Genomic DNA, 56,326 nt, shown 5'->3' on the forward strand with positions numbered 1-56,326 from the left:
GGTGAGCAGGTCTTCGTCATCAATAAAGGTCACGTCGAGTGGGTGAACATTACCGGTGGCTTGCAGGATGGTGGGCTCAATGTCGTGTGGGGGCATCAACTGGATGGAGTCAAGAAATGCCCATTGGTCAGGGTAGGGGGCCAGTTTGGCATCGACGAAAACACTGAAATCTTTCTCCCTCGGCCCCTTTTGCAACGGTAAGGCGATCAGATTTCCGAAGCCTCCCTTGGGCATGGAATCCTGATTAGGAAACAATCGATCATAGGAGCCCAGCTTCAGTTGTCGACTGCGAGCACAAGTGTGGCTGATGATGGCTGAGCCCAGGCGTCTGGCATCGCGTGCCGATACACGGCTGACAAAAAACACCCAAACATGGGCACCTTTGCCCGAGCGTGAGATTTCCAGTGCGGCCGGAATTTCCAACTCTGCACACGACAGCATGATTGCACGCGCATCTTCGCGCCAATCGGCTTCATCGAGATCCATGGCCAAAAAATAGCAGCTGTCATCTTCCAACAATGGATAGACACCGACGGTGTGCTTACCGGCCAGGTGATCGTAGATCACGGTATCGGAGACTGGGATCAGCAGGCGCTGAGTGCAGTCACCACACTTAATTTTGGGCTTCTCACAGACCCCCGCTCGCCATTCGTTGGCGCAGGCCGGGGCATAACCGGATTTGCCGGTTGTCCTGCTTTCCCAGCGTATAGGGTAAACATCAGTGCGTCCACGAAAAAGACCACGAAACATCGCAACCTTTTGAGCGGTGGAAAAGAGTGTGGCGCCTGGCTTTTGTACCACAGGAGCGGCGGGATTCGGCAGTCGCCACTCGATGCCGTGTTTTTCCAGTAGTGCAATCAAGCGCACATTTTCGGCTTTGAGGGTACTGACCTCATCATTCGTCATTCGCGAATCCCTTACTTCCAAACCGACCTGCGATAAGAATGTTGCCCTGCCATCAAGCTATGTGCCAATGAAGGTCACAGCTCGACGATTTTTTTGATCTGAGAAACCGATTTTCTGTGTCTGACCATCAGTCCAGACTTTTCGTTCTTTTTCAATTCAAAGAGGTCAATGGCTGCAAATAGGTCGCTTAGTTTTCTGAACCCATAGTTACGCGGGTCGAACGACGCATGATTTGAGATGTGACTGCCAACCCCGCCCAAGGATGCCCAACCATCTCCCGTTTCCACAGCATCAATGGCTTGACGTAGCAGATTGATCAGCCGAGTGTCCCCTTTCAGGTTCTTCGCATGAATGGCAATCGGCACTTCCTCTTTCACCTCCTGGAGTGGGGGATCCAAGTAAAGAAACTTGGAGCAGCTATTCACGAAGGGTAGGGAGGCCTTACGCTCCCCAAACCCGACCACCTGTTTGCCATCGGCCAGGCAACGGGTGACCAACGGCGTAAAGTCACAATCCGAAGAGACCAGACAGATCACATCGATATCCTTGGTGTAGAGCACATCCATCACGTCGATCACCAACGCCATATCGGTGGCGTTCTTGCCTTTGGCCAGGTCAAATTGCTGCACTGGCTGGATGGCGTACTCGTGCAATATGTCCTCCCATGGCTTGAGGTTGGCATTCTTCCAGTTGCCATAGGCCTTGCGTATATTGACCACACCATAGAGGGCCAATTCGGACAGCACCGTTTCAATCTTTCTTGCCGGTGCATTGTCTGCGTCAATAAAGAGCGCGATGGTATCCTTGTCTTTCAACTTAACCTCCTTGTCCTGAGATGGTCTAATCGGTGCCGATCCCGTTGAATCAAAGATTTGATATTATGGAGCTATCTAGGCAATTGCCTTAACCAGTGGGTAGTTGAGTTCTCGCTATGTGGCAAGAAATACGTATTCCCTTCGCGGTCAGGATTGATACCGGCGAAATGGTGTCAGTTGACGAGGTAGAGCGAGGGCTAGCCTGTAACTGCAAGTGCCCCAGCTGTGACGGCCGTCTGGTGGCCAGAAAAGCCGATGTGAATGCACATCATTTTGCGCATCACACCGCCAGCAAGGAAGCCTGCCAATACGCCTTTTACACCAGTATTCGCCTGATGTTGCTCTCTCGGCTCGATGACATCAAGTTGCTCAATACTCCTGCCTTCGAGATCTTGTTCGAGCGAGTCAGCCATCTAGTCTCCGCGCCGCATCCCGACATCAAAGTGTACCGTACATCCCAGGAGAGTCAGCAGTTGGCACCGACGGCACTCTATGCTTTGCAGGATCGGAACGACTACCGGCTTGGACTGGATTTCCCCGCTGCTGATGAATCGCCACAGGATAAACCCTATTGGCTGGATGATTACACCCGCGCCAACCCTAAAACAGGCATTCTTTCGGTGGTGTATCGCACCTTTGCCGAACATCTATTTCGGAAGGACCGCCCTGACGGCATGGATACCACGTCTTGGATGTTCCACATACTCAGTACCAATCCGAAGTGTCTGCACTGGCAGTTTCATCCAGCGGCAGAACTGAAGCGCAGTCGCTTGCAATACGAAGCAGATGAGAGGGAACGCTGCCAGGCCGAACAACGGGTGAGGGAGGAGGAGCGATTACGGGTGTGGAGAGAAGAGGAGGCACGGGAGCCTGAGCGCCAAGCCCGACGTGAGCGCGAACAGAAACTGGCACAGGAGCGACGACAGCAGCGGGAGGCGATGTTACGGTTAGCCCGCCAGCAGCAAGAAGAGGAGGAACGGCGTCAGATGGCAGAGCGCAAGCAGCGGAATGAAGCCATCTGGGAGCGGATGGAACAAAAGCGCAAGGAAGCCATTGAACGTAGGCGCTTGGATGAAGGAGAAATACAGCGGGCGGTGGACCAGTTGGTTACTGGACAGCGAAGAATGGATGCTGTGACCGGGCCGGTGGAGGAGGGACCTAAGGTTTGCAAATATTGCTTCCTTGAGTCGGAAGCACTTACGCTGCATGGTTACTGCTATCGCGAGCAGTGTGTCGGAGCCCGTGAACGAGCTAGGCGGTTTGGCAAGTATTTCCCTGACTAAGTAATATGTAGCAATTATGGAGTAAAGGTATGCGTCTAATAATACTTACACCGAAATACTATTACGATAAGGATGTGTGATGACGCAAGATGAGCTTTATGTTTCAGTTGATGTCGAAACCTCTGGACCCATACCTAGCGAGTACAGCTTACTTTCCATCGGAGCTTGTCTTGTTACCAAGCCTGCAACGTCCATCTACCTCGAACTTCGGCCTGATGGTGTGACACACGACCCTGAAGCCGTGGCAGTGTCCGGCCTAAATCTGGAGACGTTGGAACGCGATGGACTCTCTCCGCAAGAGGCAATGCGCACTCTTGAGCAATGGTTAAGTTCGATCTGTTTACCTGGGCAGAATGTGGTGTTCGTAGGTCTTAATGCACCTTTTGACTGGTCGTTTATCAACTACTACTTCCACAAATACTTGGGAAGAAATCCCTTTGGGTTCACTGCAATCGATATAAAAGCCTACTTCATGGGAGCTACCTGCTGTCGTTGGAAGGAGACCAAGTCCTCCCAAATGGCTGCTACGTTCAAACCACGCAGTGCGCCAAATCACAACGCATTGGATGATGCCCGCTTCCAGGCTGAGCTCTTTGCGCTGATGCTGGCGGATAGAGGTAAATACTGACCTGGTGCTTAGATACTCACCTAGTCCAGGCAGCTTCGACATACTTACCGCCCCTAAATGACCAAGCCTTTATCCCTTCGGGCTTAGAGGATGTACCGACAATGATGGCGATTGGATGTGGCAAATCCTGTATATGGTGCGCAGCAAACCTAGAGAAGCTTTCAATATCAGTAAGTGAAATTGCAGGTATGGTCTGGGGGTGCGTATGCCAGTATCCCACCAGACGTAGTCCTTGTGCATTGGCACTCTCAATCTCCTGTCGGCAGCGTCCCGCGTCCAGTTCCAGCCAGGATCTGCCTGCGCGGTCGTTGCGGTGAGGAGGAGTAGCCATGGCAAGCAGTAATCCTGCTGGGTTAATTGGGTTCACGAATAACTGCCCCCCACGTTCGACATCCCACCTCTGCTGCCGGTTGCTATCTAGTTCCTTCGCGACAGCTTGGGACACCAAGAGCTCCGAATCAACCCCGAACCATCTCCATCGCCATGCGATATCTGTCATTCATTTTCTTCCGTTTGTTTCGGCCATTCGCGCTCCAACTGAGCTTGCAGCATCCCTTCTGGCAATTCAGGGCCAAGGTAGTATCCACCCAGAGCCGCGATGTCTTTAGGCCTGTTAATGCTGCTTATCCACGTTGCGTCCCCGACATTGCCGGTCAAGGTGCGTATGGCCGTCTGCGACACCATAGAGGCGATGTTCATCATTCCCATCGACCCACCAGGAATGAAACTCTCCCCACAGCCTGGAAGCGCAACGATACCTCCCCCTGGCCACTCGGTGAACTTATGCCTGAAATCACCGTTTTCTCTGAACAAGTGCCTAGCATCAAAAGCTCCTGTGGGGGCAAGTAGGACGTGTCCTACCTGTGTGTGGGGTTCGCTCCAAGCCTGGAGCAATCCCCAGGACGTGCCTTCTGACTTGGCTTGCCAGAATGTGACTTCTGACTGCCAATCCGCAGTGGTCAATACAACCAGATCAGCTTTTTCGAACACATCGGGGTTCGCATAAAACACATATTCGGCGAAGGTGGTATATGTAGTGACTTCGATGCTAGGTAGATCCCTGCGGATTTTTTCTCGGAGTGCTTCGGCCTTTGCTCTTCCTAGGTCATCCGTTCCCAGAACATGTCTACCAAGGTTGGCTGATATCAGCGTGTCGTAATCAATTATCGTCAAATGACCGACGCCTGATCGAGCCAGCTGCAGTGCCACCGCCCCGCCCAGAGAGCCTGCGCCGATACAAACTACGCGAGTATTTTCAAGATTTTTTGTTGCACCGCTTAGGTCACGAGACAAAATTGCCGTCCGATCAAGCACGTTCAGAGTAGTCGAGCGGATGAGCTCGGGGGGATGAGTAACCGCCATGACCGGTCGTCGGCGCGCAGTACGCAAGTTGAATCTTGCCCCCCGATCTAACGATGCGCCATAGGAGCGGACATTGAGACAGTAGATCGGAGCATTTGTACCCCCTGGAAGCTCCAGGGCAATCCATCGACTGGTTAGCGAACCGCGCTCTCCAAACCAGGAGAGCAACTGCTTGGCATCGTCTGGATCTAGGTGAGGTGTAAGCCATGGTAATAAGTGCCCTGGGGCTGGAATGCGTATGTTCGGATGGCTCCGCAGCTTAACGTAGAATCCGGGGATCTCGGCAGCACGGATCGTTGCGGATCGTCCGACTACGCGCTTGTAGTGTCTCCTAAGTACAGACGTCTCAGTCGCTAACCAAACCGTTTCTCGCCCAGATGGTACAGCTTTGCGTGGATCGCTGAGGGCGAAAAGCTCAGATGCTACTTGGGGCCGATCCAATAGGATGAGATTCTGCAGAGAATGACCAAGCTGCATGGACCAGTATGAGGTGATTTCACTTTGGAACTCGGCATCACGCCTTTCTTTACTCGCACCCATGCTAGCTAGGGATACAATCTTGGCTAAGCGTGCCAAGCTGTCCCTAACGACTAGTTCAGGAGACCCCGTAATAGGGCGCTGCTGAAAACCATGCAGGCACAGCCCTGATTTCATCGCATGCGGCCAGACCAGCCATGGTGAGGGCTCGACATGTAACTGTAATAGCCCTTGCGGGAAGTTAGAGGGAAAACCGATACGCAGGCGCCGTTCTAGTCCTGTGTAATCGACTGGTAGGGGGAAGTAAAAGCTTGCGACTTCTCCTCCCCGCCTAGGCGCGGGCTGAAGTAGAGTAGCAGCAGCATCCTCGCCCAAAATGCTCTGCAGGGCAGCGATTCCGCGCTGCAGAGGCGTATCAGCATATTTAACCAAGGCGTTCAACCGGCTTTACACTCGCCTGCGAACTCTCAGAAGCGGTTGTTCCTCCAAAGATTGCCCCTATCGATATTGTGTTTCGTGTGGTCCCATTTAAACGACCCGGCATCGTCCAATTAGCCGGGATTTCGTTGTTCACCTCTGTGATGAACGTCAGTCCCATACCGAAGTTTTCTTTCACCTCCTTGGCAAAGTCATTTGCAGAGTCGAAACTCTCCAGCCCCAGAGCTACCGACATACTCGCGCTCAAGTGCCATGCATAAAAAGCCTGGCGGTAGCGTTCTCCTTCAAGAGGCCTGTTCCACTTCTCGGCAAAGTTCTCACCGTTATCTTTTGGATTACAAACTAGATAATCATTAGCTTGGTATTTGATGTATTGCGGCATTCTGCGAACAATTTCTAGGATAGCATCCAGCGGTCGTAGCGGCTTCGACTTGGACTCTTGCACCACATCAAGATAGGCATGGGTGGCAAGTGTCGTGATTACGGCTGAAATAGGGCGAAAATCCTCATTTTTGGTCCGAATGGCCCATTCATCGCGATGTCGCTTCAGCAGTTTGATAGTCGCACGAAGTGGATCTTGGTCTAGGTAGTCCTGATAGGTCGGCAAAGGATCCTGCGTTGCTGCCTCAAAGATGCGTTCACTCTTGTTGAGTGCGAGACTATCCATGGCGACTATCTGTTGGGTAGACGCTGCCTGTAGCCAGTTGGAGTAGGGAATGGGACTACTTGCTTTCCAACCAGTTACTCGGTCTGGGACCTCTAACTTACCCTCACCATTCTCTTCGACATTTCCATTTATGGCGCGCGCTGGTGTGACATCGATATGAAAACCAGGGCTCTCATCGGCGTAGACAATCCGGATACCACGACGCAACGGCTGGATATCTTCCTGGACGCGGCTACCCTCTTTGAACCTCGCTTCGATAGCCTCCAAGACCTCATTCGCATCAACCCCTTGTGCATGAGGTAGCCAGATGATTGCATCAGCGTCGATGGTGTTCATATCTGCGAAGGCACCAGAGACGGGTTTGATGGTTGTCTGTAACCGAATGGAGCCTTGAACAAAGATATGTGCCTCAGCCAATAGGGGATTGTCAGAAGCAGAGAGTATCTTTTGTAGCTGAGAGTAGCGTTCGTTGATCTTGCTGTACTGCGGTTCCGACAGTGAGATCTCTCTTGCTGCACGAAGCAGGAAGTGCTGCCAACTGTCGCGTTTAGTTTGTTCATTACTCATGGACATTACTGGGCCTCCTGGGCCTGGAGACCCAAATTTAGTGTTGGCTTGAACTTGTTTTGGCTGTCTTTATCGCGATCAAAGATCAGGTACTGATGCTGATGTTGCGTAGTGAGCAAGGCACCAAACTCGATCGCTAGTGCAGCTGGAATTGCTGGGAACACATGGATCGTACTCGCTGTCATGGCCTCGAGTTGGCTCAAGCGTATCTGGAGTGCGTTGCGGAACGCATGAATCACACGACGGTTCTGGACCATCATATAACTGGGCTCAGGGATAGTCAGCTCTGCGATGCGCGCACCAGGTAAGGCATCGTTTACATCGCGGTGGGGGACTTGTGCGGATATGGATAGGACCAGTGCCAGTGGGGCATCGCCATCTGGTGGGGAAGCAAACAGATACTCCGGCGGATCAGCTGACTGATCGGGCCAACGAAGTTGATACTCGCGATTGAAGGAAAAAAGTAGGCGCTTGGAACGGTCTCCTATGGTCTGCCCCAGTAGCATCAGCGCAGGAATATCGGCTACACCCACAACGGCAATCGCAGGCGTGTCGCTATATATACCTCCACGGCGTCTTAGCTGCTGTTCCAAGTCGTGCAGGATGCTGTCCTTGATATTTTGCCAGTAAAATACATCCCTACCACGAGGTCCTGGTGCTGGAAACGTGATCCTAATTGGGTGATCAATTGCCGTTAATCCTTCGGAAGACATTGCAACCAATAAGTCGCGAGTGTGGATGTCATTAGTCGTTGCGAAGTGCTGACTCAGCACGATCACGGGTATGGCCCGACCACCATTGGGTGTCGTAGCTGCGAGCCTAATGCGGTCCAAGTATGCTTGGTGAAGGCCACTTAAGTCTTCCTCTGGGTAGCCATCTGCGTCACGGTCAATCTTGTCATGACAGCTAGGGCACAGGAGCATCAGATTGGCAGAGTCATTTGTGAGCGCCTGTGCTTTTGCTTCGTCATGATCCTTACGTCCCCTCGGACCCTTTGGGCTAGCTGGCAATACATGGGCAACCTCACCCCACTTCATGGGTTTGCCTACGCGATAGTCGTGCGTAAGATCATTGCCACATAGCTCACAATGTCCAGCAGACTGTATCCAGACGATCCGCTTCGTCTCTTCATTGGTGTTATAGCGCCCATTTGCGGGGTTAGGCTTCTCTAGTTTTTCCACTTCAATCTCCTCTGTGAGACATCCATGATCATTACAAATTATGAGTCTGTTGAACGCTAGGGTTTGCCATTGCAACCACAATATATAGCATTTATTTTTTGTTTTATCCATATATATGGTGTTTTTGAGATGTTTTTGACAAAAGCAAGAAGAGACTTGATTGATCCAGAACATGGTTTAAGAGGAAGGTGATTCATTAAAACTGAAGCTGCCAAATACTTGTTGTGAATCCTGAATTGTTTTTTTGTAGTAAAATTACAACCTGATAAGGGGGGATAGGAGTTGACGGTACATTATTATGTCAGCTTATGGGTTATTTTTATGTCAACTTATAGGTTATAAAACTCAAGTAAGTTACTGATTTATGGTTGTGTGTTATGTCAACTTATGGTTTAGACGACAGTTCAGTAACTTACCTCTCTTTGGCCTCTTGGTAATCCACCTGATGTGGATAGCAGGAGCGCACTATGAACCTCTGGCTTTCCCCTCTTGGTGTTTGGTACTACCGCAAGGTAACGATTCTCCCGTGCGGCAAACGCAAGGATATGAAGCGGTCCCTATGCACCCGCGACAAGCGACTGGCCCACGAAAAGGTGGCGCTACTGCTTGCCTGCTCCCGCTCCCGTGGGATTGCACCTGCATCTCAACATTCCCCCGTACCAGCTACACCCCCAGCCCCGAAGAAGAAGGCTGACCCCCTCTCGATAACGAGTGACCGCTACCAGAAGGAAAAGGCCCTGTCTTGGGCTCCTACTGAACGCCGGAACCAGAAGAGCTACATCGCCTATTTCATCAAGGAAGCAGGTGATAAACCCGCTGCCGACTACAGCAAGGCTGACGTGGTGCGCTTCAAGGATGGCTTGCTGGCCTCTGGTAAGTCTCCGACCACCATCAACAAATACATCCAGAAACTCTCCCTCTTGTTCGCGTGGCTAGAGCTGCACCATGAGGGCATCACTAATCATTTCTCCGGCCTTAGACTCCAACGAGTGAAGGAGGTCAACACCCGCAGCAGCTACACCCCAGCAGAGCGCCAGACGTTTCTCAGGTGGGCGTATCAGCAGGAGGGCCACCGCAAGTGGCTGTCGTTGCTGGGTATGTTCACTGGTGCCCGAGCGAATGAACTCTGCCAGCTCTATGCCGATGATGTGCAGCAGGTGGATGGCGTATGGTGCTTGAATATCCGGGCCGGAAGGCCAGACCAGAAACTCAAGACCAGTAACAGCGCACGGCTTGTCCCGCTGCATTCAGCTTTGCTAGCGGCTGGCTTCCTCGACTTCTGCAAGAGCAGGGCTGGTGGTCGGCTGTTCACCGAACTACCACACAGGAACGACTGCTACAGCCACTTGTGGGGCCAGCAGTTCAGCAGACACCGCCCGGTTGAGAAGGACTTCCACAGCCTCCGGCACACAGTCGCATCTGCCTTGAAGGCTAGCGGGGTGCCGTTGCAATACGCGGCGGCGATACTCGGCCACACGAACGGTGCCATCAGCTATGACCGCTACGGGGGAGGGGTAGCCGTTGAGAGGCTGCGGGATGCAATTGAACTTGCGCTGGAGGCGGCTCTGGGCGGGTGAGGCAGGGTGAAATCAACTTTCACGACACAATTTTGTCTGGGGGTCAGACTGTGTCCGGGCCCTACCTCTTGATTTCCCCCCAAGCCCCATCGTCCGGCTGGCCCGCCTGCTCACAGTGTGGATGACTTTTCACGACACAATTTTCCGTGGGGTCACCTCGACCCGGACCGCCACGAAATCCCCCCATGCACCCTCTCCGTGTGAGTACGAGAATGAAAAGCTCGCGGTCTTCACCCTCTTACTCGGAGCGTCACGCTGAACGAATCCTGAATCGCTCGCTGGACGGAAGCTGAACGTGGCTGGTGCGACCAGTAGGTCAGCAGAACATCACCAGACGCCGAGCCTCTTATGTGCTTCTGCCTCCCAGCAATGCAGCTGAGATTTCAGCGGTTCTATGCTATCAACCACCTATCATCACGGTATAGCTGAGTGATAGTAAGGGAGGGGTAGGCTGTCAGCTATCAATATGTGTTGATATTGACCTTGATGATAGTTTATCGTTAGCGCCCTCCCTATTGATAATGAGCTGAGATGATGAACTTCCTATATACCCGAGTATCGACCTCCGGCCAGAACGACGACCGCCAGCAGCTAGAGGCGGGGCAGTTCGATGAAGTGTTCGCAGACAAGGCGAGCGGCGGGACTGTAGCCCGCCCTGAGTTGCAGCGGCTGCTCGGTAAGGTCAGGGTAGGGGATACCGTGACGGTGCTCTCTATCGACCGCCTAGCCCGCAATGTGAAGGACTTGCTGACTCTGCTCGACGACTTCACCAGTAAGGGCGTGAAGGTTCACATCACCCAGCTAGGCCACACGGTGGACAACTCTCCCATGGGCAAGCTAATCGTCACGCTGCTGGGTGCAGTGGCAGAGATGGAGTTGGCTGGTATCAGGGAGAGGCAGGCCCAAGGTATCGCCATTGCCAAGGAGGCGGGGGTCTACAAGGGCAGGACGAAAGTTGCTGCCACACGGGAGAAGGTGGCGGAGCTGATGACGCAGTATCCCGGCATGTCAAACGATGAGCTAGCGAAACTGGCGGGGTGTGGTGTGGCTACCGTGTACCGAATCAAAAAGGAGTTGCGGGAGTAGTTGAAAGCATGAGGTAGTGACAGGAGGCCCTTCGGGGCCTTTGTTGTATCTGGGAATATTAGGCCCCTACAAGAATAGTAAACCCTGCATTACCAGTGCTCTGGATAATGTCGGCCTACACGAAGACATAGAGCACCTAGTATGGTGTTCCCAGTTCAGGCATCAGGTATCACCTCACACAGATGAAGGAGTACCTATGCAAATCAGCAACACCAGCAACACCAGCAACACCAGCAACACCAACCCCAACCCCCTAATCCTCCCCTCCCATGCAGAACTGACAGACGCAGAGCTTATATCCCTCTGGATGTTTGAGGCTGATTTGGAGGCTGGATTCTATGACTGTGATTGCTAATACCCGTGATGCCCGAGACATTAACCTCGCTGGTGTCAATAACGTGATGGATGCCATGCGCGGCTGCACCTCGGTTGAAGCTGGGGAGCATCTGGCAGCATGGCGACGACCAACGCATAAACCTGCCTACCTGACTGGATACCCGAAGGCCCGCCGTACTGCTCGGAAGCTGCAAGCCGCTGCGTATATTCCCGCTCCGATTGTCCCGACCAAGAAGGCAGGTCGTCCGGCTACCGTATACCAGAACCTAGCCCCTGAGCGGATTGCCCACTTGATGGCTGTCGGTCTGGATAGGTCTGCCATGCAAGAAGACGATGCACCAGAAGTACAGGGTCTGCCTGTCTGGCTGGATGACATCATCAGTGGTGCTTTGGTATGGAATGACGCCAAGGGCACAGCACACAAGCTGTCTCCGTTCTGGATGCGGAAGGTAATCATGCTCCCGGTCATCAGTACCGCTATCGTCATGGAGCTGACCGGGTTGCAGAAGTCAACAGCATCCCGCTACGTGGCGAACGGTATCCTCGCCTGTAAGTTCATCCTCAATGAGCTGAATAAGCAGGAGATGGCTGAGCTAGGAATTAGTCCGATAGTATATAAAGGAGATGGCTGAGCTAGGAATTAGTCCGATAGTATATAAAGGAGATGACCAATCAGAATCTCCGCTATCCACCATAGCGGTAGATGCGCTACTGCCCGTTGTCACTTTGAAGGGGAGGGAGTATCGTCCCGTCATCCAGAAGGGGGCTGTCATTGGCTGGGCTTCTGAGTCTGGTATCTGGCTGGCAGATGACCTCTGCCCCGTGTTCGTCCCCGCTTCGGAATTAGTCCGATAGTATATAAAGGGAGTGGGGTCACCCCCACGACCGCCCCCCGCTACTGCCTCTCCCTCTCTGTACTGCCGCTACTGCCGCTCTGTACCCCGATGACTTCTACAGCATCAAATTATTCTCATGCAGTCTCCATGGAGGAGCATCTAGCTAGTGGGTTCGACATGCCCTAGGGGCTAGTTGGATGTTCCTCCATGGGGATTGCCTTACCGTGCGTAGATAGTTGTGAAGGTGAAAGACGGTCAGTGATGACCTACGGGTAAGACGATGGGGTGGCAGGTGGGATTCTGCTGCTCCCTCGCCCCATTCTCCCAACACCTCCCGCACAGCCCGCCACATCGGCGGGTAGCGCATCGAATCAGGCACTGTTCAGACGGTGCACGGATGACACCTTCCACTCCATCATCCACCCCCTTTATATCGAGCTTGGGAGACTCGCCCCTCCGGGGCTCCCCTGCGCTCGCGACCGAGCATCACAACATTCAAGGATTCATCATGAAAGCCACTCACGCCTATGGCGTCCCCTCCGATATCCAGTATGCCCCGCCGAGCAAGCACTCTGTCCCAGCCAAGGACTTGCCCGTCTACGGTCGCCCTGACCAAGAGCAGCTAGACCAACTGGCAGCCGAGCTGAACTCACTACATGCCCGTGGTGAAGTCGTCATGAAACAGAAGCGGACCCGCTCGCCTAAGTCGCCCAGCTTCCCCATGGGTCACAAGATTGGCCGTCGCTTCGGCTTCGATGACACTGCCCTCGCTTGTGCTCTGAGTCATCTTGGCCTGACCACGTATGCGATTTGCTCCCTGCTGGAAGCTCGTACAGGCAAACGTCCGGCACATCAGACCGTCACCGCTATGGTATCCGGTAAGAGCTACGAGGATTTGCGTAAGTCCCCCGGTCACGCCAACCGAGTGACGCATTACGTCAGCTTCTTTGACCCGGCTCTCCGTGCTTCTCCGTCATGGACGGTGAGTACCCGAGCCCTTGAAGAGGCGAAGGCCAGCAAGCCCGGTGACTTCTACCGAGGGGGTCGCTAGTGACCCTGCTCACCGTCTCACTCATTCTCACCTTTACCCTCTGGAGTCCCTATGTCTGACCTTATGAATCCTCACAGTCGTGAACTGCCTGCCGACATTCTGCCCGTGAACGGCAACTTCAACGGCAACTGGCACGGTGTCATGCCCACCCAGAACGGCAGCACCTTGACCCACGCTCCCGTACCCCCGGCCCTGCAAGCTGATGCCATCGCTTCGTCCGTCGAAGGTCGCGGTATCATCAAGCCGGGGATGCCCGGGTATCAAGTCCAAGAGCTGTACGACCAACTGGCCGGAACAGAGCTGGAACTGGCGAAGTTGGGTAAGCGTCCGGTGGCTACTGCCAGCATCCCGAACATGTCCGATTCCCGGGCCCCGTTCGGTGGCAAGTCCGTCTCCGACCTGCTGCGGGCATCCGACATCCCCGCCGTGCACATTCAGAGCGAGGCGGCCCGTCTCCGCCACATGTCGGCTGTCCTGCCGGAGATTCGCCGTGGGCTCATGGCTGCCAGTGGCGAGTCACGAGCATCCGCTTACAGGGCGGCGCTGGTTACCGCGAAGGCCATCGTGTCCGAACTGGAAGCGTGGGGGCCGGACGTACTCAAGTCAGCCGAGCAAGAGCCGGGAGCCCGTGCTTACGACTCCATCAAGCGCAACCTTGAAGCGCGCCTCCGTAGTGGCAAGGCCGCGCTGGCCCGCCTGTCTGCAGAATCGGTCGGCAACTTCGTAAACGCCGTGACCTCTGCCCGTCAAGAGAAGGAGCTTACTGAGCTGCGCAAGCTGGTACAGCCGAGCATCCCGGAGAAGCAGAAGAAGTAACCATCAAGGGCGCGGCGTTTTACCGCCCCCATCACGCAATCACCCTGGCCCCAATTCTGGGGCCGGGTCATACCCCAACACCCCCAGAGGAAATCTCATGAACCAAGAAATCCAGAACATGGCCGCCGATATCAACAACGGCCACATTATCGACCTGCACAACTCCCGTGAGGTTGCCCAAATCAGCCAGCACGCCCAAAGCGAAGGATGGTACTCGGCTCGCTTTGAAGACCGAATGGCCGCCGTGCTTAGACACAGCATGGCCGCCGGGGTATACCGTCGAACCAGTCAGCCGACCCCGCCGCCCGGTAACATCATCCAGTCGTTGAAGGCTCGTGTGTAATGGGCTGGCTTCGCAAGGTATGGGCCGCGCTGGTGGTCCTGTTTACCCGGCAGGAGGTGCCATCAAAAGTTCTGGCGTCCGAACCTTTGGCGGCTGCCCCGACCCAGCCTCTCGACTATCCAGATTTGCACATCTCCCACGGCTCACCCCTCAAGGCCGTCATTGACCAGCTCGACCGGGTATTCCCTGCCCCTGTCATCAAGCCGGGGGCAGTCCTCGACGACCTGCAATACAAAGCAGGGCAGCGGGCGGTGGTCGATTGGCTTAGGCAACAGCAGGTGAAACAACAGCAGAGGGGTAAAACATGACGTATCAAAACACCATCGTTCCTGCTGTCTGGTCACTGGCCGCCCTCCAACTGGTGGAGCTGCTGGGCAGCTTCATCTACATATGGACTCACTAGGAGCACAACGCTATGAGTTTGCTGAGCGCACAGACAGCGAAGAAGCTCCCACGGCGGGAGCTGGAGTACATAGTGGTTCAGGCATCGGAGGAACTGGCCCGGCTGGAGAGATACATCAAGGAGCTGGAGGTCTACGTCAAGGAGCTGTGTCAGGAGCTGGACGATAGATTGGACGGGAGGGAGTCATGCAGCCAGTAACCCCTCCAACCAAGAAGCAGGCTAGAAACAGGCTCCCGCAGCCCCTAGCCGAGAGGCTGGTTGCTGAGTTCATCAAGCACAATCCCAGCTCAGTGCTGGCAGGGGTTGTCCCTGCTGACCGGAAGGGGGTGGCGAGTATTCCATAGGGAGCACAGTCTCCATCACCCAGTCTTGGAACTCTTCGGCGGACGGGAGGTTAGAACCGAACACGAGGCGGTACACGTCGGACTCCGGGATTACCTTGGTCTGCGGGTCAAGGGGTCGCGTTTCACGACCCCCTCCAACTGGAACCGCTTTCTTACAGTGCCGGATTACTGCGTCCTTCGTATTGCTGTACCCCAGCGCCTCGGCTACATCCTTGGCGATGAACATCGGGGTGCCGTCTACATCTACGGTGCGGACGTTGCTGGCGAGTCAGCCTTCCCCGCGGGAGACGCGAATCATACGTTCAATCCAGCGGGCAGCGCCTCGGACGGCTAGGGCGAACACAACTATCATTGCGAGCATGGTGCCGAGTTGGTCGAACAGCAGGGTTGCGGCGATGAGGCCAATGATGGAGAGGAACAGGGTTTTCATAATCACGCTCATTTAAAAATCAGCAGCTACACAAGCCGACCTTGTGTACCCCTAAATGGTACTTTCGGGGTGGGCTTTGACCAAGCCTCACCGGATTATTTCCCGTGCCCCGAAAAGGCTTGGTTCAGGAAGGTAAAATCGATTCACAGCCCATAAAAATTTCCGGGGGTTGAGCTGCGGGAGGGGAATTCGTATGATTGACTTTTCTTGGCAGATGTAGCCTATCCACCTAATGTGGATTACCTCTCCAAACGAGACAGTAGTGCGAAGCAAGTAGAAGTGGCCTAAGTATTTGATTTCCTTACCGGAAGGTAGCAGCCAAGGTGGGGGACTCGAGTGCCGGGATGTGGCTGGTAGGGCCACCACTCGTTTCTGCAATTCAATAAGTTAGCCCTCTTGAGCCGTCTGGTCATCCACTTTATGTGGACGACAGGAGCGCTCGCAATGAATCTCTGGCTCAGTCCCCACGGCATCTGGTATTACCGGAAAGTCACCACGCTCCCCTGTGGTCGTCGTAAAGAGATCAAACAATCCCTGCGTACCCGCGACAAACTTTGTGCCCGCCACAAGGTCGCCCAGTTGCATACCTGTGTGCGGTCAAGACCGACGTCTACCGTGCCGCCTGTTGGTGTCCCAGAGGGGCCTGCAAAGCAAGAGCACACCAAATCGGTGGCTCGAACGGCCAAATCGCTTGCTCCACGCCTGTCGGTATTGAGTGACGGCTATCAGAAAGGGCAGGCCCTCTCTTGAACCTCGACAGCGATCAGTAACCGAAAGAACGATATAGGCCCTTTTATCGCGGTCGTGGGGTGGGGGATAGACCGATTGTCGACGATGGCAAAGGGGAGGTGGTCAAGTTCAAGGAGGGTTGCTGAACGCCGACAAGAATTCGGCCATCATCAACCAGTACCTGCAGGCGCTATCCTGCCGTTTAACTTGCCGCCGAGAGTCCGCTGCTACTGACTCGCAACACATCGCTCCCCCTTTTGTCGTGTCTGCAGATGCAGATATAGCCCGACTCCTGCGACCATTCCCACCACTCCTAGCAGACCCCAGATCGCGAGAGGGGGACGGGTTCCGGCATCACCCAGCATGAAGCCGATTAGCAGATTCCCAAAGAGTGCCATGCAGCCTCCTGCGCTGGCGTAAAAGCCGTAGTAGCTGGCCAGCTGTTCTGGCGGCGCATAACGGGGGAGTTGAGCCGCGAAGAGCGGGAAGCAGAGAATGGACCCAACAGAGAGCAAGGTGACTTGCAACAAGACCGCCGAGATCGGCCAAGGGCCCAGGAGTGGCAAGGCCAGATAGCTTGCCCCCATCAAACCGACCCCCAACCCCATGGCCAACGGTACACCCAGTTTGCGCTCCACCAGACGGGAGGCGGGTAATTGGAACATGACACCGATCACCGCGGACAGGGTGAAGACGGTACCGAGCAGATGAGTGGCATCGGGCAGGCTCTGAATATAGGCAGGGAGGGCCAGATAAAGTTGATGAAAAAGGATTTGATAGGCACCGGCCAACAGGGTGAATGAGATAAAGGGGCGCTGGCGTACGATGGCGCCCCACTGCCGAAGGACGGTGCTGCGAGGGGCAAGGGCGCCCACCGGACGTTTGGGCAGCACCCGGTATTGCAATATGCCGAGCAGGGCGAAGAGGGTTGCGGCCAGCAGTCCCGTCAGCCCATAACTTTGCTGGGTCAGTGCCAGACCGAGCAGTGGGCCGAGCAGCATCCCCGCTTCGCTGGCCAGGTTGTGTAGCGCAAAAGCACGCTGCCGCTGTTCAGGCGTCGTGCACTCGCTGGCCAGATAAGCTTGAGCGCAGGGGGTGAACAGGGCCCCGGCAAAGCCGGTTAAGGCCGCCGCCAGCAGCAGTATGGGCAGGGAGTCGGCAAAACCGAGTAGCACGAAGCCAAGGGAGCGCAGCAAGCAACCCCAGACGATAGCGGGGTGATAACCGATACGATCCCCAAGCGTCCCGCCCACTAAAAACAACCCCTGCTGGCTGAAGACCCGCATCCCCATGACAAGGCCGCAGGCCCAGCCAGCCAGGCCGAGGCCTGCCCCCATGTGTTGGGCCAGGAATGGCATCATCATGTAGAAACCGAGGTTGAATGCCAGGCCGTTGGTGATGAGCAGCCGGGCAGCAGGACTCATGGTTTGCCAATCTTGCCAGTAGGATGCTCGACTCATGTCTATTTCACCTGGGTGAACAGTGAGTCAATGCGGGCACTGTTGCTGTATATGCGCCCCTTGTTTGCCAGCATCTGTTTGCTGACTACCGCTTTATTGACGGGGTTGCCAACCTGGATGAGCCCGACCATGCCCATCATCAGATGGGGAGGGCACATGTAGAAATAGAGTCCCTCCTGAGTCAGGGTCAGCGTGAATGGCTTATCCAGTTTGCTTTGCCAGGCCTCGGCCTTCTCTGGTGTGGCGAGTGAACGGACATAATGCCCGCTTTGGGTCGGTTCAAAGCGTACCGTATCCCCCACCTGCGCGTGCACGAATGCTGGCTGGACATCGCCTTCCTGATTGAGCATGCGCACCCGATGTTCGGCCCCATGGGCACTGTGGGAGAGGAGGAGGCACAGACTGGCCATCGTGGTCATGAACAGGCTTTTCATCAGCGTTGTTTCCGTAATGTTCGCAGGAAAGGGGTGCCGTTGTGATCGTGGATCACCTCAACCGGCACCTGATACAGACGTTCAATCAAGGGGGCATCCAGTACCTCGGCCGGGGGGCCGAAGGCTTGCAAGTCACCGCCAGCCAGCACGATCAGTTGATCGGCAAACTGGGCGGCGAGATTGAGATCGTGCAGCACAACCAGGGTGATCCATTGTTGGGCGCGAGTCTGCTGGCAGAGGTGCTCCATCAATTGCATCTGGTGGTGCAGGTCAAGGGCGCTGACCGGCTCATCCAGCATCATGATGCGGGGATCCCGCAGCAGCACCTGGGCAAACAGCACCATCTGCCGTTGGCCACCACTCAACGAGTAGAGGGGGCGATCGGCCAGATGCGCGATGCCGAGTGCCTGCAGGGCGCGGCCAGCGGCCAGGATATCCTCATCGGCTAGCCGCATGGATAGGCTGTCAAGCCGCCCCAGCACCACGACCTCGATGACGCTGAGATCCAGTTCCAGCTGAATGTTCTGAGGCATATAGCCAAATTGCTGGCGCCACTTGGCAATGGTCATCTGCGAGAGGCTCTGCCCGGCAAGGTGAATGTCACCGCGGGTGGGGGTCAGCTCGCCAAACAGGGCACGCAGTAGCGAGGTCTTGCCCGTGCCATTGGGGCCAATGATCACGTGAACATGGCCCGGCAGTAGCGTCAGATCAAGCTCTCGCAGCAGTGTCTGCTGGCCAATGGAGAGAGAGAGGCGGGATATCTCAAGCACGTTTACGCCCCTTACCGAGGATCAGCCAGATGAAGAAGGGCACACCGATGAGCGCCGTGACGATACCGATGGGAAACAACGCACCGGGAATGATGGACTTGGAGAGTACCGAGGCGGCCGACAGCATGCAGGCTCCACACAGGGCGGAAAGTGGGATCAGGAAGCGTTGATCTTCACCGACCAGCATGCGGGCGATATGGGGGGCGACCAACCCGACAAAACCGATGACCCCCACGAAGCTGGTGGCGGTCGCTGTGAGCAGGGCAACCAGCACCAGCGTCTTGAGGCGCAGTCTGTCCACGTTGACGCCCAAGCTGCGGGCCCTGTCCTCCCCGAGACGCAGGCTGGTCAGCGCCCAGGCATCCCGGTAGATGAGCACGGTACACAGTAGGGTGACGGCGGCGGTAATGAGAAGGGCATCCCAGGTCGTGCGCATCAGGCTGCCGAATAACCAGAACAGGATCTGCTGGTTCAACTCCGGGGAGGAGAGAAACTGCAGCAGTGACAGTAAGGACTGGAACAGAAACAGCAGCGCGATGCCCGCGAGGATCAGGGTCTGGCTGCTGACATGGCGCATCATGGCAAGGCCAAACAGCAGGCTGGCAGCAAGCATGCACAGGATGAAGGCACCCACCGGGATCGCGATGAGGGGGGATAGCCCAAGGCCACCGGTATAGAGTGCCAACGCGGCGCCAAGCCCGGCCGCCGCGGCCAGGCCCAGGGTATAGGGGCTGGCGAGCGGGTTATCGAGCAAGGTCTGCATCTGTACCCCGCCAAGGCCAAGAGAGGCGCCCACAACCAGCGCCATCAGGGCAATGGGCAGGCGCATGTCATAGACGATGGTGAGGGTCATGGGATCAGCCTGTGCGGGCGAGAGCAGGGCATCTATGACATCCTGCAGGGCGAGCAACGAAGGGCCGGTGGCAATATCGAGGATGAGCGTGAGACAGAGGGTCAGTGTCAGCAACAGCAGCCAGTGCCAACGACGGCGCTCCCGTTTGCGTTGACGGGCGAGAGTCTGCTGCAGCGCAGCCAAATCATTCATGATGGGGATCCTGAAAAGGCGCTCTCATAAAAGAGCGCCCATGAAAGGTTAGAGGCCGATGGCGAAGGTGCCTTCAGCCTTGACCGGCAGATAGCGACGGTAGAAGTCGAGGTAGTTGGCGACCGGATCCAGATCTTTGAAGAGGGCCGGGTAGAGCGCCTTGGCCATGAACTGGACCATGGTGTAGTCCAGCACGGTCCGTGAGGCACCCTGATAGATCCCGTAGACGCGCTGCTGCTGTACCGCAGGCAAGTTGGCCCAGCCGCTGCGCTGAGTGAAGGCGAGCAGCCGCTCACGGGCCACTTCCGGCTTGACTCCCTGGCCCAACAGCATGGCTGTCGGGTTGTTGGTGGACTCGGTCCCCGTGAGGAAGACGACATCGGGCTTGGCCGCCAGCACCTTCTCCGGGTTCATCGGGCCATACCACTCGACGAATGGGGCGGCGATGTTCTCCCCCCCGGCTAGCTGACCCAACGGACCCCACATCCCCTTGCCATAGCTGAAACCATACTCGGCCGGTCCTTTATTGCCGAATTCCACGTAGAAAGTGGGTTTGGGCAGCTTGGCCTTGGCGATCCGGTTTTGTATGTCATCGATGGCGTGCTGGTACTCGTCAGCCAGCTGGCGGGCGCGTGGTTCTTGGCCTGCAATCTTGCCCAGCAACAGGGTGCTGGCATGGTGGTTGGCGGGCAGCTCCATGTTGTAGTCAACGACGACCACCGGCAGGCCGGCTTGCTCCAGGCGTTCAACATCAGGGCCGAGTCCCTTGTACTGCCAATCCGCGAGGACGACGACATCGGGTTTGAGTGCGAGCACCTTCTCAACCGAGAAGGTCTGCACCTCGACTTCACCGACGTCCGCAATCTGTTTCAGTGAGGGGCGCTGGGCGGTGAACAGGGACCAGTTGGCGGGACGCCACCCTTCCCAGGCTTCGCGGGAGATCCCGACGACCCGATCAAACGCCTGATCGCCACCAATCGCAAGGTAGTCTTCAAAGTAGAAGGCCAGTACCACTCGCTTGGCAGGTAAATCGACCTGGACTTCCCGTCCCAATACATCGGTCAGGGTTTCAACCTTCGCCTGGGCGGTGCCAAAGAGGCCGCTCAGGCTCACCAGCGCCAGGCTGGTATATCTGGATAACACATTCATGCTGCGTGCAAACTCCGTGTGATTGTTGTTATGGCCGGCGAGCGTGGGCGTCGTCAGCGGGTCCTCTCATTGGTCTGCAGGTGCCTGGCCAATGTGAGGGAACGAGCCAGCGCAATCTCTGGTTCAGAACTCAGCGTTATTTGGCCGGGTTGATGCCCAGCATGAAGGTGCCCTGGGGCCGGATCGGCAGGTAGGTACGATAGAAGTTGAGATAGGTGGCTTGTGGGTCGAGGTCTTCAAAGAGATCCGGATAGAGTGCCTTGGCCATGAATTCGATGAGAGCCGCATCCATGATGCTGCGAGTGGCCCCGTGATAGACACCATAGAGGCGACCTTGCTGCACGGCGGGCAGATTGCTCCAGCCCGGTCGATTGGCAAAGCCTTGCAGACGATCACGAGCTGTCTTGGCCGAGATGTCCTGGCCTATCTGCATCGCCTGTTGACTGGTCACGTTTTCGTAACCAGATATGAGAATGACCTCGGGCTTGCTGGCCAGCAACTGCTCGGGATGGAGCTGACCCCAGCGTTCAACAAAGGGTGCCGCGACGTTGTCACCCCCGGTGAGCACGGCCATCGCCCCCCACATGTCCTTGCCAAAGGTATAGCTGTATTCGGCCGGTCCCTTGTCACCCAGTTCGATGTAGATGCGGGGGGCATGGCGCTTCGCCTTGGCGAGGCGGGTGGTAATGGTTTCTATCCTGGCTTTGTACTCCTCGGCCATCTTGGCGGCGCGCTCATTCTGGCCGGTCAGCTGTCCAAGCAGCAGAGTGCTCGCCATGTGATGAGCCAGGGTCTGGGCGTTGTAGTCGATGACCACTACCGGGATGCCAGCTTGCTCCAGACGTGGCAGATCGGCCACCAACGCTTCATATTGCCACTTCGCCAGCACCACGACGTCAGGTTTGACGGCCAGGGTTTTCTCGATGGAAAAGGTTTGCTCTTGCACCGTGCCCAGATCCGGCACCTTGGCCAGCTGAGGCTGACTCGCCAGGTAGAGTGCCCAGGTGGCGGGGCGTGATTTGACAAACCAGCCAAGGGACATGCCAACCAGACGATCGGCTCCACCCTCACCCGCCACCGCCAGGTAATCTTCGGGGTAGAAGCCGAGTACGATGCGCTTTGCGGGCAAGGTGAGCGACACTTTGCGGCCCATGACATCTTCTACTTCCACCGGGTTTGCAGCCTGTGCCATCCAGCTGACTAGGGTTAATTGGGCCAGCAGCATCAGCTGGACTATGGGGCGACGAAACATCTTGTTATAGCCTTCTAGGGGTCTTTCTTGATTGGGGTGAGAATCATTACCATTTGTATTTGAGAAGGCAACGGAATTTATAATGGTCGGGCCTCTTTCATCAGGCATCGCTTCGGGGAGCTTCGCCTCTGGTTGAGTCAGTGCCGGGTGTGATCCGCTCCCGGTGAATAATTGAAAAAACGCCAATGGGTGATGCCGCCAATGCCACGCCTGGCGTCAATACGGTTTTGCGCAGCCGATAAACGGGCAGGGCACCCTGTATTGCCGACCCGTTTGTCGATACAGACCCTCAATGGGGCGTGGCAGGCGGCGAGTGGATAAAACATCATCACAGGGGCGCCGGGTCTGCCCTGTGTACACGCAAGGCCATGGGGCAATTCGCATCTTCTGGTTGTCACTCATACATCTTCTCTTCATCTGGTCAGGGATATGCTCTCCCTTTATAGTGCTGCCATCGAGGCGGCTGGCGAGGAATGGATGCGCTCATCATCGGTTGATGCAAGCAAGCCCCGGCGACGTCGGGGTTGGGGATATGGGTTACTGCTGACAGGGTCATGATGGCGGGTGTGTTGTCGTATCTGTTCAAATCCGGGTTGCCTGCCTATACGGACTCGGCCCAGTACCGGGAGGGGCACTTTGGCAACGGGGTGCCCACTCCTTCACGGGGATTCTGGGAAGGGGTGGGGCTGTGGCGGGATTTTTTGTTCAACAAGCCGGCGGACACTGTGCCGGATCGGGCCATCCCGGTGGTCGCCATGACGCCCGCAGAGCTGATGGCGGCGCCCGATGACAGCGTCTGGCGACTGGGTCATTCCAGCCTGTTGTTCAAACTCGCCGGCAAATTCTGGCTGACGGATCCGGTGTTCGGCGAGCGTGCCTCGCCCGTCTCCTGGTTCGGTCCCAAGCGCTGGCATGCGCCCCCTATCGCCTTGGCGGCGTTGCCCCCCATCGAAGCGGTGATCCTCTCCCATGATCATTACGACCATCTCGATCACGGCACCATGCTGGCGCTGAGCGACAAGGTGGGGCAGTTCATCACCCCGCTCGGGGTCGGGGCCCGGCTCATTGCCTGGGGCGTGCCCAAGGAGAAGGTGAAGGAGCTGGACTGGTGGCAGGAGATCCGCGTCGGGGACGTGGCACTGATCGCCACCCCGGCCCAGCACTTCTCCGGCCGGGGGCTGGGAGATGGCAACCAGACCCTGTGGGCGTCCTGGGTGATCAGAAGCGAGCGGGTCAATCTCTTCTTCAGCGGCGACAGCGGTTACTTCGACGGCTTCAAGACCATAGGTGAACGCTTCGGTCCCTTTGACGTGGCCTTCGTGGAGACGGGGGCCTACAGTCCGCGCTGGGAATACGTGCACATGTTGCCGGCGCAGACGGCGCAGGCGTTTGAAGATCTGCGGGGCAAGTGGCTTTACCCTATCCACAACGGCACCTTCGATCTGGCGATGCACCGCTGGGACGATCCCCTTGAGCAGATCAGCCGTCTGGCCCGCGAGCGGCAGATCTCGCTGACGACCCCCATGATGGGGGAACCATTGTCACTCTTGTCCCCCCACCCGGGGGAGCATTGGTGGCGCCGCTAGCGAGCGATCAGCCGGGGCGGATGGATCTGTTGTGCTGCTGGCAACGCTGATCTTGGGGCTAACCTGCTCTCCAAACTGGCGTGAGTCTGCGCCACCCGATGGCGCTGGGATAGAGGAGGAGGGATCCCTGGGCGAGTGTCCGACAGAATGCGCTGCGGGTTGATGGCGGGGCCGGGGCAAGGAGGCCGCGACCTTGGCGACACGGCTAGTTCACCATTGGTGAATTATGAAATCACTTTGCTGCTATTTCAGTAAACTAAATGCCCATCGACAATCACTGCCTGAACCGTTCATTGCCGGGGTGTCCCGGTTGTCAGGCGTGTCCATGCCCCACCTCAAGTACCATCTGTTGTTGCTCGTCAGCACTGTCATCATCGTCGGCTCCTTTATCTCGGCGCAGGCGCTGTCGACGATGGTCGATCCCACTTCGCTCGCCTTGATGGCTTCAGCCTGGCTGCGCTGCTGCTGGCCCCCTTTGTGGGGCTCAGCGAGGTGCGGCGGCAGACCTTCATCCGGGTGTTGCCCAAGGGGTTCATCATCAGCTTCTTCTATGCCGCCTTCTTTCTCATCATGTTCAAGGCGTTGAAAACCACGACCACCCTCAACACCGGCACCCTCTATACCCTGGTGCCTTTCCTGATCGCCCTGGTCAGCATCTTCCTGTTCCGGGACAAGATCCGGGCCGGCACCTTGCTGGTCTACCTCATCAGCACGGTGGTGTACTGGCAACCATACTGCTGCAGGTGCAGGCATCCAAAGATAAGCGGGCCATCGGCGAGTAGTGCCAATCATCAGGCTCAGCGTGGCTGGAAGGACTTCACGATAAAATCGATGAACAGCCGTACCTTCTGGGACTGCTCCTTGTGGAAGGGGTAGACGGCAAACAGCGCATGACTGTCCGCCCGCCACGCCGGCATCAGCTCCACCAGGGCGCCGGATGCCAGCTCGGCTGCCACAAAATCCTCAGGCAGCAGTATGACGCCCAACCCCTCGATGGCCGCCTGCTTCAGGGCAATGCCGTTGTTGACGGAAAAACTGGCGGGTTTGAGTTCCACCATCAGGTGCTCATCCCCCCGGTTGAAGAGCCACTTGCGGGGGGAGGAGGAGAGGCTGTAGACCAGACAGTTGTGCGCCGTCAGATCGTCGGGGTGCGTGACAGCACCTGCGCCGGCGAGGTACTCCGGCGACGCGCACAAGACCCGTTGCACCTGACACACCTGTTTCGAGCGCATGGTGGAGTCGTCCAGAGCGCTGCCCCCCCGGATCACCACGTCGATCCCCTGGTCAATCAGGTCCACATAGGTGTCACTCAGGATCACCTCGATGCTGATCGCCGGATAGTGACGCTGGAACGCGCAGATGATCGGGTTGATCCGGATCAGCCCATAGGACATGGGGACGCTGACCCTGAGCCTGCCTCTGGGGGTGAAGGAGGCGGCCATGATGGATTGATCGGCGGCCTCCAGATTGTCCAATACGCTGCAGATCTGGCCGTAGTACGCCATGCCGGATTCGGTCACGCTCATCCGCCGGGTGGTGCGGTTGATGAGCGCAATGCCGAGAAAGGCCTCGAGTTCGTTGATGTTCTTGCTGACTGCCGCCTGGGACAGCTGCAGATCATCCGCCGCCGCCTTGAAGGTGCCCATCTCCACCACGCGGCGAAAGACGTTCAGTGCCGTGATCTTGTTCATGTCACCCTCGATTCAATGCATGTTTAGTGAATTATGATGTCGTATTTTCAATCATTGTCCACTCAAGCGCGACCTCATGGTGATGCTCTTTCAGGAGTTGGGCCAAGGCGTTGCCCATTCGGCCCGAGCCGATAACAGCGATATTCATGCTTATTCCCTGGTGATGGTGACGCGACCCGCCACGCAGTCATGCGCGCTTGAGGCAGGGCCATGGTCGTGCGCTGGTTTAAAAGGCGGGCAGAAAAAAGGCGGTAAAGGCTGATGCCTTACCGCCAACGCGCATTGGGAATGCTTAATTCACCTTGTCCAGAGCGATGGGGTAGTCACCGCTGAAATCGAGCCAGGGGTTGGTGCCGAGCAGGTTGGCATGGGGCACATCAGCCTGGTAGCGCATGGTGAACTCTTTTGGACCATGGCCGTAGGCCACAATCAGCCCTTGCTTGGCATCCATAATCCCGGCATGCATGCCAAGACCGTGATAGCTGACCCGTACGGCTTTGTCATTGAGGCTCACCTTCTCCACCTGGAAGCGGGCAATGCTGCCGTCTTTCAAGATGAAGTTCCAGCGGAACGGCCCGCCGTTGACGACCGTCATCACTTCATCGATATCGGTGCCGTCATCTGCGGAGTTGACATGCATGCGGCCGTATTTTTCCAGCACGGCTTTATGGGTGTTTTTGTCCAGTGCCATCATGTCGTAGACCTTCGGATAGGGCCCAAAGCCGGTTTCTTCCGTCAGCACCCCGCCGCCTTGCACCGCGGGGTTCCGGCCGGCGAGCTTCACCTGTTCAAGGAGCTGCGCCTGATCCAGATTGAATGCCTCGATCAAGAAAGCATGTTCGGCGCTGGTCAGTGCGCGGGTTTGCGCGGCGTTAAGGACCGGTTTTGCCGTTTCAGGTATGTCGATGGTGATGACGTTGACGCCGATGGGGTTCAGCACCGCATTGACGGCTTCGACGCCTTTTACCTCGGCACGGCCATCACTGAATTTCAGTGAGACCACATCGTTGGCAAAGGCATTGACAGAGACTGCTGAGGCGATGGCCGCAGCCAAGAGAGCAACGTTGGTGAGTTTCATTCCGGACTCCTCGTTAAGGTTCGATGAGCAGTCTAGGGAGTGAGTTAGTTCACTTAAATGGCGTTAATTGAATATCAAAATTCACTGGTGGTAATGAATGCCGGCCAAGAGGACGTGGCTTCGCTGCGAAGGTTCGCGCCAAGCCGTTGCCTTTCCGGGGGAGTGGAGCGTGTCGCTGGCACTGGCGCTCCCCTGACTGCCGACGGTGAGCATCAGGTTACATCGTGCATCCAGGTTTAGTGACGGGCTGCACCGATGGAAGCGCCTCCCGTCTGGATGCTGTCTGTCATCCTTCTCCTGAGTGACGACAGTTATTGACATACCTCATTCAGATTTTGATAAAAATAGGGCCCTGTTGTCATATTTCAGCCATTAAGAATCAGCACCATCTATTTCTCCGTCATTATTTTATCTGGACAGGTTCACCGTTTTTATTGAGGGGTTATAAACAGGGTTGATATTTTGTTTTTGATTTTGTCACGCCATGAAAATGGTTTCATTGCGGTATGTATGGACGTTATAAAGTCATGTTGCGATGGCGGCTGATATTAATTTTTGTTGCGTCAACAAAATGCGCGTTGTGCCTTGCCAGAGATAATGGTCAATACGGAGGGCCGGGAATGGATACCCGGGAGGGGGAACCGATTCTGGCGCCGGGTCGACATCGGCGAGCGGGTTCGGTATGCGCTGTTAACCATATGATATGTCAGGTTTTTATCTGGCGGAACATGGCATGAAGAAAGTGTGGCAGGTGGCAGCCTACCGATATGCCCCTGCAATTTATCTTATAAAATCAATGCATTAGTTGTGGGGCTGTCACGGGGTAAAATCATGGATGAAGCGGGCATCTTCTCGTTGCGCCCGGCTGGTCGTGTCGTGTTTGCCACCAGATGGACTTGTCCCATGAATGGCTAGGGGCAAGTTTTCCCTTATTCAGGTCGCAATCCTATCCGTCTTCTTTATTAATAGGGTCGGATGGGGCAGTGATATTTTTATATATTCCAGTTGCCCGCCTGACATATTCAGCTCCCATTAAGCAATCGGTACAAGTTGTGAAAGTTTGACGGGGGTTTCCGATTATTATCTAGTTGCCAGTGACATTAAGTTACCACCATCACAATGGAGTCACTGCAATGCGGAATAATATTCCATCCAAACGCACTCTGGTTGCCAGTATGCTGGCCTTGGCGCTCGGCGCGACCGCGGTTTCGGCCCAGGCCGCGACCACGGCGGCGGAGCAACAGAAAGGCAAGCCCAACATAGTGGTCATCTTCGGCGATGATATCGGTTACGGGAACCTGAGTACCTACAATCAGGGCATGCTGGGCTACCAGACCCCGAACATCGACAAGATCGCCGCAGAAGGGGCCAAGTTTACCTCCTACTACGCCGAGCAAAGCTCCACCGCGGGTCGCTCCTCCTTCATCACCGGTCAGATGCCGTTTCGTACCGGCCTGAGCAAGGTGGGCATGCCGGGGGCCCCGCAGGGGATCCAGAAAGAGGATCCCACCCTCGCCACCGTGCTCAAGCAACTGGGTTATGCCACCGGCCAGTTCGGCAAGAACCACCTGGGGGATCGGGACGAGTTCCTGCCCACCGCTCACGGGTTCGATGAGTTCCTCGGCAACCTCTACCACCTGAACGCGGAGGAAGAGCCGGAGAACGTGGATTACCCGAAAGATCCTGCCTTCCGCAAGCAGTTCGGCCCGCGTGGCGTCATCAAGAGCAGCGCCGACGGCAAGATTGAAGATACCGGCCCGCTGACCAAGAAGCGGATGGAGACCGTCGATGAGGAGACCCTGGCGGCCAACAACGACTTCATGGAGCGTCAGGTCAAGGCCAAGAAACCCTTCTTCGCCTGGTTCAACACCACCCGCATGCACAACAAGACCCACATCAAGCCGGATCACCAGGGCAAGACGGGCCTCGGTGATTATGCGGACGGCATGGTCGAACATGACGCCATCGTCGGCGAAGTGATGAAGAAGATCAAAGATCTGGGGATCGAAGACAACACCATCGTCGTCTACACCACGGACAACGGCCCCATGACCGCCACCTGGCCGGATGGGGGCTTCACGCCGTTCCGCGGTGAGAAGAACACCGGTTGGGAAGGGGGCTTCCGGGTACCCGCCATGATCAAGTGGCCGGGTCACATCAAGCCGGGCACCCAGCTCAACGGTATCTTCGGCAGCAATGACTGGTTCCCGACCCTGGTGGCGGCGGCCGGTGAGCCGAACATCAAGGAAAAACTGCTCAAGGGCTACAAGACCCCGGCCATGACCTACAAGGTGCATCTGGATGGCTACAACCAGCTCGACTACCTGAAGGGCAAGGGAGAAGACAAGCGCAAGGAGTTCTTCTACTGGAGTGATGATGGCGACTTGCTGGCCATGCGTTACGGCCGCTGGAAGGCCCACTTCATGATCCAGGAACACAGCGGATTTGACGTGTGGCAATACCCCTTCACCAAGCTGCGGGTGCCCATGATCTTCGATCTGGAAGTGGATCCGCTGGAGAAAGGCTCGGACGGCATGGGCTACAAGACCTGGGCTTACGACCGTCTCTACCTGCTGGGTGGGGCGCAGAAGTATGCCACCGAGATGATCCAGAGCTTCAAGGAGTTCCCGCCACGCCAGAAACCGGGCAGCTTCACCGTCTCCGACGTTAGCGCCCTGATCGAGCAAGGTGCCAAGAACCACTGATTATCGACGTATTCGGATGGGGGAAACCCCATCCGTTTTGAGGAAAGAAGATGAAACACAGCACCACACTGCCTGTCAACGCACTCCCCTCAGCAGAGAAATACGCCGGCAAGGGGCCTGCCTGGGTGCGCCGCTTCCATGTGATGGCCAAGCCCACGGGATCTACCTGCAACATCGATTGCACCTACTGCTTCTATCTGCACAAGGAGGGGCTGCTGCACCAGGATCGCCATAGCCACATGAGCGATGAGGTGCTGGAAAACTTTATCCGCCAGTACATCGACAGCCAGGACGGGGAGCAGGTGGTCTTCTCGTGGCAGGGGGGGGAGCCCACCCTGATGGGACTGGATTTCTTCCATAAAGTGGTCAAGTTACAGCAGCAGTACAAAAAGGCGGGTCAACGCATCGAGAACGATCTGCAAACCAATGGCATCCTCATCGATGACAAATGGGCTGCGTTCCTGAAGGAACATCAATTTTTAGTGGGGTTGTCCATCGACGGCCCGCGCGAACTGCACGACAGATACCGCCTGACCCGCAGCGGCAAGCCCACCTTCGACAAGGTGATGGAAGGGGTAGCCGCGCTCAAGAAATTCCAGGTGCCCTTCAATGCCCTGGTCACGGTCAATCGCACCAACGCTCGCTTTCCCCTCGAGGTCTATCGCTTTCTCACCCGCGAGCTCGGTGCCACCTATATCCAGTTCAACCCCTGTGTTGAACCGGTGGATTTCACCAAGACGGCGCCCCAGTTCTGGCACGATGACAGCATCCCGGTGACGGGGAGCCGCCGGGCCAAGCCGGGGGATCTGGACTCCATCGTGACGGACTGGTCGGTGGATCCCGATGACTGGGGGCGCTTCCTCATCGCGGTGTTCGAGGAGTGGGTGAACAACGATCTGGGCCGGGTGCAGGTCAACCTGTTCGAGACCGCGGTGGCCCAGACCCTGGGGATGCCCGCCCAGATCTGCGTCACCTCCGAGTTTTGCGGCAAGGGATTGGCGGTGGAGAAAAACGGCGATGTTTTTTCCTGTGATCACTATGTTTACCCCGAGTACCAATTAGGTAATATGTCAATACAAAGGTTGTCGCACATGGCATTTTCCGAGCGCCAGCAGGCCTTCGGATTTGGCAAGAAAGAGACCTTGCCCGCCTGCTGCAAGGCCTGTCCCTATCTCAAGCTGTGCTGGGGAGAGTGCCCGAAGAACCGGATAGTGCGCGCGCCGGATGGTGAGCTCGGTCTCAACTATCTGTGCCCGGGCATCAAGGCCTTCTTTGACTATGCCCAGCCCATAGTGGTGGGAATTGCTACTATCTTGCAGAACCAGCCAGGAGAGCACGCATGAACAACAGGGAAAAACTGCAACGGCTTGAACAACGAATGAATGAACAGGTGCTCGGGCAGGAGGCCTTGGTCAGGATGCTGATCATCGCGCTGCTCTGTGATGGCCACGTCTTGCTGGAGGGGCTGCCCGGCCTTGCCAAGACCCGTGCGGTACGGGCCCTTGCCAGCCAGATCGAGGGGGATTACAGCCGGATACAGTTCACCCCGGATCTGCTGCCATCGGATATCACCGGCAGCGAGATATACCAGCAGAATGCCACCTCGCCAGAGGATCAGTTCCGGTTCCGCCAGGGGCCGGTATTTGGCAACATCATCCTCGCCGATGAGATAAACCGGGCCTCGGCGCGGGTCCAGTCCGCCTTGCTGGAGGCGATGGAAGAGCGTCATGTCACCGTTGCTGGCAAAAGCTGGCCACTCCCCAGCCTCTTCATGGTGCTGGCGACCCAGAACCCGGTGGATCAGGAGGGGACCTGGCCATTGCCGGAGGCCCAGCTGGACCGCTTCCTGATGAAGGTGCTGGTGGATTATCCCTCCAAAGAGCATGAGCAGCAGATGATGCAACTGGTCAGGGAGGAACAGCAGCACAAATACAGCCAGGAAAAGGACACAAGCAGCACGACTGACCACAGCGCCGCCCTGCTCTCCCAGGAGGATCTGCTGAGCTGCTGGCAGGAGATCTCCCGCGTTCATGTCGCCCCGGCCGTGGAGCAGTACATCCTCAACCTGGTGGGCATGACCCGCCATCCGCAAGGGGTGAGCGATGAGCTGGCCGGCTACATTGCCCTCGGGGTCAGCCCCCGTGGCACCCTGGCCCTGGAGCGCTGTGGCCGCGCCAGTGCCTGGCTGGCCGGCCGGGATAGCGTTCTACCCGAAGACATCAAGGGCATCGCCCACGCCGTGCTGCGCCATCGCCTGATGATGAGCTATCAGGCCAATGCCGATGGGGTCAGTGCCGACGACGCCATCCAGACTCTGCTCGATACCCTGGTCGCCTGATGGAGACGCGGCTGAGCATCGATAACGCCGGGCTGATGGCGCTGGCGGGGGAAGCCCGTCTGCTCAGAAATGATCCCGAGCGCATCTCCCTCGGCGCCATGGCGGGGGAGCGGGTGTCCCGCCAGCAGGGGCGAGGCCTCAACTTCGAAGGGTTGCGGCGCTATCAGGCGGGGGATGACGTGCGGCTCATCGACTGGCAAGCCACCGCCCGGCTGCGCACCCCCTGGATCCGGCTCTATAACGAGGAGCGGGAGCGCCCGGTCTTTCTGCTGACCGATCAACGCCTCGACATGTACTTCACCACGCGCGGCCATACCAAGTCGGTGACGGCGGCCATGATAGCCGGGCTCTATGCCTGGCGAAGCTGGCACGACAGCGACCGGCTGGGAGGGGTGACCTTCAACGATGAGGCGCTGGCCGTTCATCCCTGTCGCTCTGCCAAGCAGAACCTCGGACGAATACTGGAGGATCTGGGCCGCTTCAACCAGTCGTTGACGCAGGCCTATCCGGCAGAGCCTGCGGGTTCGCTGAGTCTGGCCGAAGTGTTGCAGCGTGTGCACGGCCTGATCCCCCCGGGGGCCTGGCTCGCCATCATCAGTGACTTTCACGACCTGGACGCCCGCAGCGAAGCCATCCTGGCCGGGTTGCGGCGACGCTGCGACATGCACGCCTTCGTCGTCTATGACGATCTCCACCTTCGCCTGCCCACGCAAGGGTCGGTGAGCGCCCGTTATCAGGGCAGCGAAGCGAGCTTCTCCTTCTCCTCCCAGATGAATCGCGAGATCCAGCAGGCCATCACCCAGCGGCTGGCCGCGCAGGAGCAGCGCCTCACCCGGTTGGGGGTCAGGGTTCACCACATCCTTACCCATCAGGATCCGGTCCGCCAGTTGCAGAAGGGAGGTTGAATGCTCGAGAAAGGCTTTACCGTGCCGGCGTTGCTTGACCCCGCACTGCCGGCGGGCTTCTCCTGGTGGCCATCGGCTCCCGGCTGGACATGGCTGGCGACTCTGTTACTGCTGCTCGCCGCCGGTATGGCGATCGCCCGCCTTGCCCACTGGCGGCGCAATCGCTGGCGCCGGGAGGCACAGTCGCAGTTGAACACGCTGCAGGACGCGGACGCCTGGCTCACCCTCATCAAGCAGATAAGCCTGGTTCATCGTCCCCGCAAGGAGGTGGCGCAGGCCGTGACCCCGGACGCCTTGTTGCAGGCGGTGCCCCTTGACGAAACCTCCCGCACGCTTTTGTGCGAGCGTTATTGCCGCCCCGACAACCGGCTGACTCCCGAGCAGAACGCCCGCTTGGCCGCCCAACTCGCCACCTGGCTGGAGACCTTGCCCCATGTCTGACTGGCTGTCCCGTTTCGATTTCGCCTGGCCCTGGGCCTGGTTGCTCATCTTGCTCCCCCTCGTCAGCCGCTTCTTGCTGCCACCGGCGCGCCCCATGGCCGACTATGTGCGAGTGCCCTTCTTGCCTCATCTCGTCAACACGCTGGATCTGAAGGCAGAACAACAGAGGAGCGGGCCCTGGCAACGTCTGCTGTTCTGGGTGCTCTGGCTGCTCCTGGTATGCGCTCTGGCACGGCCGGAGCTGCTGACTCCGCCCCAGCAGATCGTCAAACCGATGCGCGACATCGTGCTGGTGCTCGATGTCTCGGGCTCGATGGGGAAGAACGATCTGCCGGGGGGGGAGACCCGCCTCAAGGCCATGCAGGATTCGGTGGCCAAATTTGTCACGGCGCGCAAGCAGGACCGAATTGGTCTGGTGATCTTCGCCAACGGAGCCTACCCCTTCGCCCCCCTCAGTGAAGACAAGGGGGCGCTGCAGGCCCGCATCGCCCAGCTGGCACCGGCCATGATCGGCGAACAGACGGCCATCGGCGATGCCATCGGGGTGGCTGTGAAACTGCTGGACAAGGCGCAGCACGGGAGCAGCAAGCTGGCCATTCTGCTGACCGATGGCAATGACACCGCATCCCAGCTCACCCCTGAGGTGGCCGCCAAGCTCGCCGCCGCCCATCAGGTTCAGATCCACACCATCGCCTTTGGCAATGAGCAGAGCGGGGATGACAAGGTGGATCTCGCCTTGCTCAAGACCATTGCCGAGATGACCGGCGGCAAGAGCTGGCAGGCCGCCCGCAGCGGCGCGGCCCTTGACAGCGTCTGGCAGGATATCGACGCCCTGACGCCGGTGCAGGTTCGCACCCTTGGCTGGTCCTGGCACCAAGCGCTGTTCCAGTGGCCTTTGTTGCTGGCCCTGCTGCTTCTGCTCCTCATTACGGGTGGGCGTTACCTCAGGGGGAGGGCGGCATGAGCGACTTTCACTTTATCCATCCCTGGCATCTGCTGGGACTCGTGTTCTGCATCGGCCTCTGGTTTGTGGTACGCCAGCCACGCAGCGCCTGGTATCAGTTGATGGACAAGCGGGTGGCCGAGGCGCTGGTGGTCGGCAAATCCCGCCCCCTGTTGCAACTGCTGCCCTGGCTGTGCGGGATCGGGGTGCTGGCGCTCTCCGGCCCCAGCTGGCAGCGGGAAGTCCCCGCGGCCCTCTCGCCCCAGGGCAGTGTCATGGTGGTACTGCAACAGGACCTGACCATGTATGCCCAGGATGTGGCGCCCAGCCGCCATCAGCGCATGCAGCACAAGCTGGCGGCGCTGGTCGAACGCTCGCCTGGCACCCGTTTTGGGCTGATTGCCTATGACAGTTCGGCGCACCTGGCGGTGCCGCTGACCCAGGATCCCGATTTCTTCTCCCTGTTTCTGGGTGCCCAGGAGCCTGCCCTCATGCCCGAGGGTGAGGGTTCGGCACTGGCACAGGCGCTGACGCTGGCGACCCGCAACCTGCCGACTACCCCCGATGAGGCTCCGAGCGTGCTGGTGGTGGCCGATCATTTGACCGCGGAGGAGGCGAAGTCGCTGGCGGCCTTCCCCCTGCCGGTCCAGGTCTGGGTGGTGGGCACCGAGCGCGGTGGCAATCTGCCGGCCAAATATGAGAGCAAGGGACTCGATACCCGGCTCGACGTCGGCCGATTCAGTGCGCTGCGAGACGATGGCGTGCCGGTGACGCTGGCCAGCGTTGATGATGACGATCTGGCGGCGGTGGCGGATCATATTCAGCATGCCATCCAGGCCCAAAACGATGCCCGCGAAGAGCTCAAATGGAAGGATGGCGGCTATCTGCTGGTGATCCCCATGCTGGTGTTGCTGCTCTTTTGGCGCAGGCAGCTGCTCTGCCTCGCCATGCTGGCGCTCTCCCTCGGCACCTATTCCGAGCCCGGACAGGCCGCCTTGCTGGACTGGTGGGTGACACCGGATCAGCAGGGTCAGTACGCCTTCTCGCATCAGGATTACGAACAGGCGGCCAGCCACTTCGAGGATCCCCTGTGGCGGGGAATCGCGAGCTACCAGGGTGGGGATTACGTGGCGGCAGTCACGGCGTTTCGCCAGGCAAAGGCAACGCCGGAGTCTCTGGTGTGGCTTGGCAACAGCTATGCCCAGCAAAAATCCTGGCAGCAGGCGCTCGTCAGTTACGATCAGGCCCTGAGCCTTCGTCCCGGTTGGGATCTGGCCCTGACCAACCGAGCCAGGATAGCCGACATCATCATGCAGCTGCGCAAACAGGAGCGAGACCAGGAGGGCTCACAGGGGGATGAGGCCAATTACGACCCCGATGAGATCAAGCATGATCTGAAAAAAGGGGAAGGGGCGGATCAGCAGGATATCCAGCCCGGCGGCAGCGCCGACCCTCAGGTCAATCAGTGGTATGACAATCTGCAGGTCTCTCCATCGATACTGCTGCACAACCTCTACCAAGCCGATACGCAGGAGGCTCAATGAGACGACTCTGGTGGTTGCTGTTGCTGATAAGCTTGCCCGGCCACAGCGAGGTGAACATCACCCGTGAACTGGTGGCCCCGGCCCAGGTGGCGCCGGGTCAGCCTCTGCGCCTCGCGGTGACCTTCTGGACCGACTCCTGGTTCAACCCGCCCCCCAGCTGGCCCACCCAGGAGGTCAAGAACGGGGCTCTGCTCACCACTCCGCTGCCCAATCAGCTGCTGACTCGTCAGGCCGACGGAAAGAGCTGGAGCGGCGTGCGTCTGGAGCGGCTGGTCTCTGCCTGGGACGCGGGGAAGCTGGTCTTCCCCGCCCTGGAGATCACGCTGACATCACCGGGGCAGCCGCCCCACACGGTGCAACTGCCCGCCATCGAACATGACGTGGCCTGGCCCCCCGATGTCACCCAGCCGGATCGCTTCCTGCCCGCGAGCAAGGTCACCCTGACCGGTAAGGTGGTGACCTATCACACCGGGGAGGGCGAGGATCTGCACGTGGGGGATGTGATCGAGCGTCAGGTGACGGTGCAGGCCGAAGGGGCGGTACCGTCCCAGATCCCGCAACTGCTTTATGCCATCCCGGGTCAGGAGAGTCAGCGTCTGGCTCCGGTCAACCGCCTGCTGGACAGCGGTCGCGGCGACTTCATGGGGGGTCAGCGTGAGGAGCGGCTGCGCTACATGCCGACCACGGCGGGCACGGTGAGGCTGCCCCCCCTGACCCTGAGATGGTGGAACAGCGAGCAGCAGCAATGGCAGCAGGAGAGCCTGCCCGACGCCGAATACAAGGTCGGAGCCCCGCGCGCCGCCGGTGGGGAGGCCGTGCTGCGCGCCTCGTCACTGGCCCATTGGAAACCCTATGCCATTGGCCTGGTGCTCATCCTCCTGCTGGCTGGGGCCGCCTATTTTGCCCGTCACTCGCTCTTGCGAGGCTGGTGCTTTGCCCGTGAGGCCCTGAAACGCTTCTGGACACCTGTCCCACTGCCGGGATTGCTCCCGGTGAACAAGGAGAAATAGATGAAACTCACCCCGTTAATTGTGGCCATGCTGGCCGGTGCCAGTTGGGGAGTCAGTGCGCAGGCGGCCGATCCGCTCTCGGCCTGGCAGGACACCGCTCCCAAGCAGGCGATTGAGGCCTGGGTCGCCGGTGCCACCCAGGCTGGCAGCACCACCTTCATCCCAGTGAACAAGCGCAACGTGGTCTTTGACAACGACGGCACCCTCTGGGGCGAGGCGCCCCTGACGTTCCAGCTGCAATTTGCCGTCGACGAGATCAAGCGTCTGGCCCCCGAGCACCCGGAATGGAAGCAGGACCCCATCGTCAAACTGGTCCTGGCCAACGATCTGGCCGGCCTTGCCAAGGCGGGCAAGGAGGGGCTGGTGAAGCTGATGACCCTGACCCACAGCGGCATGAGTGCGGATGAATATGCCAAGCGGGTACGTACCTGGCTCGATACCAGCAAGCACCCACGCTTTGGCTGTCACTATGATCAGCTGGGTTACCAGCCCATGGTGCAACTGCTCGCCTATTTGCGGGCCAATGGCTTCAAGACCTGGATCGTCTCCGGTGGCGGCATCGACTTCATGCGGGTGTTTGCCGAGCAGATGTACGGCATTCCCCCCGAGCAAGTGGTCGGCTCCTTCGCCCTCGGGGAGTTCTCCCTCTCGAAGGATGGCGCCTCCATCATGAAGACCATGAAGGGCGCCTATCTGGATGATGGGGCGGCCAAGCCTGCGGCCATCCATCTGTTCATGGGGCAGCGTCCGGTGGGGGCCTTTGGCAACAGCGACGGTGACGTACCCATGTTGCAGTACACCTCGACCAACCCGGAGTTCAAGACCTTCGGCCTGCTGGTGCACCACACGGACGAGAAGCGGGAGTATGCCTATGACAGCCATCCCCCCAGCAGCGGCACCCTGGTAAAGGGATTGACCGAGGCGCCCAAATACGGCTGGACCCTGGTCGACATGAAACGGGATTGGAAGACCGTCTTCGATCCCGCGCTGTGCCCGGCTAAATAAGCCGAGGCGATGAGCAAGCAGGCGGCTGTCGGGCCGCCTTCTTGTTTTTTCTCTCCTCTTTTCTCCCCGGTCCCACCGCCTCTTCTCTGCCCTTATCCTCGTCTGGCCCATCAGTTCTCTGTTCGCTGCTGACAAGGCGGCGCCAGCGTGTCCGCCTGATGACGCAAATTCGCACCAGATCAGGAAGGGCGCGGCAGGTGAGAGCCTTGTGGGATGGCTGCTCAGGCCTGGGGGAGGGCGAGAAAGGCGCGCATGGCGGGGGTGACGCTGTGTTTGCGGGTGATGAAGGCGGTAGTGCCGGCCGCCGCGTCTGTCAGGGGTCGCCATGGCAGTTGGAACAACCGCTGGGCGGTGGTGGCGATGCTGGCACTGACCACGGCGCAACCGAGCCCGTGACTCACCCCATTGGCCAGGTGGAACAGGGAATCGGTCTCCAGCACCACCCTGAAACTCAGTTGCTGGCGGGCGGCGGCCTCATCGAAGTAGCGGCGAAACTGCATGGTGCCGCTTGGCAGGATCAGGGGGATATCCTGCAAGTCGGCCAGTTGCAGGGGGGCGTTCTGAGGTCGCTCATCATGCCCGGGCAAGGGGCCCAGCACCGCCATGGGGTTGGGGTGAGGCTGCTGCACCGCCAGGGTGCGGCGCTGGTGGTCGGTGAGCAGTTCGTCAAAACCCAGCCCCAGATCGATCTGGTGCAGCTCCAGTTGCTCCAGCAGGGCGCCGTGGGTCACCACCGACAGGCGTAAACCGACCCTGGGGTAGGCCTCGTGGAAGCGCTTGAGCAGGGGCATGATGTCGATGCCAGACTGGGGCACCATGCCGATGCGCAAGGTGCCGGAAAGCTCGCCGTCAAACAGGCTGAGCTCCTGGTGCATGGCATCCTGCTCTTGCAGCATGCGTTCGGCATGGCGCAGCACGACCTCGCCCGCCTGGGTGAGGCCCACGAATTGGCTGTTGCGCACCACCAGTTCGGTGCCGAGGGATTTCTCCAGCGCCGTGATGCTGGCCGACAGGGTGGGCTGGGTGATGAAACAGGCCTTGGCCGCCTTGGCGAAGTGACGGTGCTGGGCGAGTTCGTAGAAATAGCGCAACTGCTTGATATTCATTGGAAGGCTGGCTGAGGTGAACGACACGGGGTGACAAATTTAATCAATCAATGAGCCGGCGGCAATAGCCTTGTTCTATTGGGTTATAGATTTGTTTCATTGGTTTTGATGTGCAGGGTTATCTAAACTTGAGGGCCGAATACATTTTATAAGCGCTTCGCATGGACCTTCACAACTCGTGGTTGCCCAGGATGGATGAACTGGTGGAAGAGGCCGCCATCGCCATCAATATCAATGGCATCAGCCATGCCGTCATGATGGCGACCCCGGATGATCTCGACGACTTTGCCATCGGTTTTCTCTATGGGGAGGGGATCATCAGAGGCAATCATGATGTGCATGATATGCAACTTATCCCCTCGGAGCAGGGCATGGTGCTGGATGTCACCATCGCCAATCGCTGTCTCGCCGAGCTGAGCCGTCGCAAGCGCCGTCTCACCGGGGTGAGCGGTTGCGGCATCTGCGGGGTGGAGGCCATCGAACATGCGCTGCCGGCCTTGGCTCCCTTGTCCCCCTGCATGCCCCCTGCGGCCGATCGCCTGCTCGACCTGCGTGATCGCATCATTCCCTGGCAGAACAAGGCGCGTCAGAGCGGAGCGCTGCATGCCGCGCTGGCGCTCGGGGCCGAGGGGGAGATCCAGGCCTGCCGGGAAGACATCGGCCGCCACAATGCGCTGGACAAGCTCATCGGCATGCAGCTGCGCCAGCCCGCGCGCAGCGACACCCTGGTCATCACCAGCCGCTGCGGCAGCGAACTCATTCACAAGGCGGTGCAATATGGTGCCGCGCACCTCATCAGCCTTGCCTCCCCCAGCCAGCTCGCCGTGCGACTGGCCTTGAAATACCACCTGAACCTTATCCACGTGCCCAGATCCGACGCGCCTGTCTATTACACCGCCTGGGATCAGATCGGAGAACGCAATGTCCAGCCATATTGAGAAACCGGCGAAGGCCGGCGGTTTTTCCTCCCTGCAATCCACCTTCAGACAGGTGCTGCGCAGCCAGAAGACCCGCCAGAACATCAAGAATCTGCTGCGGGTCAACCAGACCGACGGCTTCGACTGTCCGGGTTGCGCCTGGGGAGACAACAAGCAGGGGGCCTTCCAGTTCTGCGAGAACGGCGCCAAGGCGGTGGCCTGGGAGTCCACCGGCAAGACGGTGGGGGCGGACTTCTTCGCCGAGCATTCGGTGCGCCGCCTAGCCACTCAGAGCGATTACTGGTTGGAGTATCAGGGGCGGCTGACCGAACCCCTGCGCTACAACCCGGCAAGCGATCACTACGAGCCGGTGAGCTGGGACGAGGCATTTCGGATCATCGCGGACAAACTCAAGGGCCTCTCGAGCCCGGATGAGGTGGAGTTCTACACCTCGGGCCGCGCCAGCAACGAGGCCTCCTATCTTTATCAGCTGTTTGGCCGCCTCTATGGCACCAACAACTTCCCCGATTGCTCCAACATGTGTCACGAGGCGAGCGGGGTGGGGCTCATCCAGTCCGTCGGGGTAGGCAAGGGCACAGTGGTGCTGGAGGACTTCGACGCCGCCAAGGCCATCTTCGTGTTCGGCCAGAACCCGGGTACCAACCACCCGCGCATGATGAACGCCCTGCGCAAGGCGGCACGTCAGGGTTGCCAGATTGTCTCCTTCAACAACTTGAAAGAGGTGGCGTTAGAGCGCTTCGCCAGCCCCCAGAGTCCGGCGGAGCTGCTGACCCCGGCCGCCACCCGCATCAGCCATCAATACCTCACCCCCAAGCTTGGCGGCGACATGGCGGCTATCCGCGGCATGGCCAAATACGTGCTGGAAGAGGAAGGCGGGCGCCTCGATCTCGCCTTTATCGAGCAGCACACGGCGAACTTTGATCACTATGTGGCCGAGGTGAAGGCCACCGATTGGTCACAGATCGAGGCCCAGTCAGGCCTTGGTCGCGACGAGATCACCCAGGCGGCCATGATCTTCGCCAGAAGCGAGAGCGTGATCAGCTGCTGGGCCATGGGGATCACCCAGCACAAGCACTCGGTCGATACCATTCGCGAGATAGTCAACCTGCACCTGATGTGCGGCCAGCTCGGCAAGCCGGGGGCGGGTCTGTGCCCGGTGCGCGGCCACAGCAACGTGCAGGGCAACCGCACCATGGGGATCAACGAAAAACCCAACGCGGCCTTCATTGACCGGCTGGAGCGCCGCTTCCCGGTAGGGCTCAAGCGCACGCCGGGCCACAACGTCTATGAGGCGCTCAAGGCCCTGCACGCCGGCAAGAGCAAGATGCTGGTCTGTCTGGGTGGCAACCTGGCCGCCGCCGCGCCGGACACGGATTTCACCTACGAGGCGCTGCGCCGGAGCGAGCTCAACGTGCAGATCAGCACCAAGCTCAACCGCAGCCATTTGATGGTCACGCAAGACGCGCTGATCCTGCCCTGTCTCGGTCGCACCGAGCTGGATGTGCAGCGGGCCGGCATCCAGAAGATCACGGTGGAGGACACCTTCAGCATGGTGCACGCCTCCACCGGCATGAATGAGCCGGTCTCTCCCCTCTGCCTGTCCGAGATCGACATCGTCGCGCGCATGGCCGAGGCCACCCTGGGCAGCGAGCCGCTGGACTGGCTCGCCCTGCGGGACGATTACGCCGTGCTGCGGGATCTGATCGCCCAGACCATCGCCGGATTCGATGACTTCAATCGCCGCATCGAGGAACCCTGCGGCTTCCACCTGGACAACAGCGCCGCCCTGCTGCGCTGGAACACTCCGAGCGGGCGCGCCGAGTTTCGTGCGAGCCGGTTGCCGGACTCCATCCTGCCGGAGTGCACCCGTCACGCAGAAGAGATGGTGGGGGAGCCGGTCCTGCTGCTGCAGAGCCTGCGCTCCCACGATCAGTACAACACCACGATTTATGGCATGGACGATCGCTATCGCGGCATCAAGGGGCGACGCAACGTGGTGTTCATGAACGAGGAGGATGCTCGCCTGCTGGGGCTCGCCGAGGAGCAGTCGGTGGACATGAGCGCCATCTGCAACGACGGCCGCGAGCGCAAGGTGAGCGGTTTTAGCGTGATCTTCTACGAGATCCCGCGGGGCAACATCGCCGCCTACTACCCGGAGACCAACCCCCTGGTAGCCATCGACAGCATCGGGGAGGGCTCCTTCACCCCCACCTCCAAGTCCATCCCCGTGCTGGTCACCCCGAGCGAGGCATCGCGCACCCGGCTGGCCGTCAACCAGTAAGCGACACCGGCAAAACAGTGCCCCCGACACATGGTCGGGGGCTTTTTTTATCTGCCTTTGGCGCGCTTCATGCGGCGTTTATGCTGTCAGATGGCAATCATTTTTTCTCTATCACCATAAAACGGTGAAGGGGCGATACATATCGCTGCCATTCATTGCCATTGTCCGTTCACTCGGCGATCACCACGCAGTTGCGGCCCCGGTGTTTGGCTTCATAGAGGGCCTGATCGGCCTGCTTGAGCACGGCATCCAGATCGTGGCTGCCGTGGCCGGGCCAATGGGCGACGCCAAGGGAGATGGTGATGCTCCCCGCCGTCGGCATCTCATGGCTGGCGACCTTCAGCCGCAGCCGCTCGGCGACCCCCTGGGCCTGGGCCAGGGTGACGCTTGGCAGCAGCAGCAGGAACTCTTCACCGCCGCTGCGACAGAGTGCCGCATCGGATCTGACCTCCTGCTGCATCAGGGCGGCCAGGGCAATGATCACCTCATCCCCGACATCGTGGCCGAAGCCGTCGTTGATCTTCTTGAAGTGATCGATATCGAGGGCGATGACGCACAGGGGCTTGGGATCCATCAGATATTCATCCAGCAGTCTCTGGATGGCACGCCGGTTGAACAGGCCGGTCATGGGATCGGTGTGGCTGTCATTGTGCAGCTTGTCGATCTTGGTATTGAGCAAGCCGAGCCCCTTGAGAATGGCCTGTTTCAGCTGGGCCGCCTCGAAGTACCAGGCGCGGATGCCGGAGATATGGGAGAAGGCCCCTTGCTGATCCATCAGGCTGGCCCGATTGGCCAGCTGGCGCAGGGGGCGGGAGATGAAGGTGGCCGAGAGCCAGATGATGAAGAGGATGAGGGCCGTGGTGGGCACCATCTGCATCAACACCCCTGACATCTGATCGTTCAGCCCCGCCAGGGTGGCGTTGCGGGGCCGCTGGGCCACTACGCCCCAGCCCGTGCTGGAGACGGGGGCAAAGCCGCTCAGCATATCGACGCCACGGGAATCGACCACCTCCTGAGTGCCGGTGCTGCCCCCGAGAACGCTATTCACGACCCGGTTGCCGGTGATCTTCTGGCCGATCCGGGCCGGATCCGGGTGGTAGATCAGGGTCTTCTCCCGATCCACCACGTAGAGGTAGGAGCCATCCTGGTAGTAGTGCTGGCCCAGCAGGTTGGAGAGCACGCTGGTGGATTGCAGATAGATGGTGCCGGCGACATAGCCCAGGTAGACATTGTCGGCGGAAAACACCGGGTAGGAGAGGCTGATGAGATAGTTGCCGGTCAGGGAGACGAAGGGATCCGTGATCTGCGGCTGCTGGCTCTCGATGGCTTTCAGCGCCGCCGGGGATCTGAGCTTGGCGCCCTTCACCTGCAGCGTCTCGGGAGAGACGGCGACGATGACCCCCTCGGGATTGACGATCACCACGGAGTTGAAGGTGCTGGTCTGCTGGCGCAGGCGATCCACCTCGATATCCAGGGCCTCACCGTCGTTGGCTTGCAGCAGTGGTGCCAGCAACTGGGCGCTGTAGGCCAGCTGCCCCTGCGCCGACTTGAGCATGTTGTCGGCCGAGGTCGCCAGCTTGGTCGCATAGACGCGGTTGGATTCCAGGGTATTGGCGATCAACAGCTGCCGCTGGGCCTGATAGATGGCGTAGAAACTATTGCCGAAGGTTGCGAGAACACCCAATACCGCCAGGGCCAGGATGAGACGATGCAGATCAAACTTCAGCAGCCAGTGAGGTTGCATGGGGAGAGGGAGTCCTTGTCAAACAGCGAGTCGCCGGGGTCCATTGCGCAAGTTTAAAGGGGTTGGCGGCGCAAAAGCTACTGCATATTGGGTGGAGGACGCCGCTTCCTGACAAGGATGGGTCCTGCAGCCCGCATCCCGCGGGCAAAAGGCGCCGATGTGACGGACTCGCGAGACAAAAAGGGGGTGAGCGCACTCACCCCCGAGCGGTTCTTCAGCCCTTGAGGGAGGCCATGTCGATGACGAAGCGATACTTGACGTCGCTGTTGAGCATGCGCTCGTAGGCGTCATTGATCGCCTGGATGGCGATGGTCTCCACGTCCGAGGTGATGCCGTGCTGGCCGCAGAAATCCAGCATCTCCTGGGTCTCCTTGATGCCGCCGATGAGGGATCCCGCCACCGACTTGCGGCCCATGACCAGGGGAACCGTGCTGAGCAGGGGGTTGAGATCCCCAAGATAGCCCACCAGCACCAGGGTGCCGTCGATGGCCAGGGTCGGTAGGTAGGGGTTGAGATCGTGCACATAGGGCACGGTGTCGATGATGAGATCGAACGTCCCCCTGGCCGCGGCCATCTGGGCATCATCGCTGGAGATGACCACCCGGTGGGCCCCGAGCCGGTAGGCGTCCTCCTCCTTGCCGGGGGAGCGGGTAAACAGGGTCACCTCGGCCCCCAGCGCATTGGCGAGCTTCAGGGCCATGTGGCCGAGCCCGCCGAGACCGACGACGGCGACCTGCTTGCCAGGCCCCGCCTGCCAGTGCCGCAGCGGGGACCAGGTGGTGATGCCGGCGCAGAGCAGGGGCGCGGCTCCCGCCAGGTCCAGCCCGTCCGGGATGTGCAGCACGAACTTGTCACGGGTGACGATCTGCTGCGAATAGCCGCCGAAGGTGGGGCGTTTGTCCTGCCTGTCGACGCCGTTGTAGGTGAGAGTGGGAAACTCGTCGCAAAACTGCTCCAGCCCTCGCTCGCAGGGGGCGCAGTGCTGGCAGGAGTCGACCATGCAGCCGACCCCCACTCTGTCCCCGGGCTTGAAACGGGTCACGGCGCTGCCGACCCGGCTGACCCGGCCGATGATCTCGTGACCAGGCACCAGGGGGTAGTGGCTGTTGCCCCAGTCGTTGCGGGCATTGTGCAAGTCCGAGTGGCAGACGCCGCAATACTGGATCTCGATCACCACATCATCGGCACGGGGATCCCGGCGTTCGACATGGAAGGGGGCCAAAGGCGCCTGGGCCGACTGGGCGGCGTAACCGAGTACTCTCATCGTCATGGTGTTCTCGCTTGTTGCAGGGCCTGATGCCCGTTGGAAGAGGCGGTGGCCAGGGCGAGTTGCCCGTGCCGCCCGCGGTGCCCATGGAGTGTTGACCCGAAGGCAAGAACCCTCAAGGCAGGAGTCAATATAATCCGGCAGACAAGGGCAATGCACGCGGTGATCGACCCGGGTCATTCGGCCGGCAGGGGCGCGAGATCCGGCTCTCGCAGGGCCGCCACCGTCTGCCAGAAGGCGTCGATGAGGGGATTGTCGCCACCAGGCGGGCGGATCAGGCCGATGATCCAGCTTGCCTCGGGCGCAGTCAGGGGCAGGGTGATGACGTCCGGATGTTCGATGGTGGTGGAGGAGGGGACCAGGGTCCAGGCTATGCCCGCCGCCGCGGTGGCGACCCCGGCGGCGAAGTCGTTCACATACTGGATATCCCGAAAACGCAGCCCGCTCTGGGCCAGATAATGGACGAACTGATCGTGAAAGGAGGGGGCCTTGTCCCGGCGCAATACGGCCAGCGGCTTGTCCACCAGATCCGCGAGTGTCGTTATCCCGGTGTAACTCGCGGGCAGGACGGCGATGAAATGGGCGCGAACCACCGGCAGAAAGTGCCAACCTTTGGGGGCGGGCAGGCGGCAGAAGCCGAGATCGAGGCGCCCCTCCGCCAGCGCCAGCAACTGGTGATGGGTGGAGAGATCGTTGAGCTCGATATTGACCTTGGGGCGCTCGGCGCGAAAACGGGCGATGGCGGCGGGCACCAGCAGCTTGGTGGCGACCCCGAAGCCGATGCGCAGGGTGCCGCCGTTGCCCGCCAGCACATCGCGGGCGGTGCGATCGAGCTGTTCACTCTGGGCGATGAGGGCGCAGGCATCCGGGTAGAGGGCGCGGCCGAGCCCGGTCAGCCGGGTGCTGCTGGCGCTGCGCTCGAACAGCTCGCCTCCCCACTGGGCCTCCAGCCGTTTGATCTGTTTGCTCAGGGCGGACTGGGTGATGTGCTGGCGGGCTGCCGCCTGGCCAAAGTGCAGCACCTCCCCCAGGGTGACGAAGGCCTTCAGATCTCTCAGTTCCATCGCGGCTCCATCATTCCTATGCGGAATCTTGAGTGGTCAAAAATGTCATTGGACGGAATTCTAGATCTGTTCGATGCTGATGCCAATTCATTCGGGGTGCCCAGGCAGTGCGGCACTCACTCGTTCAAGCAGAAGGAGACAGACCAGATGCATCATGCCAAGTACAAAGGGTTCCCCGCCGATTTCCTCTGGGGCGCCGCCTCCGCCGCCTATCAGGTGGAAGGGGCCTGGGATGCCGATGGCAAGGGCCCCTCGGTGTGGGACAGCTTCACCAAGCTGCCGGGCAAGACGTTCCAGGGCAGCAACGGCGACGTGGCGGTGGATCACTACCATCGCGTCGAAGAAGACGTGGCGCTGATGGCCGAGATGGGGCTCAAGGCCTATCGCTTCTCGGTGAGCTGGCCGCGCATCTTCCCGACCGGTCGCGGTGCGGTGAACGAGGCGGGCCTCGCCTTCTACGACCGGCTGATCGACAGCCTGCTGGCGCACGGGATCGAACCGGTGCTGACCCTCTATCACTGGGATCTGCCCCAGGCGCTGCAGGACGAATACGGCGGCTGGGAAGACAGGCGCATCATCGATGACTTCGAACACTACTGCGTCACCCTCTATCAGCGCTTCGCTGGCAAGGTAAAATATTGGGTTTCACTCAATGAGCAGAATTATAACCTGACCAATGCCTACCAGCTGGGGACTCATCCGCCCGCCGTGCAGGACAGGAAACGTTTCTTCGCCGCCAACCACGTGGCATTCCTGGCCAACGCCCGGGTCATCAAGGCGTTCCGCCAGCACGTGCCGAGTGGCCTCATCGGCCCGAGCTTCGCCTATTCCCCTGCCTATCCCGCTTCCTGCGCCCCGAGCGACATGCTGGCGTTCGAAAACGCGGAAGAGTTCACCAACCTCTGGTGGCTGGACGCCTACTGCTTCGGCCGCTACCCCCAGGCGGCGCTCGCCTACCTGAGGGAGACGGGCGAAGCCCCCGAGATCCTGCCGGGGGATCTGGAACTCTTGCGCGAGGGCACGCCGGATTACATCGGGGTGAACTACTACTACACCCTGACCTTCACCGACAATCCCATCGGTGGCCAGACCATGCAGCGCATCAACACCACGGGGCAGAAGGGTACCACTCCCTCCAGCGGCGTGCCGGGACTCTACAAGACCACCCCGAACCCGCACCTCGAGACCAGCAACTGGGACTGGGCCATCGACCCCACCGGGATGCGCATCGCCCTGCGTCGCCTCTCGTCCCGCTACGGTCTGCCGCTGATGATCACCGAGAACGGTCTGGGTGAATTCGACAAGCTGGCGGCGGGGGACAAGGTGCACGACGACTACCGCATCGCTTACCTGCAGAGCCACCTGAAGGCTTGCCAGGAGGCGCTGCAGGACGGGGTCGAACTGCTCGGCTACTGCGCCTGGTCCTTCACCGACATCCTGAGCTGGCTCAACGGCTACCAGAAGCGCTACGGCTTCGTCTATGTGGACAGGGACGAGCAGGGCGGGTCCCTGCGCCGCATCAAGAAGGAGAGCTTCCACTGGTATCAGTCGGTGATTGCCAGCGGTGGCGAGTCGCTCTGAGTCCTTGCCAAACAGGATGTCACTTCCAGATGAAAAGGCCCCCGCAGGGGCCTTTTTCGTTTGCATCGGCAGAGGATGGCGGGGAGCGGCGCTCCGCACTGCCTAGATAAACATGCCGCCGGACGCCTCGATGCGCTGGGCGTTGATCCAGCGGCTGTCCGTGGAGAGCAGGGCGGCGATGACGTCGCCGATGTCATCGGGCTGGCCGACCCGGCCGAGCGCCGTCTGGCTCGCCACGAAGTCGTTGAGGGCCGGATTGTCACGCACGGCGCCGCCGCCAAAGTCGGTCTCGATGGCGCCGGGAGCCAGCACATTGACCGCAATGCCCCGCGGACCCAGCTCCTTGGCAAGGTAGTGGCTGAGCACTTCGACGCCCCCCTTCATGGCCGCGTAGGCGGCATAGCCCGGCAGGGCGAAGCGGGTCAGACCGGTGGAGACATTGAGGATGCGGCCACCATCCGCGAGAAGGGGCAGCAGGGTCTGGGTCAGGAAGAAGGGCCCCTTCAAATGGATGTTGAGCAGGGTGTCGAACTGCTGCTCAGTGGTCTGCTCGAAGCTGGCATGGATGCCGATGCCGGCGTTGTTGACCAGGTAGTCGAAGCGGTCGCGCTGCCAGGTTTGCGCCAGCAGCAGGCGCACCGCGTCCGCGAAGGCGGGGAAGCTGGCGCTCTCTGCCACATCCAGCGCGAGCGCCCGGGCCCTGACCCCCAGGGCCTCGGCCTTGGCGACCACCTCGGCCGCTTCCCCGGCCTGGCTGCGGTAGGTGATGATGAGATCGACGCCCCTGGCGGCGAGGGCCAGGGCACCGTGTCTGCCAAGGCCGCGGCTGGCCCCCGTGATGAGGGCGATGGGTCTGGTCATGGTATGGCTCCTGTCTGAATGATGAAGGGCTCATGGCGAGCCGACCCCTTCACTCTATTGGTGCTTTCATGCTGGATAAAGATGGCGATAATGAATGCACTGTTCCGATTTGGATAACAATGACCATGGACCAACTGGATGGAATGAGGATGTTCGTGCGGGTCGCCGAACTCGAGAGCTTCAGCCGCTGCGCCGAGCAGCTGGGGATCCCCAAGGCGACCCTCTCCGCCGCCATCCGGCGACTGGAGGAGCACATGGGCACCCGGCTGCTGCAGCGCACCACCCGGCGGGTGCAGCTCACCACGGACGGCCAGCTCTGTTACGCCCGCTGCCGGGATCTGCTGGCGGACATGGAGGAGTTTGACGGCCTGTTCCGGCAGACGGGGCAGATCGCGGGCCAGTTGCGGGTGGACATGCCGAGCCGGATGGCCCGCCACCTGGTGATCCCGGCGCTGCCTGCCTTTCTGGCCGCCCATCCGGCTCTGCAACTGATGCTGAGCAGCACGGACAGGCGGGTGGATCTGGTGCGGGAAGGGTTCGACTGTGTCGTGCGGGTCGGCACGCTCGAGCCCTCCAGCCTGGTGGCGCGGCCCCTGGGTCACTATCGCCAGATCAACTGTGCCAGCGCGGGCTACCTGGCCGCCCACGGGGTGCCGCAGAGCCTGGCCGATCTCGGTCAGCATCGGCTGATCCATTACGGTTCGGGCCAGGGGCGCGGCGAGCCCGGGTTTGAATACCTCGGGGAGGATGAACGCCCCGCCACGCTGCCCATGAGGGCCAGTCTCACGGTGAACGATAGCGAATCCTATCTGGCGGCGGCCCAGGCGGGACTTGGCATCATACAGATACCGCGAGTCGGGGTGGAGCCGCTGCTGGCGAGCGGCGAGCTGGTGATCATCCTGCCCGCCTGGCAGGCACCGCCCCTGCCCATCCACGCCCTCTATGCCCATCGCCGCCACCTGGCCCCCAGGGTGCAGACCTTCATCCACTGGCTGGGAGCATTGTTGACGGATGCCCTTGGCGAAGCGTCAGGCCCGGCTGCGCCTTGAGCGGTACTGGCTCGGGGAGAGGGCGAATGCCTCCTTGAAGAAGCGGGTGAAGCTGCTCTGGCTGGCGAAGCCGAGCCGCCCCCCCACCTCCTGCAGCTGCAGGCTGGGATCTTGCAACAGGCGGCAGGCCTCCTCCCGGCGCACCTGCTCCAGCAGGGCCGAGAAGTGGCAACCCTCTTCACGCAGGTGGCGGTGCAGGGTCCAGCGGGTCAATCGCAGGGCCTCGCAGATGCAGGCGAGCAAGGTGCGCGGATCCGCCTCCTGCTGCCACAGCTGATGGCGGATGAGGCCGAGCACTCGCTCCTTGTAGTGGGGGCTGGGGCGCAATCGCTGCATCTGGGTATCCAGCTCTTCCAGCAGCAGGGGTTGCAGGGGGGCGTTGTGGTTCCCATAGGCCTGATCCAGCAGCTGGACGGGGAAGCAGAGCCGATAACCATCTCCGAGCCGCAATCGTCCTCCCAGCCAGGCCGCCAGTTCGCGCCACAACCTGGGTCGCACCGGTGTCGGCAGCATCAGCTGGCCGGCCCCCGGGTGGTAGAACTGGAGCAGGGCGTAGAGATGACACAGGTTGGCGAGACTGCTCATGGCGACGACATCCGGGTGATCGGACTCCGAGTGGTAGCTGATCCGCGCGAGTTCATCCCCTTCCTGCAAGGTGATCCGGTCGCACTCGCCGATGAGGGGGCGAAAGGCGGTGAAAAAGTGCAGCGCCTGACGCCAGCTGGCCGCGTTGCAGCAGAGGCTCGCCAGCGGCAGGTAATCGGTGAAGAGCCCGGTGAGGGAGGGGGGCGCCCAGTTGCGCGCCAGATCCATGTGGGGGGCGACCTGGGCCAGCAGCCGGAAGTGACGCGGCGCATCGATGCGGCCATGGGGGAGGATCAGCTCCTCTCTGGCGATGCCGGCACCCTGCAGCAGTTGATCCGGATCCCGTCCCTGCCGCTGCCAGTGGTTGAGGCAGTGCAGGGCGATCCGGTTTGAGACGGTTTTCACGGCGAAATCCTTGTCGACGATGGCCCATCATCATCGGCCAGTCGCGAAAAATTGTTGTGAGCCAGCTTCCTCTTAATGTTTCAACTTTGTAACTAAAAGTAATCCTGCAACCCTTTTCACAATTTTGACATCTGCTCCCAACCGTCAACTTCCTGCACCCGAATGGCAAGTGAGGCGGGTCCGTTTTGCCTAGAGTGGCCGGACCTACACACACAAGGAAGAGAACAATAATGAACATCCATCGTCTCGCGATGACCCCGCTCGCCCTGACCATCGGTGCCCTGCTGCTGGCCGGGTGCAATGACAACGACTCTACCCCCAAGCCCGCGCAGCCCACCCTGGGCCATCGCACCGCCAGCCTGATCGAGCAGGATGGCTTGCAGTTCAAGGATCTGGATGGCAGCGGCAACCTGACCCCCTATGAAGACTGGCGCCTCGGCGCCGCCGAACGGGCAGAGGATCTGGTGGGTCGCCTCACCTTGGCTCAGAAGGCGGGGCTGATGATGCACGGCACCCTGGTGCTCGATGGGGAAGGGCGCATCAATCTCACCGCCATGGACAAGATGCTCAAGACCGATGGAGTCAACACCTTCATCACCCGGATGGCGGGCGATCCTGCGGCCATCGCCGAGGACAACAACCAGATCCAGGCGTTGCTGGAAGGGGTGGGGCTCGGCATTCCCATGACCGTCAGCACGGATCCCCGCAACCACTTCACCAACGATCCCAAGGCCACCAGCATCGCCGCCGGTGCCTTCTCCCAATGGCCGGAGACGCTGGGCTTCGCTGCCATCGGCGATGCCGAGCTGGTGCGCCGCTTCGCCGACATCGCCCGCCAGGAGTACAGGGCGGTGGGCATCCAGGAGGCCCTATCTCCCCAGGCGGATCTCGCCACCGAGCCGCGTTGGGGCCGTATCAATGGCACCTTTGGCGAGAACAACCGGGCCGCCAAGTCCCTGGTCAAGGCTTACATCGAAGGCTTCCAGCAGGGGGATGGCGGGATCGGCAAGGAGAGCGTGGTCACCGTGGTCAAGCATTTTGCCGGCGCCGGCCCCCAGAAGGATGGGCTGGATGCCCACAACCCCTGGGGCAAGGAGCAGGTCTACCCGGGCAACAACTTTGCCTATCACCTGGTGCCCTTCGAGGGGGCCTTCGAGGCCAAGGTCGGGGCCGTCATGCCCTATTACGCCCTGCCACAGGGGCTGACCTATGAGGGCCAGGCCATCGAGGAGGTGGGCTTTGGCTTCAATCGCCAGATCCTCACCGATCTCTTGCGCGGCCATTTCGGCTTTGAAGGAGTGGTGCTGAGCGACTGGGGCATCGTCAATGACTGCAACAGCCGCTGCGAGGAAGGGTTGAGCCAGGCGGAGCTGAGCGCTGGAGTCAGCCCCTGGACGGTACCCTTTGGCATGTCCTGGGGGGTGGAGAAGTTGACCCAGGCCCAGCGCTACGCCAAGGCGATCACCGCCGGGGTGGATCAATTCGGCGGGGTGGAGGATCCGGCGCCACTGTTGGAAGCGGTGCAAGCCGGGCTGGTGAGCGAGGCGCAGCTCTCCACCGCCGCCCGCCGCATCCTGGAGCAGAAATTCGAGCTGGGGCTGTTTGAGGATCCCTATGTGGATACCACGGCCGCCGTCGCCCTGGTGGGCAAGGCCGAGTTCCAGCAAGAGGCCCAGGCCGCCCAGGCCGCGGCCCATGTGCTGCTGAAGAATGAGGGTTCAATGCTGCCCATGCAGCCCGAGGGCAAACGGGTCTACCTCTACCAGGTCAATGCCGAGGTGGCCAAGGCCAATGGCTACACGGTGGTGACGGATCTGGCGCAGGCGGATCTGGCCATCGCCCGGGTCAACACCCCGGGTGAGCAGGATGCGCGCTTCCCGTTCGGCACCATCCACTTCGGTCAGCTTGGCTTTGCCAGTGCGGATCAGGTGGTGCAGGAGACGGCTCACGAGGGCAGCTATCACGGCAGCGATGAACTGGCGGAGATCCAGGCCATCCAGCAAGCCGGGGTGCCCCTGGTGCTGTCGGTCTATCTGGACAGACCCGCCATCCTGACCGAGGTGGCGCCGGCGGCCCAGGTGCTGCTGGCTAACTTCGGGGCACTGGATCAGGCGCTGTTCGATGTGATGAGCGGCAAGGCCAAGGCCCGCGGCAAGCTGCCCTTCGAGCTTCCCTCCAGCTGGCAGGCGGTGCTGGCTCAGGACTCGGACGTGGCGAGCGACTCCCAGGATCCCCTCTTTGCCTACGGCGCCGGTCTCGATTATTGATCATCGCCTTGGCACAACGAAACGGGGCGCCTGCGGGCGCCTCGTTCATTGTGAGTGATTGGCACCCGAAGAAGGGGGAGATAACGGCAAGAGGAGCGCCACAATCCTGGGTGTGAGCGGTGGCGCCCTTTCATCACGCCTTATAGTCAGTATTGTTTTTATGGGTCTGTCATTTGCTCACAAGGACGGCGTATTGATGATAAGCGTTTCAGAACCCGCATGATTGTTATACTCTCGCAAAAGCGTATAGGCAGTTATCTGAACGCCTGATGGCGTGGCAAGGGCCCACCGCAGAGTGCAGGGCGTTGTGTGAGGTATATATGCATCATGATGAGCGAGTATTTGACCCCGATTTTCTGTCTCATGCCGATCCAGGCAAGAAAATAACCCTGCCCATTGCCTTTATTCAGGATCTGACACAAGCCGTCTCCCTTCAGGATGTGTTGAATGTGATGGCAAACTGGATATTTCATATTTTCTCTGCCGAACGCGCCAGTATTACCATCAAAGAGAATGAGACATCACTGCGGCTATATGCCGTGATGGGAAATAATGCCATCCCCATGGAGTCATTGGTTCCAATACAAGGCACTATGGTGGGGAGGGTATTTTCAACCGGCGTGTTGCGGATCTGCGATGATTTGGGCAGCTCCGCTGACCTTGACTGTAAAATATTGTCCCAGCACGGGATGGGCAGCTGCATGGATGCCCCCATGATACAGGGCAAGAGCTGCATCGGCACCTTGAATGTCGCGCACCACCAGCCGTCATATTACAGCCTCGAACATGCCATCATATTGCAATGTCTGGCGAACTGGTTGGCACTGAATATCCAGTTGCATCTCAAAGTGACCGAGATGGAGCTGCAGGCATCGACAGATTATTTGACGGAGACAGCGAATCGGCGGGCTTTCATGCATGAAGGGGAGCGCAGATTGATCCTCTCCCGGCTGGCAGAGATACCGCTCACCATCGGTATATTGGATCTGGATCACTTTAAAAACCTGAACGATAAATATGGGCATGATGCCGGCGACTATGTCTTGAAAGAGGTCGCGAGCGTCATCAAGACAATAATAAGAAAAGACGATGTCTTTGCCCGTATTGGCGGGGAAGAGTTTGCCATCATTATTTCAGGCAGCCAGCCTGATATCTGCCAGTTGATATTAAATGATATTCGCACCCTGATTGAAACGCACCCCATCACCTATGAGGGCAATACCATCAGGTTGACCGGCAGCATCGGCTTTTCACACCTGTCGGCGCAAGACACCGAGCTCAGCGCCATCCTGAAGCGAGCCGATGGCGCCTTGTATGCGGCCAAACGCAATGGCCGCAACCGGGTTGAATGCCACCCCGGATAGATAACCCGGGCATGACGCGGGTTGCCCATGGCCACATCGTCGGGCCCGTCATGCAAGGGAGGCGCCTGCGGGCGCCTTTTCTATGGCGGCCATCGAAGATCCCGGTTTGGCGCGCGGACCGGGCTTGGGCATAATGGCGCCCCAAAGAGGAGATCCTATGAAATTTATCGGTGCCCATGTCAGTGCGGCCGGCGGGGTGGAGAATTGCATCGCCCGTGCCCAGGCTATCGGAGCCAACGCCTTCGCCCTGTTCACCAAGAATCAGCGCCAGTGGCAGGCGGCGCCGCTCTCGGACGCCAGCATCCGCGCCTTCAAGTCCGCCTGCGAGAAGGCGGGTTTTCGCCCCGAGCAGATCCTGCCCCACGACAGCTACCTCATCAACCTGGGGCACCCGGATCCCGACGGCCTCGCCAAATCCCGGGATGCCTTCCTCGATGAGATGAAGCGCTGCGAACAGCTCGGGCTCTGCTACCTCAACTTCCACCCCGGCAGCCACTTGAAGCAGATCCCGGAGGCCGCCAGCCTGAAACTGGTGAGCGAGTCCATCAACTGGGCGCTGGAGCGCAGCCAGGGGGTGAGCGCCATCATCGAAAACACCGCCGGTCAGGGAACCAACCTGGGCTGGTCGTTCGAACACCTGGCCACCATCATCGAGGGGGTGGAGGACAAGAGCCGGGTCGGGGTCTGTTTCGACACCTGCCACGCCTTCGCCGCCGGTTACGATCTGCGCAGCGCCGAGAGCTGCGCCCAGGTCTTCGCCGATTTCGATCGCATCGTCGGCTTTGAATACCTCAAGGGGATGCATATCAACGGTGCCAAGTGTACCTTCGGTAGCCGGGTGGATCGCCACCACAGCCTGCAACAGGGCAACCTCGGTGAGGCGGTGTTCCACCACATCATGAACGACGACCGCTTTGACAACATCCCCCTCATCCTCGAGACCATCGACGAGTCCATCTGGGGAGATGAAATTAGTTGGCTGCGCAGCCTGGCCAAGGCGTAAGAGCGCCAGGTGGGGCAAGAGCGCCGAGCATTATCAGGAGATCAGATGCAAGCAGAGGGAAAGGCAGCGCCACTGCGCTGGGGAATTGCCGGCGCCGGTGCCATCGCCCGGCGTTTTTGCCGTGACGTCAACCAGCACGCCAGCCTGGGGCGGGTGGTGGCCATCGCCGCCCGGGATCAGGCGCGGGCCGACAGCTTTGCGACCGAGCAGGGCCTGTCGCATGCCTTTGGCAGCTATCAGGCCCTGGCCCTGAGCCCCGAGGTGGACGCCGTCTATGTGGCGGTGATCCACCCACAGCATGCCCCCCTCATCAGGGAGATGCTGCTGGCAGGCAAGCACGTGCTGGTAGAAAAACCTGCCGTCACCCGTCTTGATGATTGGGATGAACTGGTCGCGCTCGCCCGGCAGCACAAGGTGCTGCTGCTCGAAGCCATGAAGGTGATGTGCTTCCCCGCCATGCGCACCCTGCTTTCGCGCCTGCCCGCGCTGCCGGGCCCTCTGTCCCTGCGGGCGGCATTCGGCTCGGCCCCGCCCCGGGAGGGCAAGCTGTTCGATCCCGCCCTGGACGGGGGAGCCGCTTGGGATGTGGGGGTCTATCCCCTCTGGCTCTATGCCGCCTTCTGCCGGCAGTTGGGGCTGGCAGCGGGTGCTCCCGAGGTGCAGTTGCAGCGATCGCCCGGGGAGGTGGACCTGAGCGCCCGCTTTGTCTTCGACGGGGCGCTGCCCGCCGAGCTGGGGGCCTCCATCGTGGAGGATCTCGACAAGGCGGCCTCGCTCACGGGCGCTGGCTGGTCACTGGTGATCGAGGGCAAATGGTGGAATCCCCAGGGGGTGCGCCTGCAGGGGGAAGTGCCGCCCATGTCCTGGCCCCAGGATATCGTCCAGCCGGTGGAGGGGGGCGGCATGCAGCACGAGGCGGATCACTTCGCCCGCTGCGTGCAGGATGGCCTGCTGGACTCTCCCTGGCTGCCCCAGGCCCTGACCCGGCAGGTGCTGGGCTGGGTCGAGGCCGGGTTGGCACCCGCTCGTCCAGCAGAGACGTGATCACTCACGAGGATGTTGTCTTGATCAACAGAGGGCGCCGCGGCGCCCTCTGTCATTGGGTCATCACTCTTACATCAGGCCAGCTCTTCGCTGCCTTTGTCATCGAGCGTCGTGCGACGCCTCAGGCCGGTGTATC

General features: G+C 59.6%; 54 protein-coding genes and 1 pseudogene (2 of these 55 only partly in view). 31 read left to right on the forward strand and 24 right to left on the reverse strand.

All coding sequences use genetic code 11. The features are described from left to right. Together ACW5W7_RS03800 and ACW5W7_RS03805 are read right to left on the reverse strand one after the other, a co-directional pair. On the reverse strand, positions 1–906 hold the 5' end (the start) of the coding sequence (locus ACW5W7_RS03800; protein WP_279473646.1) for a TOTE conflict system archaeo-eukaryotic primase domain-containing protein. 1,437 nt of this gene lie to the left of the window's left edge; the window shows 906 of its 2,343 coding nt (coding positions 1–906); it begins with the start codon at positions 904–906; its stop codon lies beyond the left edge, outside the window. Between the two features lie 74 nt (positions 907–980). Then, a complete protein-coding gene (locus ACW5W7_RS03805) occupies positions 981–1,721 on the reverse strand; it encodes an NYN domain-containing protein (protein ID WP_279473647.1) in 741 nt (246 codons plus the stop codon). 116 nt (positions 1,722–1,837) lie between these two features. Here ACW5W7_RS03805 and ACW5W7_RS03810 point away from each other — a divergent pair, with 116 nt between their 5' ends. Together ACW5W7_RS03810 and ACW5W7_RS03815 are read left to right on the forward strand one after the other, a co-directional pair. Then, a complete protein-coding gene (locus ACW5W7_RS03810; protein ID WP_279473648.1) occupies positions 1,838–3,004 on the forward strand; it encodes a competence protein CoiA family protein in 1,167 nt (388 codons plus the stop codon). A gap of 79 nt (positions 3,005–3,083) precedes the next feature. After that, positions 3,084–3,632 (forward strand): 3'-5' exonuclease, encoded by a 549-nt coding sequence (locus tag ACW5W7_RS03815; RefSeq protein WP_103859304.1) that lies wholly within the window; start codon positions 3,084–3,086, stop codon positions 3,630–3,632. A 16-nt stretch (positions 3,633–3,648) separates the two neighbouring features. Here the strand turns inward: ACW5W7_RS03815 and ACW5W7_RS03820 are convergent, their stop codons facing one another. From ACW5W7_RS03820 to ACW5W7_RS03835, 4 genes are all read right to left on the reverse strand, one after another. Then, positions 3,649–4,131 carry a Mov34/MPN/PAD-1 family protein gene (locus ACW5W7_RS03820; protein WP_103859303.1) on the reverse strand — a complete coding sequence of 161 codons (483 nt, stop codon included), beginning with the start codon at positions 4,129–4,131 and terminating at the stop codon, positions 3,649–3,651. Further along, on the reverse strand, positions 4,128–4,994 hold the full coding sequence (locus tag ACW5W7_RS03825) for a ThiF family adenylyltransferase (RefSeq protein WP_219812704.1): 867 nt from the start codon (positions 4,992–4,994) through the stop codon (positions 4,128–4,130). Before ACW5W7_RS03825 ends, ACW5W7_RS03820 begins: the two co-directional genes overlap by 4 nt. A 901-nt stretch (positions 4,995–5,895) precedes the next feature. Further along, on the reverse strand, positions 5,896–7,143 hold the full coding sequence (locus ACW5W7_RS03830; protein WP_456500811.1) for a nucleotidyltransferase domain-containing protein: 1,248 nt from the start codon (positions 7,141–7,143) through the stop codon (positions 5,896–5,898). 5 nt (positions 7,144–7,148) lie between these two features. Then, positions 7,149–8,324 carry an HNH endonuclease gene (locus tag ACW5W7_RS03835; protein ID WP_103859306.1) on the reverse strand — a complete coding sequence of 392 codons (1,176 nt, stop codon included), beginning with the start codon at positions 8,322–8,324 and terminating at the stop codon, positions 7,149–7,151. Between the two features lie 467 nt (positions 8,325–8,791). On the opposite strand from ACW5W7_RS03835, the gene ACW5W7_RS03840 reads away from it, so the two are divergent. From ACW5W7_RS03840 to ACW5W7_RS03880, 9 genes are all read left to right on the forward strand, one after another. Beyond that, on the forward strand, positions 8,792–9,901 hold the full coding sequence (locus ACW5W7_RS03840; protein WP_456500812.1) for a tyrosine-type recombinase/integrase: 1,110 nt from the start codon (positions 8,792–8,794) through the stop codon (positions 9,899–9,901). 531 nt (positions 9,902–10,432) lie between these two features. Then, positions 10,433–10,987 carry a recombinase family protein gene (locus tag ACW5W7_RS03845; RefSeq protein ID WP_456500813.1) on the forward strand — a complete coding sequence of 185 codons (555 nt, stop codon included), beginning with the start codon at positions 10,433–10,435 and terminating at the stop codon, positions 10,985–10,987. 196 nt (positions 10,988–11,183) lie between these two features. Continuing rightward, positions 11,184–11,342, forward strand: a complete 159-nt coding sequence (locus ACW5W7_RS03850) for a hypothetical protein (protein WP_456500814.1) — start codon at positions 11,184–11,186, stop codon at positions 11,340–11,342. Further along, positions 11,326–11,955 carry a hypothetical protein gene (locus ACW5W7_RS03855; protein ID WP_456500815.1) on the forward strand — a complete coding sequence of 210 codons (630 nt, stop codon included), beginning with the start codon at positions 11,326–11,328 and terminating at the stop codon, positions 11,953–11,955. The genes ACW5W7_RS03850 and ACW5W7_RS03855 overlap by 17 nt, the downstream gene beginning before the upstream one ends. A gap of 712 nt (positions 11,956–12,667) precedes the next feature. Further along, positions 12,668–13,210, forward strand: a complete 543-nt coding sequence (locus ACW5W7_RS03860; RefSeq protein WP_456500816.1) for a hypothetical protein — start codon at positions 12,668–12,670, stop codon at positions 13,208–13,210. A 51-nt stretch (positions 13,211–13,261) separates the two neighbouring features. Beyond that, positions 13,262–14,026, forward strand: coding sequence for a hypothetical protein (locus tag ACW5W7_RS03865; RefSeq protein WP_456500817.1), 765 nt, complete (start codon positions 13,262–13,264; stop codon positions 14,024–14,026). Between the two features lie 97 nt (positions 14,027–14,123). Next, positions 14,124–14,369, forward strand: coding sequence for a hypothetical protein (locus ACW5W7_RS03870; protein ID WP_456500818.1), 246 nt, complete (start codon positions 14,124–14,126; stop codon positions 14,367–14,369). Further along, positions 14,369–14,677, forward strand: coding sequence for a hypothetical protein (locus ACW5W7_RS03875; RefSeq protein WP_456500819.1), 309 nt, complete (start codon positions 14,369–14,371; stop codon positions 14,675–14,677). Before ACW5W7_RS03870 ends, ACW5W7_RS03875 begins: the two co-directional genes overlap by 1 nt. Positions 14,678–14,784: 107 nt before the next feature. Then, a complete protein-coding gene (locus ACW5W7_RS03880; RefSeq protein ID WP_456500820.1) occupies positions 14,785–14,970 on the forward strand; it encodes a hypothetical protein in 186 nt (61 codons plus the stop codon). 72 nt (positions 14,971–15,042) lie between these two features. Here ACW5W7_RS03880 and ACW5W7_RS03885 read toward each other — a convergent pair. Continuing rightward, positions 15,043–15,363, reverse strand: a pseudogene (locus ACW5W7_RS03885) (BRO-N domain-containing protein); the annotation flags it as partial. A 21-nt stretch (positions 15,364–15,384) separates the two neighbouring features. Then, on the reverse strand, positions 15,385–15,546 hold the full coding sequence (locus tag ACW5W7_RS03890) for a hypothetical protein (RefSeq protein ID WP_456500821.1): 162 nt from the start codon (positions 15,544–15,546) through the stop codon (positions 15,385–15,387). Positions 15,547–15,990: 444 nt separating this feature from the next. Between ACW5W7_RS03890 and ACW5W7_RS03895 the strand changes: the two genes are divergently transcribed. Then, positions 15,991–16,296 (forward strand): hypothetical protein, encoded by a 306-nt coding sequence (locus tag ACW5W7_RS03895; RefSeq protein WP_456500822.1) that lies wholly within the window; start codon positions 15,991–15,993, stop codon positions 16,294–16,296. Positions 16,297–16,502: 206 nt separating this feature from the next. On the opposite strand, the gene ACW5W7_RS03900 is transcribed toward ACW5W7_RS03895, so the two are convergent. From ACW5W7_RS03900 to ACW5W7_RS03925, 6 genes are all read right to left on the reverse strand, one after another. After that, entirely contained in the window at positions 16,503–17,735 is a 1,233-nt protein-coding gene (locus ACW5W7_RS03900) for an MFS transporter (protein ID WP_456500823.1), read from the reverse strand. A gap of 2 nt (positions 17,736–17,737) precedes the next feature. Continuing rightward, a complete protein-coding gene (locus ACW5W7_RS03905) occupies positions 17,738–18,169 on the reverse strand; it encodes a plastocyanin/azurin family copper-binding protein (protein WP_456500824.1) in 432 nt (143 codons plus the stop codon). Further along, a complete protein-coding gene (locus ACW5W7_RS03910) occupies positions 18,169–18,939 on the reverse strand; it encodes an ABC transporter ATP-binding protein (protein ID WP_349922116.1) in 771 nt (256 codons plus the stop codon). The genes ACW5W7_RS03905 and ACW5W7_RS03910 overlap by 1 nt, the downstream gene beginning before the upstream one ends. Beyond that, positions 18,932–19,984 carry a FecCD family ABC transporter permease gene (locus ACW5W7_RS03915; RefSeq protein WP_456500825.1) on the reverse strand — a complete coding sequence of 351 codons (1,053 nt, stop codon included), beginning with the start codon at positions 19,982–19,984 and terminating at the stop codon, positions 18,932–18,934. The genes ACW5W7_RS03910 and ACW5W7_RS03915 overlap by 8 nt, the downstream gene beginning before the upstream one ends. 48 nt (positions 19,985–20,032) lie before the next feature. Further along, positions 20,033–21,133, reverse strand: coding sequence for an ABC transporter substrate-binding protein (locus ACW5W7_RS03920; RefSeq protein ID WP_456500826.1), 1,101 nt, complete (start codon positions 21,131–21,133; stop codon positions 20,033–20,035). 136 nt (positions 21,134–21,269) lie between these two features. Next, positions 21,270–22,385, reverse strand: coding sequence for an ABC transporter substrate-binding protein (locus ACW5W7_RS03925; RefSeq protein WP_434667885.1), 1,116 nt, complete (start codon positions 22,383–22,385; stop codon positions 21,270–21,272). A 566-nt stretch (positions 22,386–22,951) separates the two neighbouring features. On the opposite strand from ACW5W7_RS03925, the gene ACW5W7_RS03930 reads away from it, so the two are divergent. Continuing rightward, positions 22,952–23,971 carry an MBL fold metallo-hydrolase gene (locus ACW5W7_RS03930; protein WP_456500827.1) on the forward strand — a complete coding sequence of 340 codons (1,020 nt, stop codon included), beginning with the start codon at positions 22,952–22,954 and terminating at the stop codon, positions 23,969–23,971. Positions 23,972–24,448: 477 nt separating this feature from the next. After that, entirely contained in the window at positions 24,449–24,847 is a 399-nt protein-coding gene (locus ACW5W7_RS03935; protein ID WP_456500828.1) for a hypothetical protein, read from the forward strand. Here ACW5W7_RS03935 and ACW5W7_RS03940 read toward each other — a convergent pair. The 3 genes from ACW5W7_RS03940 to ACW5W7_RS03950 all read right to left on the reverse strand — a co-directional run bounded on the left by ACW5W7_RS03940 (position 24,769) and on the right by ACW5W7_RS03950 (position 26,740). Continuing rightward, positions 24,769–25,662: a LysR family transcriptional regulator gene (locus ACW5W7_RS03940; RefSeq protein WP_456500829.1), complete on the reverse strand. Its 894-nt coding sequence runs from the start codon at positions 25,660–25,662 to the stop codon at positions 24,769–24,771. The two genes, ACW5W7_RS03935 and ACW5W7_RS03940, sit on opposite strands and share 79 nt — an antisense overlap. Positions 25,663–25,693: 31 nt before the next feature. Further along, complete coding sequence (locus ACW5W7_RS03945; protein ID WP_349922123.1) at positions 25,694–25,810, reverse strand: NAD(P)-binding domain-containing protein; 117 nt, start codon at positions 25,808–25,810, stop codon at positions 25,694–25,696. Between the two features lie 144 nt (positions 25,811–25,954). Continuing rightward, positions 25,955–26,740: a hypothetical protein gene (locus ACW5W7_RS03950; RefSeq protein ID WP_456500830.1), complete on the reverse strand. Its 786-nt coding sequence runs from the start codon at positions 26,738–26,740 to the stop codon at positions 25,955–25,957. 1,133 nt (positions 26,741–27,873) lie between these two features. On the opposite strand from ACW5W7_RS03950, the gene ACW5W7_RS03955 reads away from it, so the two are divergent. Genes ACW5W7_RS03955 through ACW5W7_RS03995 form a run of 9 tightly spaced genes read left to right on the forward strand, consistent with a single transcriptional unit; the run spans position 27,874 to position 37,631 of the window. Next, on the forward strand, positions 27,874–29,445 hold the full coding sequence (locus ACW5W7_RS03955; RefSeq protein ID WP_456500831.1) for an arylsulfatase: 1,572 nt from the start codon (positions 27,874–27,876) through the stop codon (positions 29,443–29,445). Positions 29,446–29,495: 50 nt separating this feature from the next. After that, the gene (locus ACW5W7_RS03960; RefSeq protein ID WP_456500832.1) at positions 29,496–30,788 is read left to right on the forward strand and encodes an anaerobic sulfatase maturase; all 1,293 of its coding nucleotides are present in this window, start codon (positions 29,496–29,498) and stop codon (positions 30,786–30,788) included. Beyond that, positions 30,785–31,783 (forward strand): AAA family ATPase, encoded by a 999-nt coding sequence (locus tag ACW5W7_RS03965; protein ID WP_434667903.1) that lies wholly within the window; start codon positions 30,785–30,787, stop codon positions 31,781–31,783. The genes ACW5W7_RS03960 and ACW5W7_RS03965 overlap by 4 nt, the downstream gene beginning before the upstream one ends. Next, a complete protein-coding gene (locus ACW5W7_RS03970; protein ID WP_434667906.1) occupies positions 31,783–32,688 on the forward strand; it encodes a DUF58 domain-containing protein in 906 nt (301 codons plus the stop codon). The genes ACW5W7_RS03965 and ACW5W7_RS03970 overlap by 1 nt, the downstream gene beginning before the upstream one ends. Next, positions 32,689–33,129: a DUF4381 domain-containing protein gene (locus tag ACW5W7_RS03975; protein WP_434667909.1), complete on the forward strand. Its 441-nt coding sequence runs from the start codon at positions 32,689–32,691 to the stop codon at positions 33,127–33,129. Next, positions 33,122–34,093 carry a VWA domain-containing protein gene (locus ACW5W7_RS03980; RefSeq protein WP_349922130.1) on the forward strand — a complete coding sequence of 324 codons (972 nt, stop codon included), beginning with the start codon at positions 33,122–33,124 and terminating at the stop codon, positions 34,091–34,093. Before ACW5W7_RS03975 ends, ACW5W7_RS03980 begins: the two co-directional genes overlap by 8 nt. Continuing rightward, positions 34,090–35,616: a VWA domain-containing protein gene (locus tag ACW5W7_RS03985; RefSeq protein ID WP_456500833.1), complete on the forward strand. Its 1,527-nt coding sequence runs from the start codon at positions 34,090–34,092 to the stop codon at positions 35,614–35,616. Before ACW5W7_RS03980 ends, ACW5W7_RS03985 begins: the two co-directional genes overlap by 4 nt. Next, positions 35,613–36,626, forward strand: a complete 1,014-nt coding sequence (locus ACW5W7_RS03990) for an oxygen tolerance domain protein (RefSeq protein ID WP_456500834.1) — start codon at positions 35,613–35,615, stop codon at positions 36,624–36,626. Before ACW5W7_RS03985 ends, ACW5W7_RS03990 begins: the two co-directional genes overlap by 4 nt. Beyond that, positions 36,627–37,631 (forward strand): HAD family hydrolase, encoded by a 1,005-nt coding sequence (locus tag ACW5W7_RS03995; RefSeq protein ID WP_456500835.1) that lies wholly within the window; start codon positions 36,627–36,629, stop codon positions 37,629–37,631. A gap of 221 nt (positions 37,632–37,852) precedes the next feature. On the opposite strand, the gene ACW5W7_RS04000 is transcribed toward ACW5W7_RS03995, so the two are convergent. After that, a complete protein-coding gene (locus ACW5W7_RS04000) occupies positions 37,853–38,737 on the reverse strand; it encodes a LysR family transcriptional regulator (RefSeq protein ID WP_456500836.1) in 885 nt (294 codons plus the stop codon). Positions 38,738–38,898: 161 nt separating this feature from the next. Here ACW5W7_RS04000 and ACW5W7_RS04005 point away from each other — a divergent pair, with 161 nt between their 5' ends. Both ACW5W7_RS04005 and ACW5W7_RS04010 read left to right on the forward strand, forming a co-directional pair. Beyond that, the gene (locus tag ACW5W7_RS04005; RefSeq protein WP_456500837.1) at positions 38,899–39,675 is read left to right on the forward strand and encodes a formate dehydrogenase accessory sulfurtransferase FdhD; all 777 of its coding nucleotides are present in this window, start codon (positions 38,899–38,901) and stop codon (positions 39,673–39,675) included. Continuing rightward, the gene (locus tag ACW5W7_RS04010; RefSeq protein WP_456500838.1) at positions 39,659–41,956 is read left to right on the forward strand and encodes an FdhF/YdeP family oxidoreductase; all 2,298 of its coding nucleotides are present in this window, start codon (positions 39,659–39,661) and stop codon (positions 41,954–41,956) included. The genes ACW5W7_RS04005 and ACW5W7_RS04010 overlap by 17 nt, the downstream gene beginning before the upstream one ends. Positions 41,957–42,125: 169 nt before the next feature. Here ACW5W7_RS04010 and ACW5W7_RS04015 read toward each other — a convergent pair whose 3' ends face one another. From ACW5W7_RS04015 to ACW5W7_RS04025, 3 genes are all read right to left on the reverse strand, one after another. Continuing rightward, a complete protein-coding gene (locus ACW5W7_RS04015; protein WP_456500839.1) occupies positions 42,126–43,700 on the reverse strand; it encodes a sensor domain-containing diguanylate cyclase in 1,575 nt (524 codons plus the stop codon). A gap of 214 nt (positions 43,701–43,914) precedes the next feature. Then, on the reverse strand, positions 43,915–44,970 hold the full coding sequence (locus ACW5W7_RS04020) for an NAD(P)-dependent alcohol dehydrogenase (protein ID WP_456500840.1): 1,056 nt from the start codon (positions 44,968–44,970) through the stop codon (positions 43,915–43,917). A gap of 173 nt (positions 44,971–45,143) precedes the next feature. Then, on the reverse strand, positions 45,144–46,031 hold the full coding sequence (locus ACW5W7_RS04025; RefSeq protein ID WP_456500841.1) for a LysR family transcriptional regulator: 888 nt from the start codon (positions 46,029–46,031) through the stop codon (positions 45,144–45,146). A 147-nt stretch (positions 46,032–46,178) separates the two neighbouring features. On the opposite strand from ACW5W7_RS04025, the gene ACW5W7_RS04030 reads away from it, so the two are divergent. After that, positions 46,179–47,612, forward strand: a complete 1,434-nt coding sequence (locus ACW5W7_RS04030; protein ID WP_456500842.1) for a glycoside hydrolase family 1 protein — start codon at positions 46,179–46,181, stop codon at positions 47,610–47,612. Positions 47,613–47,714: 102 nt separating this feature from the next. On the opposite strand, the gene ACW5W7_RS04035 is transcribed toward ACW5W7_RS04030, so the two are convergent. Beyond that, positions 47,715–48,473: an SDR family NAD(P)-dependent oxidoreductase gene (locus ACW5W7_RS04035; RefSeq protein WP_456500843.1), complete on the reverse strand. Its 759-nt coding sequence runs from the start codon at positions 48,471–48,473 to the stop codon at positions 47,715–47,717. 125 nt (positions 48,474–48,598) lie between these two features. On the opposite strand from ACW5W7_RS04035, the gene ACW5W7_RS04040 reads away from it, so the two are divergent. Beyond that, positions 48,599–49,522, forward strand: coding sequence for a LysR family transcriptional regulator (locus ACW5W7_RS04040; RefSeq protein WP_456500844.1), 924 nt, complete (start codon positions 48,599–48,601; stop codon positions 49,520–49,522). Here ACW5W7_RS04040 and ACW5W7_RS04045 read toward each other — a convergent pair. Further along, positions 49,502–50,512: a helix-turn-helix domain-containing protein gene (locus ACW5W7_RS04045; protein WP_456500845.1), complete on the reverse strand. Its 1,011-nt coding sequence runs from the start codon at positions 50,510–50,512 to the stop codon at positions 49,502–49,504. The genes ACW5W7_RS04040 and ACW5W7_RS04045 overlap by 21 nt on opposite strands. 230 nt (positions 50,513–50,742) lie before the next feature. On the opposite strand from ACW5W7_RS04045, the gene ACW5W7_RS04050 reads away from it, so the two are divergent. The 4 genes from ACW5W7_RS04050 to ACW5W7_RS04065 all read left to right on the forward strand — a co-directional run bounded on the left by ACW5W7_RS04050 (position 50,743) and on the right by ACW5W7_RS04065 (position 56,190). Further along, complete coding sequence (locus tag ACW5W7_RS04050; protein WP_349922144.1) at positions 50,743–52,779, forward strand: glycoside hydrolase family 3 protein; 2,037 nt, start codon at positions 50,743–50,745, stop codon at positions 52,777–52,779. A gap of 320 nt (positions 52,780–53,099) precedes the next feature. Next, positions 53,100–54,143 (forward strand): diguanylate cyclase, encoded by a 1,044-nt coding sequence (locus tag ACW5W7_RS04055; RefSeq protein WP_456500846.1) that lies wholly within the window; start codon positions 53,100–53,102, stop codon positions 54,141–54,143. Positions 54,144–54,300: 157 nt separating this feature from the next. Continuing rightward, positions 54,301–55,146: a deoxyribonuclease IV gene (nfo, locus tag ACW5W7_RS04060; RefSeq protein WP_349922146.1), complete on the forward strand. Its 846-nt coding sequence runs from the start codon at positions 54,301–54,303 to the stop codon at positions 55,144–55,146. Between the two features lie 45 nt (positions 55,147–55,191). Then, positions 55,192–56,190 (forward strand): Gfo/Idh/MocA family protein, encoded by a 999-nt coding sequence (locus ACW5W7_RS04065; RefSeq protein ID WP_456500847.1) that lies wholly within the window; start codon positions 55,192–55,194, stop codon positions 56,188–56,190. A gap of 121 nt (positions 56,191–56,311) precedes the next feature. Here ACW5W7_RS04065 and ACW5W7_RS04070 read toward each other — a convergent pair whose 3' ends face one another. Further along, positions 56,312–56,326 carry the 3' end of a LysR substrate-binding domain-containing protein gene (locus ACW5W7_RS04070; RefSeq protein ID WP_456500848.1) on the reverse strand. Its footprint extends 909 nt past the window's final position, so only the last 15 of its 924 coding nucleotides appear in the window; its start codon lies beyond the right edge, outside the window — the gene reads right to left on this strand; its stop codon occupies positions 56,312–56,314.

Source organism: Aeromonas intestinalis (assembly GCF_054052485.1).

Bases quoted from the DNA above. Each gene is read 5' to 3' on its own strand.
- ACW5W7_RS03810 (WP_279473648.1), top strand. From the start codon at position 1,838: ATGTGGCAAGAAATACGTATTCCCTTCGCGGTCAGGATTGATACCGGC.
- ACW5W7_RS03815 (WP_103859304.1), top strand. From the start codon at position 3,084: ATGACGCAAGATGAGCTTTATGTTTCAGTTGATGTCGAAACCTCTGGA.
- ACW5W7_RS03820 (WP_103859303.1), bottom strand. From the start codon at position 4,131: ATGACAGATATCGCATGGCGATGGAGATGGTTCGGGGTTGATTCGGAG.
- ACW5W7_RS03825 (WP_219812704.1), bottom strand. From the start codon at position 4,994: ATGGCGGTTACTCATCCCCCCGAGCTCATCCGCTCGACTACTCTGAAC.
- ACW5W7_RS03830 (WP_456500811.1), bottom strand. From the start codon at position 7,143: ATGAGTAATGAACAAACTAAACGCGACAGTTGGCAGCACTTCCTGCTT.
- ACW5W7_RS03840 (WP_456500812.1), top strand. From the start codon at position 8,792: ATGAACCTCTGGCTTTCCCCTCTTGGTGTTTGGTACTACCGCAAGGTA.
- ACW5W7_RS03845 (WP_456500813.1), top strand. From the start codon at position 10,433: ATGATGAACTTCCTATATACCCGAGTATCGACCTCCGGCCAGAACGAC.
- ACW5W7_RS03850 (WP_456500814.1), top strand. From the start codon at position 11,184: ATGCAAATCAGCAACACCAGCAACACCAGCAACACCAGCAACACCAAC.
- ACW5W7_RS03855 (WP_456500815.1), top strand. From the start codon at position 11,326: ATGACTGTGATTGCTAATACCCGTGATGCCCGAGACATTAACCTCGCT.
- ACW5W7_RS03860 (WP_456500816.1), top strand. From the start codon at position 12,668: ATGAAAGCCACTCACGCCTATGGCGTCCCCTCCGATATCCAGTATGCC.
- ACW5W7_RS03865 (WP_456500817.1), top strand. From the start codon at position 13,262: ATGTCTGACCTTATGAATCCTCACAGTCGTGAACTGCCTGCCGACATT.
- ACW5W7_RS03870 (WP_456500818.1), top strand. From the start codon at position 14,124: ATGAACCAAGAAATCCAGAACATGGCCGCCGATATCAACAACGGCCAC.
- ACW5W7_RS03875 (WP_456500819.1), top strand. From the start codon at position 14,369: ATGGGCTGGCTTCGCAAGGTATGGGCCGCGCTGGTGGTCCTGTTTACC.
- ACW5W7_RS03880 (WP_456500820.1), top strand. From the start codon at position 14,785: ATGAGTTTGCTGAGCGCACAGACAGCGAAGAAGCTCCCACGGCGGGAG.
- ACW5W7_RS03890 (WP_456500821.1), bottom strand. From the start codon at position 15,546: ATGAAAACCCTGTTCCTCTCCATCATTGGCCTCATCGCCGCAACCCTG.
- ACW5W7_RS03895 (WP_456500822.1), top strand. From the start codon at position 15,991: ATGAATCTCTGGCTCAGTCCCCACGGCATCTGGTATTACCGGAAAGTC.
- ACW5W7_RS03900 (WP_456500823.1), bottom strand. From the start codon at position 17,735: ATGAGTCGAGCATCCTACTGGCAAGATTGGCAAACCATGAGTCCTGCT.
- ACW5W7_RS03905 (WP_456500824.1), bottom strand. From the start codon at position 18,169: ATGAAAAGCCTGTTCATGACCACGATGGCCAGTCTGTGCCTCCTCCTC.
- ACW5W7_RS03915 (WP_456500825.1), bottom strand. From the start codon at position 19,984: ATGAATGATTTGGCTGCGCTGCAGCAGACTCTCGCCCGTCAACGCAAA.
- ACW5W7_RS03920 (WP_456500826.1), bottom strand. From the start codon at position 21,133: ATGAATGTGTTATCCAGATATACCAGCCTGGCGCTGGTGAGCCTGAGC.
- ACW5W7_RS03925 (WP_434667885.1), bottom strand. From the start codon at position 22,385: ATGTTTCGTCGCCCCATAGTCCAGCTGATGCTGCTGGCCCAATTAACC.
- ACW5W7_RS03940 (WP_456500829.1), bottom strand. From the start codon at position 25,662: ATGAACAAGATCACGGCACTGAACGTCTTTCGCCGCGTGGTGGAGATG.
- ACW5W7_RS03945 (WP_349922123.1), bottom strand. From the start codon at position 25,810: ATGAATATCGCTGTTATCGGCTCGGGCCGAATGGGCAACGCCTTGGCC.
- ACW5W7_RS03950 (WP_456500830.1), bottom strand. From the start codon at position 26,740: ATGAAACTCACCAACGTTGCTCTCTTGGCTGCGGCCATCGCCTCAGCA.
- ACW5W7_RS03955 (WP_456500831.1), top strand. From the start codon at position 27,874: ATGCGGAATAATATTCCATCCAAACGCACTCTGGTTGCCAGTATGCTG.
- ACW5W7_RS03960 (WP_456500832.1), top strand. From the start codon at position 29,496: ATGAAACACAGCACCACACTGCCTGTCAACGCACTCCCCTCAGCAGAG.
- ACW5W7_RS03965 (WP_434667903.1), top strand. From the start codon at position 30,785: ATGAACAACAGGGAAAAACTGCAACGGCTTGAACAACGAATGAATGAA.
- ACW5W7_RS03970 (WP_434667906.1), top strand. From the start codon at position 31,783: ATGGAGACGCGGCTGAGCATCGATAACGCCGGGCTGATGGCGCTGGCG.
- ACW5W7_RS03975 (WP_434667909.1), top strand. From the start codon at position 32,689: ATGCTCGAGAAAGGCTTTACCGTGCCGGCGTTGCTTGACCCCGCACTG.
- ACW5W7_RS03980 (WP_349922130.1), top strand. From the start codon at position 33,122: ATGTCTGACTGGCTGTCCCGTTTCGATTTCGCCTGGCCCTGGGCCTGG.
- ACW5W7_RS03985 (WP_456500833.1), top strand. From the start codon at position 34,090: ATGAGCGACTTTCACTTTATCCATCCCTGGCATCTGCTGGGACTCGTG.
- ACW5W7_RS03990 (WP_456500834.1), top strand. From the start codon at position 35,613: ATGAGACGACTCTGGTGGTTGCTGTTGCTGATAAGCTTGCCCGGCCAC.
- ACW5W7_RS03995 (WP_456500835.1), top strand. From the start codon at position 36,627: ATGAAACTCACCCCGTTAATTGTGGCCATGCTGGCCGGTGCCAGTTGG.
- ACW5W7_RS04000 (WP_456500836.1), bottom strand. From the start codon at position 38,737: ATGAATATCAAGCAGTTGCGCTATTTCTACGAACTCGCCCAGCACCGT.
- ACW5W7_RS04005 (WP_456500837.1), top strand. From the start codon at position 38,899: ATGGACCTTCACAACTCGTGGTTGCCCAGGATGGATGAACTGGTGGAA.
- ACW5W7_RS04010 (WP_456500838.1), top strand. From the start codon at position 39,659: ATGTCCAGCCATATTGAGAAACCGGCGAAGGCCGGCGGTTTTTCCTCC.
- ACW5W7_RS04015 (WP_456500839.1), bottom strand. From the start codon at position 43,700: ATGCAACCTCACTGGCTGCTGAAGTTTGATCTGCATCGTCTCATCCTG.
- ACW5W7_RS04020 (WP_456500840.1), bottom strand. From the start codon at position 44,970: ATGACGATGAGAGTACTCGGTTACGCCGCCCAGTCGGCCCAGGCGCCT.
- ACW5W7_RS04025 (WP_456500841.1), bottom strand. From the start codon at position 46,031: ATGGAACTGAGAGATCTGAAGGCCTTCGTCACCCTGGGGGAGGTGCTG.
- ACW5W7_RS04030 (WP_456500842.1), top strand. From the start codon at position 46,179: ATGCATCATGCCAAGTACAAAGGGTTCCCCGCCGATTTCCTCTGGGGC.
- ACW5W7_RS04035 (WP_456500843.1), bottom strand. From the start codon at position 48,473: ATGACCAGACCCATCGCCCTCATCACGGGGGCCAGCCGCGGCCTTGGC.
- ACW5W7_RS04040 (WP_456500844.1), top strand. From the start codon at position 48,599: ATGGACCAACTGGATGGAATGAGGATGTTCGTGCGGGTCGCCGAACTC.
- ACW5W7_RS04050 (WP_349922144.1), top strand. From the start codon at position 50,743: ATGAACATCCATCGTCTCGCGATGACCCCGCTCGCCCTGACCATCGGT.
- ACW5W7_RS04055 (WP_456500846.1), top strand. From the start codon at position 53,100: ATGCATCATGATGAGCGAGTATTTGACCCCGATTTTCTGTCTCATGCC.
- nfo (WP_349922146.1), top strand. From the start codon at position 54,301: ATGAAATTTATCGGTGCCCATGTCAGTGCGGCCGGCGGGGTGGAGAAT.
- ACW5W7_RS04065 (WP_456500847.1), top strand. From the start codon at position 55,192: ATGCAAGCAGAGGGAAAGGCAGCGCCACTGCGCTGGGGAATTGCCGGC.